51 protein-coding genes, 2 tRNA genes and 1 other RNA gene (1 of these 54 cut by a window edge) are annotated in these 57,671 nt (G+C 58.4%); 28 read left to right on the top strand and 26 right to left on the bottom strand.

Annotated features, from left to right (window positions below):
• Positions 1-929 carry the 5' portion of a phosphotransferase enzyme family protein gene (locus tag ACOZK9_RS22300; RefSeq protein ID WP_058415395.1) on the bottom strand. Its footprint begins 13 nt before the window's first position, so the window shows 929 of its 942 coding nt (coding positions 1-929); it begins with the start codon at positions 927-929; the stop codon falls past the left edge of the window.
• Between the two features lie 268 nt (positions 930-1,197).
• On the opposite strand from ACOZK9_RS22300, the gene ACOZK9_RS22295 reads away from it, so the two are divergent.
• Entirely contained in the window at positions 1,198-3,486 is a 2,289-nt protein-coding gene (locus ACOZK9_RS22295) for a TonB-dependent receptor domain-containing protein (protein WP_421556578.1), read from the top strand.
• A gap of 102 nt (positions 3,487-3,588) precedes the next feature.
• On the opposite strand, the gene ACOZK9_RS22290 is transcribed toward ACOZK9_RS22295, so the two are convergent.
• From ACOZK9_RS22290 to smpB, 16 genes are all read right to left on the bottom strand, one after another.
• Positions 3,589-4,713 carry an ROK family transcriptional regulator gene (locus ACOZK9_RS22290; RefSeq protein WP_058412581.1) on the bottom strand — a complete coding sequence of 375 codons (1,125 nt, stop codon included), beginning with the start codon at positions 4,711-4,713 and terminating at the stop codon, positions 3,589-3,591.
• Positions 4,714-4,808: 95 nt separating this feature from the next.
• Entirely contained in the window at positions 4,809-5,576 is a 768-nt protein-coding gene (locus tag ACOZK9_RS22285; protein WP_421556577.1) for an inositol monophosphatase family protein, read from the bottom strand.
• Positions 5,576-6,337: a glycerophosphodiester phosphodiesterase family protein gene (locus ACOZK9_RS22280; RefSeq protein ID WP_058412579.1), complete on the bottom strand. Its 762-nt coding sequence runs from the start codon at positions 6,335-6,337 to the stop codon at positions 5,576-5,578. The genes ACOZK9_RS22285 and ACOZK9_RS22280 overlap by 1 nt, the downstream gene beginning before the upstream one ends.
• Before the next feature lie 26 nt (positions 6,338-6,363).
• Positions 6,364-7,455 carry an ABC transporter ATP-binding protein gene (locus ACOZK9_RS22275; protein ID WP_122250226.1) on the bottom strand — a complete coding sequence of 364 codons (1,092 nt, stop codon included), beginning with the start codon at positions 7,453-7,455 and terminating at the stop codon, positions 6,364-6,366.
• A complete protein-coding gene (locus tag ACOZK9_RS22270; protein WP_058412577.1) occupies positions 7,452-8,345 on the bottom strand; it encodes an ABC transporter permease subunit in 894 nt (297 codons plus the stop codon). The genes ACOZK9_RS22275 and ACOZK9_RS22270 overlap by 4 nt, the downstream gene beginning before the upstream one ends.
• A complete protein-coding gene (locus ACOZK9_RS22265) occupies positions 8,338-9,234 on the bottom strand; it encodes a carbohydrate ABC transporter permease (RefSeq protein ID WP_122250224.1) in 897 nt (298 codons plus the stop codon). The genes ACOZK9_RS22270 and ACOZK9_RS22265 overlap by 8 nt, the downstream gene beginning before the upstream one ends.
• Positions 9,231-10,538: an extracellular solute-binding protein gene (locus tag ACOZK9_RS22260; RefSeq protein ID WP_421556576.1), complete on the bottom strand. Its 1,308-nt coding sequence runs from the start codon at positions 10,536-10,538 to the stop codon at positions 9,231-9,233. Before ACOZK9_RS22260 ends, ACOZK9_RS22265 begins: the two co-directional genes overlap by 4 nt.
• Positions 10,539-10,624: 86 nt before the next feature.
• Entirely contained in the window at positions 10,625-11,029 is a 405-nt protein-coding gene (locus ACOZK9_RS22255; RefSeq protein WP_152749400.1) for an ExbD/TolR family protein, read from the bottom strand.
• A gap of 1 nt (position 11,030) precedes the next feature.
• A complete protein-coding gene (locus ACOZK9_RS22250; protein WP_421556575.1) occupies positions 11,031-11,720 on the bottom strand; it encodes a MotA/TolQ/ExbB proton channel family protein in 690 nt (229 codons plus the stop codon).
• Between the two features lie 9 nt (positions 11,721-11,729).
• Positions 11,730-12,524, bottom strand: a complete 795-nt coding sequence (locus ACOZK9_RS22245; protein ID WP_478372212.1) for an energy transducer TonB — start codon at positions 12,522-12,524, stop codon at positions 11,730-11,732.
• 49 nt (positions 12,525-12,573) lie between these two features.
• A complete protein-coding gene (locus tag ACOZK9_RS22240) occupies positions 12,574-12,894 on the bottom strand; it encodes a glycoside hydrolase family protein (RefSeq protein ID WP_421556574.1) in 321 nt (106 codons plus the stop codon).
• A gap of 139 nt (positions 12,895-13,033) precedes the next feature.
• On the bottom strand, positions 13,034-13,291 hold the full coding sequence (locus tag ACOZK9_RS22235) for a DUF6124 family protein (protein ID WP_421556573.1): 258 nt from the start codon (positions 13,289-13,291) through the stop codon (positions 13,034-13,036).
• A 389-nt stretch (positions 13,292-13,680) separates the two neighbouring features.
• Positions 13,681-14,077, bottom strand: a transfer-messenger RNA (tmRNA) gene (gene ssrA / locus ACOZK9_RS22230).
• A 103-nt stretch (positions 14,078-14,180) separates the two neighbouring features.
• Positions 14,181-14,459 (bottom strand): hypothetical protein, encoded by a 279-nt coding sequence (locus tag ACOZK9_RS22225; protein ID WP_058412568.1) that lies wholly within the window; start codon positions 14,457-14,459, stop codon positions 14,181-14,183.
• Positions 14,460-14,557: 98 nt separating this feature from the next.
• Positions 14,558-17,404 (bottom strand): FAD-binding and (Fe-S)-binding domain-containing protein, encoded by a 2,847-nt coding sequence (locus tag ACOZK9_RS22220; RefSeq protein WP_421556572.1) that lies wholly within the window; start codon positions 17,402-17,404, stop codon positions 14,558-14,560.
• Between the two features lie 80 nt (positions 17,405-17,484).
• Positions 17,485-17,967, bottom strand: a complete 483-nt coding sequence (smpB, locus tag ACOZK9_RS22215) for an SsrA-binding protein SmpB (protein WP_003235073.1) — start codon at positions 17,965-17,967, stop codon at positions 17,485-17,487.
• 168 nt (positions 17,968-18,135) lie between these two features.
• Here smpB and ACOZK9_RS22210 point away from each other — a divergent pair, with 168 nt between their 5' ends.
• Both ACOZK9_RS22210 and ACOZK9_RS22205 read left to right on the top strand, forming a co-directional pair.
• Positions 18,136-18,570, top strand: coding sequence for a type II toxin-antitoxin system RatA family toxin (locus ACOZK9_RS22210; RefSeq protein WP_058412565.1), 435 nt, complete (start codon positions 18,136-18,138; stop codon positions 18,568-18,570).
• Positions 18,563-18,865: an RnfH family protein gene (locus ACOZK9_RS22205; RefSeq protein ID WP_122250216.1), complete on the top strand. Its 303-nt coding sequence runs from the start codon at positions 18,563-18,565 to the stop codon at positions 18,863-18,865. Before ACOZK9_RS22210 ends, ACOZK9_RS22205 begins: the two co-directional genes overlap by 8 nt.
• Before the next feature lie 63 nt (positions 18,866-18,928).
• On the opposite strand, the gene ACOZK9_RS22200 is transcribed toward ACOZK9_RS22205, so the two are convergent.
• Positions 18,929-19,468 carry an outer membrane protein assembly factor BamE gene (locus ACOZK9_RS22200; RefSeq protein WP_122250215.1) on the bottom strand — a complete coding sequence of 180 codons (540 nt, stop codon included), beginning with the start codon at positions 19,466-19,468 and terminating at the stop codon, positions 18,929-18,931.
• 98 nt (positions 19,469-19,566) lie between these two features.
• Between ACOZK9_RS22200 and fur the strand changes: the two genes are divergently transcribed.
• Positions 19,567-19,971, top strand: coding sequence for a ferric iron uptake transcriptional regulator (fur, locus tag ACOZK9_RS22195; RefSeq protein WP_024077449.1), 405 nt, complete (start codon positions 19,567-19,569; stop codon positions 19,969-19,971).
• Between the two features lie 84 nt (positions 19,972-20,055).
• Here fur and recN read toward each other — a convergent pair whose 3' ends face one another.
• Positions 20,056-21,729, bottom strand: a complete 1,674-nt coding sequence (gene recN / locus ACOZK9_RS22190; protein WP_421556571.1) for a DNA repair protein RecN — start codon at positions 21,727-21,729, stop codon at positions 20,056-20,058.
• Positions 21,730-21,982: 253 nt separating this feature from the next.
• Here recN and grpE point away from each other — a divergent pair, with 253 nt between their 5' ends.
• The 8 genes from grpE (at position 21,983) to ACOZK9_RS22150 (ending at position 32,451) form a co-directional block, all read left to right on the top strand.
• Complete coding sequence (gene grpE, locus ACOZK9_RS22185; protein ID WP_058412561.1) at positions 21,983-22,543, top strand: nucleotide exchange factor GrpE; 561 nt, start codon at positions 21,983-21,985, stop codon at positions 22,541-22,543.
• A gap of 103 nt (positions 22,544-22,646) precedes the next feature.
• A complete protein-coding gene (dnaK, locus tag ACOZK9_RS22180) occupies positions 22,647-24,563 on the top strand; it encodes a molecular chaperone DnaK (RefSeq protein ID WP_058412560.1) in 1,917 nt (638 codons plus the stop codon).
• A gap of 317 nt (positions 24,564-24,880) precedes the next feature.
• Complete coding sequence (gene dnaJ / locus ACOZK9_RS22175) at positions 24,881-26,005, top strand: molecular chaperone DnaJ (protein WP_058412559.1); 1,125 nt, start codon at positions 24,881-24,883, stop codon at positions 26,003-26,005.
• 10 nt (positions 26,006-26,015) lie between these two features.
• A complete protein-coding gene (gene dapB, locus ACOZK9_RS22170) occupies positions 26,016-26,822 on the top strand; it encodes a 4-hydroxy-tetrahydrodipicolinate reductase (RefSeq protein WP_058412558.1) in 807 nt (268 codons plus the stop codon).
• Between the two features lie 259 nt (positions 26,823-27,081).
• Positions 27,082-28,218, top strand: coding sequence for a glutamine-hydrolyzing carbamoyl-phosphate synthase small subunit (carA, locus tag ACOZK9_RS22165; RefSeq protein ID WP_058412557.1), 1,137 nt, complete (start codon positions 27,082-27,084; stop codon positions 28,216-28,218).
• Between the two features lie 105 nt (positions 28,219-28,323).
• Positions 28,324-31,545, top strand: a complete 3,222-nt coding sequence (carB, locus tag ACOZK9_RS22160) for a carbamoyl-phosphate synthase large subunit (protein WP_058412556.1) — start codon at positions 28,324-28,326, stop codon at positions 31,543-31,545.
• Positions 31,542-32,018, top strand: a complete 477-nt coding sequence (gene greA, locus ACOZK9_RS22155) for a transcription elongation factor GreA (RefSeq protein ID WP_058412555.1) — start codon at positions 31,542-31,544, stop codon at positions 32,016-32,018. The genes carB and greA overlap by 4 nt, the downstream gene beginning before the upstream one ends.
• 28 nt (positions 32,019-32,046) lie before the next feature.
• A complete protein-coding gene (locus ACOZK9_RS22150) occupies positions 32,047-32,451 on the top strand; it encodes a hypothetical protein (protein ID WP_058412554.1) in 405 nt (134 codons plus the stop codon).
• A gap of 23 nt (positions 32,452-32,474) precedes the next feature.
• On the opposite strand, the gene ACOZK9_RS22145 is transcribed toward ACOZK9_RS22150, so the two are convergent.
• Complete coding sequence (locus ACOZK9_RS22145; protein ID WP_029298992.1) at positions 32,475-32,783, bottom strand: YhbY family RNA-binding protein; 309 nt, start codon at positions 32,781-32,783, stop codon at positions 32,475-32,477.
• A 105-nt stretch (positions 32,784-32,888) separates the two neighbouring features.
• On the opposite strand from ACOZK9_RS22145, the gene rlmE reads away from it, so the two are divergent.
• The 15 genes from rlmE to pnp all read left to right on the top strand — a co-directional run bounded on the left by rlmE (position 32,889) and on the right by pnp (position 48,195).
• Positions 32,889-33,539, top strand: coding sequence for a 23S rRNA (uridine(2552)-2'-O)-methyltransferase RlmE (gene rlmE / locus ACOZK9_RS22140; protein ID WP_058412553.1), 651 nt, complete (start codon positions 32,889-32,891; stop codon positions 33,537-33,539).
• Between the two features lie 200 nt (positions 33,540-33,739).
• A complete protein-coding gene (ftsH, locus tag ACOZK9_RS22135) occupies positions 33,740-35,650 on the top strand; it encodes an ATP-dependent zinc metalloprotease FtsH (RefSeq protein WP_058412552.1) in 1,911 nt (636 codons plus the stop codon).
• A gap of 8 nt (positions 35,651-35,658) precedes the next feature.
• On the top strand, positions 35,659-36,510 hold the full coding sequence (gene folP, locus ACOZK9_RS22130; protein ID WP_421556570.1) for a dihydropteroate synthase: 852 nt from the start codon (positions 35,659-35,661) through the stop codon (positions 36,508-36,510).
• Between the two features lie 16 nt (positions 36,511-36,526).
• Positions 36,527-37,864, top strand: a complete 1,338-nt coding sequence (glmM, locus tag ACOZK9_RS22125; RefSeq protein ID WP_099236409.1) for a phosphoglucosamine mutase — start codon at positions 36,527-36,529, stop codon at positions 37,862-37,864.
• 66 nt (positions 37,865-37,930) lie between these two features.
• Complete coding sequence (gene tpiA / locus ACOZK9_RS22120; protein ID WP_152749037.1) at positions 37,931-38,686, top strand: triose-phosphate isomerase; 756 nt, start codon at positions 37,931-37,933, stop codon at positions 38,684-38,686.
• 4 nt (positions 38,687-38,690) lie between these two features.
• The gene (gene secG / locus ACOZK9_RS22115; RefSeq protein ID WP_010206600.1) at positions 38,691-39,074 is read left to right on the top strand and encodes a preprotein translocase subunit SecG; all 384 of its coding nucleotides are present in this window, start codon (positions 38,691-38,693) and stop codon (positions 39,072-39,074) included.
• Between the two features lie 22 nt (positions 39,075-39,096).
• Positions 39,097-39,182, top strand: a tRNA-Leu gene (locus ACOZK9_RS22110).
• A 96-nt stretch (positions 39,183-39,278) separates the two neighbouring features.
• Positions 39,279-39,355: transfer RNA gene (locus ACOZK9_RS22105), tRNA-Met, on the top strand.
• 140 nt (positions 39,356-39,495) lie between these two features.
• Complete coding sequence (gene rimP, locus ACOZK9_RS22100; protein WP_034117933.1) at positions 39,496-39,954, top strand: ribosome maturation factor RimP; 459 nt, start codon at positions 39,496-39,498, stop codon at positions 39,952-39,954.
• 47 nt (positions 39,955-40,001) lie between these two features.
• A complete protein-coding gene (gene nusA / locus ACOZK9_RS22095) occupies positions 40,002-41,483 on the top strand; it encodes a transcription termination factor NusA (protein WP_058412548.1) in 1,482 nt (493 codons plus the stop codon).
• 27 nt (positions 41,484-41,510) lie between these two features.
• Positions 41,511-44,033, top strand: a complete 2,523-nt coding sequence (gene infB, locus ACOZK9_RS22090; RefSeq protein ID WP_421556569.1) for a translation initiation factor IF-2 — start codon at positions 41,511-41,513, stop codon at positions 44,031-44,033.
• A 159-nt stretch (positions 44,034-44,192) separates the two neighbouring features.
• Entirely contained in the window at positions 44,193-44,588 is a 396-nt protein-coding gene (gene rbfA, locus ACOZK9_RS22085) for a 30S ribosome-binding factor RbfA (RefSeq protein ID WP_058412546.1), read from the top strand.
• A gap of 3 nt (positions 44,589-44,591) precedes the next feature.
• Positions 44,592-45,509 (top strand): tRNA pseudouridine(55) synthase TruB, encoded by a 918-nt coding sequence (truB, locus tag ACOZK9_RS22080; RefSeq protein WP_058412545.1) that lies wholly within the window; start codon positions 44,592-44,594, stop codon positions 45,507-45,509.
• Between the two features lie 116 nt (positions 45,510-45,625).
• The gene (gene rpsO / locus ACOZK9_RS22075) at positions 45,626-45,895 is read left to right on the top strand and encodes a 30S ribosomal protein S15 (RefSeq protein ID WP_058412544.1); all 270 of its coding nucleotides are present in this window, start codon (positions 45,626-45,628) and stop codon (positions 45,893-45,895) included.
• A 194-nt stretch (positions 45,896-46,089) separates the two neighbouring features.
• A complete protein-coding gene (pnp, locus tag ACOZK9_RS22070; protein WP_058412543.1) occupies positions 46,090-48,195 on the top strand; it encodes a polyribonucleotide nucleotidyltransferase in 2,106 nt (701 codons plus the stop codon).
• Between the two features lie 48 nt (positions 48,196-48,243).
• On the opposite strand, the gene ACOZK9_RS22065 is transcribed toward pnp, so the two are convergent.
• The gene (locus tag ACOZK9_RS22065) at positions 48,244-48,453 is read right to left on the bottom strand and encodes a hypothetical protein (protein WP_421556568.1); all 210 of its coding nucleotides are present in this window, start codon (positions 48,451-48,453) and stop codon (positions 48,244-48,246) included.
• A gap of 36 nt (positions 48,454-48,489) precedes the next feature.
• Between ACOZK9_RS22065 and ACOZK9_RS22060 the strand changes: the two genes are divergently transcribed.
• Complete coding sequence (locus ACOZK9_RS22060) at positions 48,490-49,092, top strand: BON domain-containing protein (RefSeq protein ID WP_058412542.1); 603 nt, start codon at positions 48,490-48,492, stop codon at positions 49,090-49,092.
• Between the two features lie 243 nt (positions 49,093-49,335).
• Here the strand turns inward: ACOZK9_RS22060 and ACOZK9_RS22055 are convergent, their stop codons facing one another.
• The 5 genes from ACOZK9_RS22055 to panB form a co-directional block, all read right to left on the bottom strand.
• On the bottom strand, positions 49,336-52,269 hold the full coding sequence (locus tag ACOZK9_RS22055; protein ID WP_421556567.1) for a DUF748 domain-containing protein: 2,934 nt from the start codon (positions 52,267-52,269) through the stop codon (positions 49,336-49,338).
• 87 nt (positions 52,270-52,356) lie between these two features.
• Positions 52,357-53,373 carry a class I SAM-dependent rRNA methyltransferase gene (locus ACOZK9_RS22050; RefSeq protein WP_421556566.1) on the bottom strand — a complete coding sequence of 339 codons (1,017 nt, stop codon included), beginning with the start codon at positions 53,371-53,373 and terminating at the stop codon, positions 52,357-52,359.
• Between the two features lie 385 nt (positions 53,374-53,758).
• The gene (gene pgi / locus ACOZK9_RS22045; protein ID WP_058412538.1) at positions 53,759-55,423 is read right to left on the bottom strand and encodes a glucose-6-phosphate isomerase; all 1,665 of its coding nucleotides are present in this window, start codon (positions 55,421-55,423) and stop codon (positions 53,759-53,761) included.
• Positions 55,424-55,661: 238 nt separating this feature from the next.
• Positions 55,662-56,513, bottom strand: a complete 852-nt coding sequence (panC, locus tag ACOZK9_RS22040; RefSeq protein ID WP_421556565.1) for a pantoate--beta-alanine ligase — start codon at positions 56,511-56,513, stop codon at positions 55,662-55,664.
• Positions 56,510-57,310, bottom strand: coding sequence for a 3-methyl-2-oxobutanoate hydroxymethyltransferase (gene panB / locus ACOZK9_RS22035; RefSeq protein WP_058412536.1), 801 nt, complete (start codon positions 57,308-57,310; stop codon positions 56,510-56,512). The genes panC and panB overlap by 4 nt, the downstream gene beginning before the upstream one ends.
• Positions 57,311-57,671 lie beyond the last annotated feature (361 nt).

Below are 57,671 nucleotides of genomic sequence, written 5' to 3'. Positions count from 1 at the left end.
AACGGATGTGGGTTTCTGCAGGGCTCATTTGCGCGCATACACTCAATGTCAGCCTCGAACTTATCGCCCATGAAGTATTCAACACGGTTCAGTAGCGTAGGTATAAGTTGCTCGTCCATACGTGTGTGCCCAAGCAGGAAGCAACACACCGCGAGTGAGCGTAATTGAATATATGGTTTGATGGTGTTTAACGTCGCGCTAGTGGCGGAGCGACTGTTGTAGCCCTGCAATAACCAATGAATGCATGGATTGATGTTGCAATCTCTGGCCGTGAGTGAATAGGCCATCGCGCCCAAGTCGAAATTTCTGTTTGCAAACAGGGCGTCTTCAAAGTCAATAAAATAAACGCGCCCGTCTGCGTATTTAGCATTGCCTAGCCAGGCGTCGCCATGGCACAACACTGCACAGTCGTGTAAAGCCTGGTCCTGAATTGAACGGCAGTTGCGGGCAATTTTTGAACGCATAGGCGCAGGTATAGCCGAGGTGCTTTTCAGGCTTTTCTGGATTCTGCTGCATTCTTTTTCCAGGCACAGAATGCGCGGGGCACGCTGCGAAATATCAGTGGTTGGCAGGTTGTGCAGCTCGGCAAGTGTGCTCGTATATGAAAATATATCAGCGCTGTTGTTTGTTAAAGGTCGACCGCCAACATTGTTATACAAGATAGCCAGTCTGGTTTCGCCAGCCAGTTTGATTGCAACGCAGGCCGCGCCTTGACGTGAGCGGACGACCGTTGCTACGCCGATATTATTCGCCCTGAGGGTATCCATCACGGACAACTCAAACGAGAGGTCGGCCGGGCTTCTTGAAGGGGAAAATATTTTTAAGTAGTACGTCGTATTGCTAGTCACTCTGACTGTGTAGTTTACGCCTTTGGTAATGATCTCTACCGCGGCGACGGTGATAGGGAAGTTGTTCTGTATGACGCGCATCAGGTCTGCTTCGAGCGAATTTAATCTGCACACGCGCTTGCCCCTTAACGACACTCTCGACCAAAAGTAAACCACGTTTATCGCGTTCGGCTAGCCCTCGTCCAAAAACCAGGCCTGCCAGGAAGCTACGCCTCACCTTTGCGGTCACAGCGCCGGTAATAATTACTACACAATAAGTGTATTAATATGCCTCCCCAGCGGATACCGGTCCGCACACACCGCCCAAGGCAAACACGTTGGTACTTCTACTTTCTGAGGAAGGCTGTCGATGAGCACGAAATACACTCCATGCAAGCCAGCGCGCTTGCAGGTAGCCGTCAAATTCTGGGTGCCATTTTGTGCGCTTGGACTCGTCAGTGCGATGGCCCAGGCGGCAGACAGCACCGATGCCCCCGCCTCGACAGCAGCGCCCACCCTTGGCACGGTGTCCGTGATCGGCCAGGGCGAAACGCGCCAGGTTCAGCGTGTGGATGAAACCACCGTAAAACGCTACGCCGCCGGTACCAACCCGCTGAAAACCTTGCAGAGCATGTCGGGCGTGAACTTCCAGTCCGGCGACCCGTTAGGGCGTGAAGAGGGCAGCCAGCGCATAAGTTTGCGCGGTTTCGATATGCACCACTTGGGCTACACCCTGGACGGCGTAACCCTGGGCAATATGAGTTTCGGCAACTACAACGGGCTGAGCATCTCGCGCGCGGTGATCCCGGAAAACGTCGGTTCTACGGTGGTTGCCGCGGGTATCGGTTCGCTGGGCACCGCGTCGAACAGCGACTTGGGTGGGACCATCCAGCTAACCACCGCCGACCCGGATAAAGAGTTCGGTGGGCGGTTGTCGCAGACCCTCGGCAGCTACGCCACTAATCGCACGTTTTTGCGTGTTGATACCGGTGAATACAACGGCTTGTCGGCGTATGTCTCGGGTGAAAAATACGACGCTGACGCCTGGAAGGGCAATGACAACCCGCAGAAGTCCGACGCGATAAACGCCAAGGTTGTGTATAAGTTCGGTGATAACCGCGTCAGCTTCTTCCACAGCACCTCAGACCATGAAGAGGCCAACCTGCTGTCGCTGTCCAAGGGCATGTTGGAGCGGCTGGGCTACAAATACACCTATTACACCCCCGACTGGACCCGCGCGGTGAATGCCGCCAATGGTATCTATAGCGGCGGCGTCAAAAGCGCTTCAGAAGGTGTCTACAACGCCAGCAGCTTGCGCTACGACGAGCTGGATATTCTGAACGGCAATTTCAGCCTGTCGGATAACCTTGTGCTGGATACCACCGTTTACCATCACCATAACTCCGGTTATGGCAACTCGTACTACCCGTTCACCTACAATACCGGGACCACAATAGTGCCCGCCAACTCGTTGCGCAGCACTAAATACGGGATCGACCGAAGTGGTTTTCAGACCTCACTCACCTGGTTCCTCGGCCAGCACGAGATCGAGGGCGGGTTCTGGATCCAGTCCAACAAGAACGATATAAGCCGCTACATCTACGACACCACCGGGCACTCGCCACAGAACCATATCGTCACCACCAATGATTACGCAGTGTCGGCCACCGTATTCGATCAGTCGTACAACGACCTGACGCGTCAGTTCTATTTGCGCGATACCTACACGTTAATGGACGACCGCTTAAAACTTGAGTTCGGCGCCAAAAGCAGCGTGACCAACACCACTGCGGTAGGCAAGGCGGGCGGCTACGCCAGCGGATCGTTGCAAGCCAGTGATCACTTCCTGCCTCAGATGGGCGCGACGTACAAGTTGAATGACCAGGACGAGGTGTTTGCTTCTTACTCGGAGAACATGTCGGCGTTCCCGTCCGGCGCCTACAGCCCCTTCAGCACTACCCAGACAACGGTGGACGCGCTCAACGGCTTTCATGGCCTGAAGCCGGAAACTTCGAAGACGGTTGAAGTGGGTGTTCGACGCACGACCCAACACTACATTGCCTCGGCCACAGCCTATAACACCCAGTTCGACAACCGCCTGATCGCCATCGCCAATTGCACCGGTATCGTGATCTGCGCCAATGGCGTGGCCAACGTGGGCTCGGTGACCAGCCGAGGCGCCGAGTTCGCCTTTGCATTAATGCCTGACGAACATTGGCGCTGGTCCAACTCACTCTCGTACAACCACAGTACTTACGATGACAACTACACCAGCAACGCGCAGACGGTGAATGTAAAAGGTAAAACGGTCGTCGATACCCCCAAAATCATGTACTCCAGCAGCGTGGACTGGAACTGGAACCGCTGGAGCGCGGGCGTGCAGGGGAGTTACATGGCCAAGCGTTATTACACTTACACCAATGACCAGAGCGTGCCCGCTTACTGGCTGGCCAATGCGAGCATGGCGTACGACTTGGGTGCATTCGCGGGGCTGAAGGACACGTCGGTGTCATTGAACGCGATCAACCTGTTCGACAAACGCTACATCTCAACGCTGAACACCGATGCCAGTGCGGCCGCCGACCCGAATGGAGACTTGCAAATACTGCAAGTGGGAACGCCGCGCAGCGCCTTCGTTACACTCTCGACACGGTTTTGATTCAACTGCCCCCGTAAAAAAGCCCCCAATCGCCTTCGCGCGTTGGGGGCTTTTTTTGGCTATTGAAGCGAGCGTGCACCAGGCACCGCAGCGCCTGGCGGGCTAGAGAAAAAAGCGCTCTTTCAACGGGATCAATGCAGCACCAATGGCGGCGGCATCACCGTTGCTTTCGGTCAGTAACAGCTTGGGCCGGGGCGCGGGCGTTCCATAGCGCGGTGAGCCCCAGAAGCTCACATTGTCGATCAGTCGCCGCCCGAGTTCGGCAGGCACCTGCCCGCCGAATACGATGGCTTGCGGGTCGAACAAGCCGGTCAGGGTATTGATCAAACGATCCAGCCCGGGCCGTACATGCTCGACCCACTCATCGACACCCGGCCAGTTAATGTCGAACCGGTTGCGCAGGTCTTCGATGGAGTCGATCTGAATAGCCTGCTTGTGCAGCGCATCCATCAAGTAGCGCAGCGCAGGGCGCCGCTCGACTTCATCGTGGGTGTACAGCATGACTTCGCCCGCATTGCCATTGCTGCCGAAGTACGGCTTGCCGTCGATGACGATGCCGGTGCCGAAGCCATAATTGAACGACAGGTACACGAAGTTGCTCGCCCAGGCGCCTACGCCGATAAGGCTTTCGCCAATCGCCCCGGTGGTGGCGTTGTTCTTCAACCACACCGGCATATCAAGCGCCTGTTCCAGCAGCGGGCGCAGGTCGATCAGTGACCAGTCTTGCAGCGGCTCGGGGGCGTTGACGCGGCCCTCGTCGATAAAGTAGCCGGCAATCGCCACGCCGACACCCAGCAGATGATCGCGGCTTAGCCCATTGCGCAGGAGCATGCGGTCAATGACTTTGCCGAGTGCTTCCAGCGTCGAATTCAAGCTCAGCGGCGGGGTGCGCAGCGTGACTTCTTCCAGCACGTTGCACGCAAAGTCGGCGATGCACACCACCGCCGAATCCGTATTGATGGAGATGCCCAGTACATAAACCGCCTCGTTGGCGAGTTCCAGGCGCAGGCTCGGTTGACCGCGGCCGTTCTTCACGGCTTGACCCGTGCGAATAAAACCTCGGCTGATCAAGTCTTCGATGATGCGGTGCACGGACTGTTGCGCCAGGTCCATTTCTGCCGACACGGCGGCTCGGGTGATTCCACCGCTGCGCCGCAAAATATCGAGAATTTTGCGCTCGTTCAGGCTGGGGTGGTAATCGCGCTGTAGAAGGTGTTCTGCGTCCATGAGTGTGTCGGCTTCAACTGTGCAATGAGTAGATTTTGCGCTAGCGCGGCAGTCTAAAGCCTCTGATGGCGCAGGGGGTCGAATTCATAAAATTTTCATGCGGGCGCCGACAGAACAGTGTGGGCCAGGTCACACAGTGGTTGGGTGCCCGCCACGAGTGTGAGCCCGAAGGGTACGGCAAGCCCTTGGGTAGAAATGCTCAGGCCTGCTTCGCTGCAGAGCAAACGCCCGGCGGCGATATCCCACACGCTGGTGTAGCGTTCCACGTAGCCGCTTGTGTAGCCGAGTGCTGCGAAACCCAGGCCGATGGTCGCGCAGCGATAACCTGCAACACCCCAGCCGGCCTGGCGAAACTGCAATTCCATGGCGCCGATGTGTTCCGGGCGCCAGTGCCGGTTCTCGCCAATGGCGGCCACTTTCAGCCCCTCGCACTGCGCGGTTCGCGCGGTATACACGCCGTTCTTGCGCAGCCCAAAGCCCTTGGCGGCGCTCAGCGTGCAACCCAGCGCGGGGTAGGCCACGGCCCCCACCAGCGACTCGTCGCCTTCGACATAGGCAATCGAAATGCCCCACAACGGCGACCCGCTGACGAAGTTGGCGGTGCCATCGATCGGGTCGATCACCCAGCCACGCCCCTGCAGGTCACCGCCCAGTTCTTCGCCGAGTAACGCTTCGCCTGGAAACTCGCGCGTGAGTTGCGCGCGCAGATGGTTCTCGACCTCCAGGTCGGCACATGACACCAGGTCTTGAGGATGCTTGACCATCACCGACAGCGAAGCGAGGTTGTGGAAGTAGCCCAGCGCAATGTTCGCGGCGCTGGCGGCCAGGCGTTCAGTGACGTGCAGCCGATACTCCAGACTCATCAGATAGCTCCCTGACGTACGTTGATGTCCAACAGGTTGGGATAATCGGTCAGCACCGATTGGGCGCCACGGCTTAACAGATAGCGCGCACGCTGTGGGTCATTCACCGTCGCCACGGCAAACTCGACTTCGCTGTCGCGCAGACGCCTCAAATGGCCCTCGTCCAGAAACGGGTCGACCACATGCAGGATCTGGCAATCATATTCCGCCAGCAGCGCAGCCGGATCCGCCGGCGCAACCAGGCTGGCCAGGCACAGCGGAACCTCTTCCCATAGCGCCCGCGCCTTGCCGAGCGCGCGCGTCGAAAAGCTCGACACGAACAGCCGGTGCGGGCCGAGCGGCCATTTCTGGCGCAATAACGGAATCACCGCCTCAGCGGTTTCCAGGTCATCACCGATGGTCGGCTTAAGCTCCACCTGCAGGCCCAGCCCCAGGCAAATCGCGGTGTCGACCACTTCTTCGAAGGTGGGCACAGTCACGCCGGCGTAGGTGTTGGAAAACCATCGGCCCGCATCCAGTGAACGAATCTGCTCAAGCGTGTTGAGCACTACTGCACCGTGCCCGGAGGTGGTGCGATCCAGCGTGTCGTCATGGATGACTACAAGGGCGCCATCGCGGGTGAGCTTGACGTCAATCTCGACCCACTGCGCGCCCATCCGCGCAGCGATTTCAATGGCGGTCAGCGTATTTTCCGGGGCGAACGCACTCGCGCCACGGTGCGCAATCAAGTTGCTTTGAACCACGCGTGTTTTATCGTTCATGTGTAAACGTCATCCTCAATGGAAGATCAGGAAATTCGTTGACCGCTGGCGCCGTCGAACAGCAAGGCTTCGTCGGCCGGAAACCACAGGCTGATGGTTGCGCCAACGTGCACCGCCGGCGACTCCGAGTGACTGACCAGCACCGGCTGCCCCGCGACCCGGCAATGAATGACGCGGTGGCTGCCCAAGTCCTCCACCGCGTTAACAGTGGCGACCACGCCGGTGGCGGCGACTTTCAGGTGTTCGGCACGCACCCCCAGCACCAGCGGGCGAGGGGTTGTGACAGTGGCCGGGGACCTGAACGGCAGGACTTGGCCGTCGCCCAAAATCAACAGGCCTTCAGGGCTGCACGCCACCTCGATCAGGTTCATCGGCGTGGCGCCGAAAAAGCGCGCAACCACCGTAGAACCCGGGCGTTTATAGAGCGCGTGGGGCGTGTCGATCTGTTCCACCCGGCCCTTGTTGAGCACAACTACGCGGTCAGCCAGGGTCATCGCCTCGGTCTGGTCATGCGTCACGTACAGCACGGTGGCGCCGGTGTCTTGGTGGATGCGCCGCAACTCTGCGCGCATCTCTTGGCGAAGGCCGCTGTCGAGGTTGCACAACGGCTCATCGAACAGCAGCACCGGCGGGTTACGCACCAGCGCCCGGCCAATGGCGACGCGCTGGCGCTGGCCGCCAGACAATTGCCCGGGCTTTCTGGCCAGTAAGGCGTGCAGCCCAAGCGTGCTGGCGATGGCCTGCACACGCGCCAAGCGTTCTTCGCGGCCAACCCCCGACAATTTCAGCCCGTAGCCGAGGTTGTCTTCGACCGTCATGTGCGGGTACAGCGCATAGTTCTGGAACACCATGGCGCACTGGCGCTCGTTGGGCGGGCGCCGGGTAACGTCGACACTGCCGATATGAATGCTGCCCGCATCCGGCTTGTCGAGGCCGGCGACCAGCCGTAACAGGGTCGACTTGCCGCACCCCGACGGGCCGAGGATGACGCTGAACTGCCCGGCGGGGAATTCCACTTCCAGCCCATCAAGAATCGCTGGGCCGTGCTTGCTGTAGCGCCTTGATAGCCCACTGACACGAATGGCCGGCGCTGCGCTGTCGACTGTAGACCGAGTCATTTACCTACCCCTACAAGCCCTTTGACGAACCAGCGCTGCATCACAGCGATGACCAGAATGGGCGGAATCAGACTGAGCAAAGTGGCGGCCATCAGCAGCGACCACTGTGGAAGTTGAGTGGCATCGGCGGGCGCAAAATTGGCCGCGCCGAGTACCAGCGTGCGCATGCTGGTGCGGTTGGTGGCCACCAATGGCCACAGGTAGTCCTTCCAGGCCGAAATAAACACCAGCGTGCCGAGCGCCGCGAAATTGGTTTTTGACAGCGGCAGCAGAATGTCGACGAAAAACCGCCAGGGGCTGGCGCCATCCAGGCGGGCGGCCTCTACCAGATCGGAGGGCAGCGTTTGATAGAACTGGCGGAACAAAAACGTGCCGGTCGCCGACGCGATCAATGGCAGCGCAAGCCCCGGATACGTGTCGAGCAAGTTGATGTGCGGCACCGGGATCGCCGCAATCCCGAGCAGGTCGAGCAGTGCGCGCAGTGGCCCCAGCACATCGCCTGCGACCGCGTAGGTCGGGATAATCCGCACCTCCACCGGTAACAGCAGGGTGCCGAGCACCGCCACAAAGATCAGTGATTTGAACGGCGTCTTGAAATACACCACGGCAAATGCGGTCAGTGCCGATAACGCCAATTTGCCGACCACCACCATGCCCGTCACGATCAGGCTGTTGCCCATCAACGTGACTACGTCGAGTGTGTGCAGCACCTCGCCCACGTTGACGAACAACTGGCTGCCTGGCAGCCAGGGCATGCCATGCGCAAGAATTTGCTCGTTGCTCACCGACGCCGCGCACAGCGCCAGGTACAGCGGCCCGAGCGCAAACACAGCGCCCAGCAGCAGCAGGGCGTAGGCCAGTGCGGTCGAGAGCGGGTGACGTTCAACCATGGTGTTCTCTCCGGCGATTGCGCCAAGCCAGGTAGCGGTACTGAGTGACACTGAGCACGACCACCACCACCAGCATCAGCACCGACAGGGTTGAAGAACCGGCCAGATCGATGCCGACAAAACCATCCTGATAGATCTTGAACGCGAGGATTTCGGTGGCATTGCCCGGCCCGCCGTGCGTGAGTCGCTCGACCAGGCCAAAGCTGTTGGACAGGCTGTCCAGCAGCCCGACAACGAACACGAAGAACAGATAAGGCGCGACCATCGGCAGTTGGATGTCACGCAACCGCTGCCATGGGCTCGCGCCATCGAGTGCTGCCGCCGCCAGGCAATCCTCGGGTACCGATTGCAAGCTGGCGACGATCATCACGATGTTGAAGGGCAACTGGCACCAGGCGTAGGCAAACACCAACAGCGTCATCGCCTGCCAGCCTTTGGCAGACGGTGCCCAGGCTTCGGGCACCCAGTGATTGATCCATGCCAGCGGGCCGAAGATCGGGTTGGCCAGCACCTGGAAGATGATCCCCAGCGTCGCCCCCGACACCGCATAGGGCCAGATCAGCACATTGCTGAAAATCTTGTAGCCGCGAACTTTCAGTTGCAGGCAGGCGGCCAGCACCAGCGCCATAGCCAAGGCGAGCAACGTGCTGAACAGGCTGAAGACCAAGGTTGTGCCCAGCGATGAGAGCACGCTCGGGTCGTTAAGCACCCTGATGTAGTTGGCCAACCCTGCGAAGATTTCGCTGCCGCCAAACGGCTGCACATAATGAAATGACCACCAGAACGCCTGCACGGTCGGCCAATAGAAGAACAGTAGCACCGCCAGCAATTGCGGGAATGCGAGCAGCAACGGCAAGAAGCGCTGGGAGAACTGCGCGTTATGGCTCATGGTTTGACGCCTTTGTTTGTCGCGCTGGGGCCGTAGGTGTTCTCGAACAAACGCAGCAATGCGTCACCCTTTTGCGCCGCCTCGTGCAACGCATCTGCCATCGTTTTTTGCCGGGCGAGCGCACTCCATACCTGTTGTTGCCAGGCGAGTCGCAGCAAGGTGGTAAACCCTGGGCGTACCTCGAATGCCTTTGCTTCATGACCCAGCGCCAAGGCATTAAGGCCGACCACGGTTGCATTACGGGCAGGCAGTTGCGCAAGGGCGGCAGCGGCAGCGCCCTGTGTGACCGGCAAATAACCGGTTGCCTGGCTGAACAGCGTCTGTACCGACACCTCTCGCAGAAACATCAGAAACTCGGCAACGGTCTGGTACTGAGCCTCACTTTGCCCGCGCAACACCCACAACGCCGCCCCACCTGGGAGCGACGCGGCGCGTTGCTGACCAGCGAATACCGGTAAAAAATTGGCGTTCACGTCACCGGAATCAGCGCTGTAGATCAGCTTCGACGCGCCGGTCGAGCCCACCAGCAGCGCGCAGTCGCCGGACGCGAACGCCAGCTCCTGGCCGCCGCTGCGGGTGGCGGCCTGATCAATCAGCAAACCATCGGCCATCCACTGCGCAACCGATTGCATGAGGCGCAGGTGCAGGCCTTGATCGAATACCCACTGCGTGGCGTCTTTACTCAGCAAGGGCGCGCCCATCACGGCGCTGCTTTGTTCGAGCCACACCCAGGGGCCAAAATCTGTGACCGAGGGGCATTTGCTGCCATGCGCTTTCAGGGCGACCAAGGCCGCGCCGAAGGCTTCCCACGTATCCGGCGCTTGGGTGATTCCCGCCGCCGCGAGCTGATCGGCATGGCTGTAAAGCACCGCCGTGGACGTCGCAAACGGCTGCGCCCAGAGCGTGCCATCGGCATTGTTGTAGTACGCGGCCACGGCGGACAACAAGCGGTCTTGAGGCACTTTGTGCCACGCTTGCAGGAACTCTTCCAGGCTCAGAACCGCGGCGCTGTTGAGCATCTCCGGCGTGGCCACATCGTAGATTTCAACCAGCGCCGGGGCTTTACCCGAGCGGTAGGCAGCCACGGTTTTTTGCAGGTTCTGCTCATAGGAGCCCTGAGCGATGCAGCGCATTGGCAGCAACTCTGCGTGGGTCGAGTTGAAGCGCTCGCACAGGGTCTGGATCGCCGCACTGGCAGCACCGGTATGCCCATACCAGAATTCGACGCCGGCATCGGCGGCGCATGCCGAGCCTGCACTCGCCGCCGTCAGTATTGCAGCCGCTAAAACTGTTCTAAAACGCATGGTCTATAACCGCTGAAGTCAGCACGGGCCAACGTAAAAAACGTGTGCAACTCAGGGAGTTGCCAGTAAGTCGTTCCAGCCGGGTGTTACTGACTTTGCGTGATCACCGACAGCCGGGCGATGTCGGCCCTCTGCACCAGCGCGAGCACTTGAGCGACGCGGCCGTAACCCGTGAGCGTGTCGGCACGCAGTGTCAGCGCAACCTCGGGGTCTTGGGATTTAAGGGCGACCAATGCTTGCTCGAGCCCATCAAGCGGCATCTGTTTTTCATCAATGAACACGCTGCCTGCGGCATCGATACTGATCGCCACCGGCTTGCTGTCGTCCAGGGTCGCCGTGGCGACGGTCTGCGGCAGATTCAGCGGGATCGCGTTATTCAGCAAAGGCGCCGTCACGATGAAGACCACCAGCAGAACCAGCATCACATCGACCAAAGGGGTGATGTTGATGTCGCTGATGGTGCTCTCGTCGCTGCTCGTAGTGAAGGCCATGTCAGGCTGCTCCGCTCAGTTGGCGCTGGGTGTCGTTGAGGTGCCCGTCGCCTAGGTCGAAGCCATGGCGCTGCGCGCGGTTCATCAGGTTAAGCGCGAAGCTGTCGAGGTCGGCCGTTATCAGTTTCAGGCGACGACCGAGAAGGTTGTAGGCCAACACCGCCGGCACAGCCACCGCGATACCCACGCCCGTGGCGATCAGCGCCTCGCCGATCGGCGCCGCCACCACCGCGATACTGGCGGACTTGGCGGTGCTGATCGCTTGCAGCGCATGGATGATGCCGAACACGGTGCCAAACAGCCCGATGAAGGGCGCGGTGCTGCCAATCGACGCCAGCACGATCATCCCGTGCTCCATCACATGCCGCTCACTGTGAATCTGCTTTTGCAGTGAGCGCTGGAGCACTTCCTGACGGCTCCAGCCATCCACCGGGCAAGGCCCCTCGCGGCCCTTGCTGAGCGCCAGTTGCGTGGCGCCGGCTAACCGCGCCAGTTGCCCCTGATGCTCTTCGGCGGTCACAGACGCCTTGAAGCTGGCGGTCGACCAGAAGCGTTCGGTGTAGCGTTGGTTCTGGCGGCGCAGCTTGATCAGTTGAACCCATTTGGCAATCAGCAACGCCCAGGTAGCCAACGAAAACAGCAGCAAAATGCCCATGGAAGCCTGGTGAATCAGGGTTGAATAATCGGTCATGGCAAAACCTCAACGAGATAGTTTGAATTCAAGCGGCACGGTGACCCAGCCATCAATGGCCGTATCGCCCCGTTTAGCGGGAATGAACGTCCACTGGCGAACGGCGGCCAATGCCGCCTCGTCCAGCGCAGGCGAGCCGCTACTGGCAGCGATCTGCACAGTGTCGGGTCGCCCATTGGGCATAACGTGCACGCGCAATTGCGTGGTGCCTTCCTGATGCCTGCGCGCTGCCGCAGGCGGGTAGGCCGGCGCCGGGTTATTCAGGTAGCCCGCTCGGCCCACGGGGCCGGTGACCGGCAGCGGTGCAGGCGCCGCGATAGGCTTTGGCGCGGCATCCTTGGTGGGCACAGCATTTGGCGGCGCAGGGGCGGCGACAGGCCTGGGCTCGGCAGGTCGGGGCGTCGTCTTGGCAACAGGCTTGGGTTGCGGACGCGGCTTGGCTATCGGTGGCGGCTGTTCCACTGGCGGCGGAGGTGGTGGAGGTGGCTGCTCCGGTTCAGGCGCGGGCGCGACCGTTGCAGGCGGCGGCGCGACCATCTGCATAGCGATCGCAAGGGGCTTGGCGGGTTCTTCCAGTGGCTTGGCCGGTCGCTCGGTTTGCAACCACGCCCACAGCGCGATATGAGTGCCCACCGCCATGACCACGCCAAACACATACACCTGCCATCTAACGGCGGGGCGGTTAGCGTCGGGTATCGGCAGCGCAGCAAATACCGCCGGCGACAACAGTGCACCCGTGGCTGGCCCGCCCCGGAGCGACGGCGGGCGGCGCAATAAACAATGCGAAAGCATGGCAATACCCATCTATGAACAACGTGCTTAGTCGTAATCGGAGGCCGGAACAAATATATTACTACGCCTTATGTGTATTAATTATGACGTAGCGGCGCATCAAGGCCAGCCGCTCGTAATGCCCTGCCTCAGCGCGAACCACACAGCCCGACCATGTGGTGTAATCGTCCCTGCTCGGCGTGGCTGCCGGCCAGAGTGCATCCGGCAGGATTTCCCAATTGCGCAAGTCCGCAGACCGCGCATGGCCGATCCGCACGTTCCAGTGGCGCAGGTTGGGGGCGTTGAGGCCGCGCGGGGCGGATAGATAGAACAGATGCGTATGGTCTTCGTATTGGATGAACCAGAAGTCCCATACCCAATGCTCAGGCAGGAATAACGGCATTGACTGCTCCGAAATATTACTACTCTTTATGGGTTGTAATATGGCGCAGTCATGTTTCGGTTTTGTTGCATTAGAAGGTGGGATCAGCGGCGCGGCCGTTACGGTTACAAAGGCAGGACAGCACGGAGGGCTTTGGACTTCATGGCTGAGGTGGTTCGCGGGTGAACGGCTGCATGTTCAACACGCGCTCAATCAAAAGCTCGCTCAGGACGATCAATTGTTGGCTGGCCAATAGTTTTTGACGGTGTGAATCTTCAAGCTTGAAAGCCAGGTCGGTAGTCATGGCGTTCAAAGACGCGAGGGTCTCGCTGGCATGGATCAGCAGGGTCTCGGGGTCGATGTCTTGGGCAATCGTAAAGATGTTGATGACAGGGGGATTTGGGGTGATTTTCTTCATGACTGAAACTCCTTGATTGATGGAGTCGCCATACATCGCTGCTAAACGAAAAGGGTGGCGACCGTACGCGGGTTAGCAGACCAGGAATCAAGGAACCCAGCGCACCCGAAAGTGCCCCACGCACAGCCGCCATAATGCAAACCAGCAGATGCTGAAAGCATCGCTCGAAAGAATGGTGGCCTTGCAGGCCTTGATATTAACCGAGCTGCTAAACCCGGTCGCTGAGTTTTGCAGCGACCAGGGGAGGTTAGCTGGGTGTGGGGTGTGGAGCCAGTTCACCGATGGCTCGGCATTTCGTAGGAATAATCCGAAGGCTTGGCTGCTGGGGAGTTTTTAATCTCCAGAAACGGCAAAACCCGCACTAGGCGGGTTCTGTCGATGCTTCGAATTGGTGGAGCCGGGGGGATTTGAACCCCCGTCCGCCAGTACTCCGCTGTCGGTACTACATGCGTAGCCGTTTCTATTAAGTTAACCCTCAGCGACCCGAAGGGCAGGGTGCTTTGGGCGAGTTGTGTAAGTTTTAGCCGCTTCGTCCACAACGTACTGCACGGCGATTCTGTTCTATATGACAATCACTTTGGGTTTACAGACATCCCCTGGTGATTGCTGGACCCGAAGGTACCAGAAGCTCAGGTCTAAGGCTGCTTACGCAGCGATAGCGAATTCCTGGCCGTAGTTTTCGTCATTGGCAACTATAAGAAGTTGCAACAGTGGATTTACGAGTTCTGTTACCAACTCGGCATGCACCTAAAGTTTCGCGACCGGCGTCGAATCCTAAACGGCCCCGTGCTTGTAACTCGTTGTTTCATAGTGAGTGACAAGCCTGTGCAGTGTACGCCATACGGTCACAGAAGGCCAACCCGAAGGTTGGCCGTGAGCCCAGGCTGGCTTATTGGCCGCCTTTCTCGCTGTTCTGCATATCTTGAATGGCTTTGGAGGTGATCTCGATGCATTTCTTGTCATCGCCGGCTGCGTGCGCGGCTTTGGCTTGGGAGACCGCAGTGTCGATCTCGCCACTTTTGCCACTGGTGTCGGTGGCGAGCAGGGCTTTACCGTTGTTGATTTTGTCCAGGTTGATCTGGCACAGATCTTTGTCAGCGGCTGCAAAAGCAGGTGAGGCCAGCATGGCAGCGGTAATGAACAAGCCAGCAAGAGCGGAACGCTTCATAGGGTATCTCCTTGCGAAATAGGGCTCGACGCTGCTGGCGTTCAGTGGCTGCCAGCGACATCACTATGAGCCTCGTTCGCCGAGGCCTATGCAGATGACTACGCTGGCGCGCAGGGGTTCTGTTTTTTTGCAGGTTTAATGCGTCGGGCTTGGGTTACCCGGTCCACCAGGTACACCAGCCCGTGGTAATCGATGCCGCCATGCTGGCTCAGGCCAATCTCGCAGGTACGGCTGGTGGAGATGCCTTCGCTGCAAAATTGCACGGCGTCTTTGAGTGAGCGCAGGGCGTGGGCGTTGAGTTGCGGCGTGGTAAAGCCTTTGTCGCCGGCGAAGCCGCAGCAGTGAATGCCTTCGGGGACGACCACGGTTTTCGCGCAGCGTCGCACGAGGTCGATCAGCGCCTGGCTTTCGCCCAAATGTTGGGTGCTGCAGGTGACGTGCACGGCGATGGGCGCTTCCTGGGGCGTGAAGTCGAGGCGCTGCATCAGGTGGGTGCGGATAAAACGCACCGGGTCATAGAGGTCGAGGCGCGTTTCGCCGAGGTCTTGCACCAGCCGCAGAGTGCACGGGCTGGTGTCGCAGTAGATTGGGTCGAGGCCGCCACGGCTGGCCTGCAGCAGTGCGCCAAGCAGTTCCTGGCGCTTGTGTTCGGCCTGCTCGGCGTAGCCTTTGGAGGCGAAGGGCTGGCCGCAGCACAGGCCGTCGAGGTTGTCGGGGAGCACAATGTGGTAACCGGCCTTTTCCAGCAGGCCACGGGTTTTGTCGTACAGCGACATCTGCTCTTTATCGCCGGCTGCCGGGCCCATGACGCGTGAGACGCAAGCCGCCAAATACACCACGCGCGGGCGCTCGTCTGTGAGTGTTGGGCTGAAGCGAATGGCTTTTTCCGGCTGCGGCATGGCGCTGGTCCATTGCAGGATTTGCCCCTTGGACAGTGTGGTCAGCGTGGTTGACAGCTTCGCCAGGCGCGGGGCGCCCAAGAGCATGCGCGCGCCATTGGCGACATGCAGGGTAAAGCGCGCGCCTTGCATGGCGGTGGCGAAATGGCTGGCCAGCCAATCGGCGGTTTTCGTACGGTCGGCATCGCGTGCGCGCAGCTTTTTCACCAGGTCGCCGGTATTAATCCCTACAGGGCAGCGTTGGGCGCATAAGCCGGTGGCAGCGCAGGTGTCGATGCCTTGATAGTGGTAGGCCGCTTCCAGCTCGGTGGTGTCGACGCCCGCACGCTTCTTGGCCTGAATGTCGCGCCAGATTACGATGCGTTGGCGTGGGCTCAATGTCAGGCCTTTGGAAGGGCATACCGGCTCGCAGAAACCACATTCGATGCACTTATCCACAAGCTCGTCGGCTGCGGGCAGTGGTTTGAGGTGCTTGAGGTGAATGTGCGGGTCTTGGCTAAGCACCACATCGGGGTTGAGAATGCCGTTGGGGTCGAGCAGGCGTTTGAGCTGCCACATCAATTGATACGCGTCGCTGCCCCATTCCAGCTCGACAAAAGGCGCCATATTGCGGCCGGTGCCGTGTTCGGCTTTCAGCGAGCCGCCGAACTCAACGGCCACCAGTTGCGCCACGTCGTCCATGAACGCTTGATAACGTGCGATTTCTTCGCTGCTGTTGAAGCCTTGGGTGAACACGAAATGCAGATTGCCTTCCAGGGCGTGTCCGAAAAGGATCGCCTCGTCATAGTGATGTTTGTCGAACAGCTCGATCAGCCGGTTCACGCCGATCGCCAGTTGCTCGACCGGGAAGGTCACGTCCTCGATGATCACCGTGGTTCCGGTTTTGCGCACGGCGCCGACGGCAGGGAAGGTGTCTTTGCGGATCGCCCACAGGCGGGCGTTTTCCAATGGGTCTTCGGTGAAGTCGACCTGTTTTTCCACCGGGAAGGTCGCCAGCGAATCCATGATTTGCGCCCGTTGCGCCTGCAGCAATGCAGGCGACGCGGCGCGGGATTCGATCAGCAGTGCGCAGGCTTTTTCCGATAGGTGCTGCACGAAAGCAGGCATGCCCGGCTTGTTCTGCACCGAGCGCATGCTGCGCCGGTCCAACAGCTCAACGGCCGAGACCGCTTGAGTTTTCAACACGGTGACCGCGTTGCAGCAGGTCTCTACATCTGGAAACACAATCAGCGCCGACGCTTTGTTCGGGTGATCAATCACCGTGTCGTAGGTCACTGCGCTGATAAAACCCAGGGTGCCTTCGGAGCCCACTAACAGGTGGCTGAGAATATCCAGTGGCTCATCAAAGTCCACCAAGGCATTGAGTGACAAGCCAGTGGTATTTTTCAGACGATACTTGTGGCGAATTTTTGCGGCTAATTCAGCGTTTTCACGTGTTTCGCGGCCGATGGTCGCCAGGCGCTCAAGCAACTCACCATGTTGTTTGCGAAATGCGCTGACGCTGTCCGGGTCTTCGGTGTCTACGCAGCTGCCATCAGCGAGTACCAGGCGCATGCCTGCCAGGGTGTGGTAGGTGTTTTGCGCGGTACCGCAACACATGCCGCTGGCATTGTTGGCGACGATGCCGCCGATTTTGCAGGCATTGATCGACGCGGGGTCCGGCCCGATCTTGCGCCCGAACGGCGCGAGCCAGGCGTTGGCTTGGGCGCCTATAACACCGGGTTGCAGGCGGATCTGAGTGCCTTGCCCGCGAATCTCGCGGCCGTTCCAGTGGTCACCCAGCACTATCAATACCGAGTCGCTGATGGCTTGGCCGGACAAGCTGGTGCCGGCCGCGCGGAAGGTCACGGGCACGTGGTCACGTTGGGCCAGTTGCAACAGCGTTACGACTTCGTGTTCCGATTCCACGCGAATGACACACTGTGGGATCAGTCGGTAAAAGCTGGCGTCGGTGCCGAATGCGAGAGTGGAAAGCGGGTCATCGAAACGCCGATCCTTCGGGATCAGCTGTGCGACGTCGCTGAGGAAAGCAGCAGGCAGGCTCATGGATCCTCCGCAGAGGTTCAGCGCGTGGCTGGAAGCCTGTAGCCCGGGGCAGGTAGCCCAAGGCCACAGCGTCACAAGGGCTAGTCTTCCTTGCCCTTGTTGCGTACGGCGCGATGCAACTCACGGTTGGAGTCGCGCTCGCGTTCGGTATCACGCTTGTCGTATTCCTTTTTACCTTTGCCCAGTGCAATTTCGCACTTGACCAAGTGCTTGCTCCAGTACCAGGACAGGCAGATGCAGGCATAGCCTTTCTGCTGCACGGCCGCGGCGAGCTTTTCGAGTTCGCGCGCATTGAGCAATAACTTGCGCGTGCGCACCGGGTCGGCAATCACGTGGGTGCTCGCGGTAGTCAGCGGGGTAATATGACTGCCAAGCAGCCATGCCTCGCCATCTTTGAGCAATACGTAGCTGTCGACCAGTTGCAGCTTGCTGGCGCGCAGACTCTTTACTTCCCAGCCGGCCAGGACCAGACCAGCCTCGAAACGATGTTCGATGAAGTAATCGTGTCGCGCCTTTTTATTTTGCGCGATGGTCCCTGTGGGGTGTTTCTTTTGTTTAGCCATAGGGGCGGCATTATAGGGAGTTGCGAGCGTGTCGGCTACGGTCAACCTGCGTGCTTGAGCGTGTTGGATGAATCCCGGACAATACCGGCAGTTCTTTGGTTTTTTTCTCTCGCGGATGGGGCTGTTCTTTCGCGATGTTTGCCGCCCAGATGTGGAAATAACGCTCACATGACGACGCATATTCAACGTTCGGCCTTACTGCCTTATCCGGCGCAGGCGCTCTATGACCTGGTCAACGACGTGGCGCGTTACCCGGAATTTCTGCCTTGGTGCTCTACCGCCGAAGTGCTGGAGGGCGGTGATGAGCATATGGTTGCCAGTGTGGGGGTCGCCAAGGCGGGTCTCAGTCAGCACTTTGTAACGCGCAATATCCTGGTGCCTGGGCAATCGATTGAAATGAACCTGCAAGAAGGGCCGTTTACCCAGCTGCATGGGGTGTGGGTATTCAAGGCGCTGACGGACAAGGCCTGCAAGATAAGCCTGGACCTGTCGTTTGATTACGCCGGTCCGATTGTGCGGGCGACGTTGGGCCCTCTATTTAACCAGGCGGCCAATACGTTGGTGGATGCGTTTTGTCAGCGGGCCAAGCAGCTGCATGGTTGAGGTTGAGGTGGTGTACGCCGCCGAGGATCGTCAAGTCGTGTTGGCGCTGGCGGTGCCGCCGGGCACAAGCCTGAGGGCGGCCGCGCAGGCGTCGGGCATTGCCGAGCAATTTCCGCAATTGGTGTTGGCCGATTGCCCTTTGGGCATATTCGGCAAAGTGGTTGCGGACGCGGATGTGCGCGCTGTGCAGCCGGGGGATCGAATCGAGATTTACCGGCCTTTGCTGGTAGACCCTAAAGAAGTGCGCAGGCTACGCGCGGCCAAGGCGGCGATGGCCAAGCAACAAAACGCATAAGTCTGCCAATCTGCAGGCAACAAAAAGCCCGGCATGCCGGGCTTTTTATCGAGCGCCGCAAACTTACTGCGGGCTGGTGTCCAGAGGCTGTGGCGACGGCACCGGAACGGTTTGTACACCGTCGACGTCCTTCTGGATTTGATCCAGCAAGGAACCTGGCTTGGCCGGCACTTCGGACTTCTGCTGCTCGGTTTCCTGTACCGGCGCGGGCGCAGGTGCAGTTACGTTGCCGCCGTTATCCTTGCCCAGCAAGGCTTCATCACGGCTTACACCGGGCATGAAGTCACCGGACAGGCTGACAAGCTGGTCAGTGCCATTGAAAATGACGCTGACACGCTCCTGTTGGCGTTCACCGCCACCAGGCTGGATGCTGTAGAGATAATCCCAGCGATCGGCGTGGAAAGTGTCGGTCAGCAGGGGGTTACCCATGATAAACCGTACTTGCCGTCGGGTCATTCCGGGGCGTAACTGGTCTATCATATCCTGCGTGACGACATTGCCCTGCTGGATGTCGATTTTGTAAACCCCGGGGAATGAACAACCGGCGAGTGCGAGCAGTCCCACAAAGGTGAAACTGGTTAGCAAGAGCTTGGTGTTTTGCATCGGTGGGCGACTTCCACTATCTTGGCTGGGACAACGTAAACGCCGATCATACCCGTATTAAGAGAAGCTGCGAAGCAGCATCCGCGAGAAAGCTAACCATGGTTGAAAATAGCGAACTACGCAAAGCCGGTCTTAAAGTGACTCTGCCACGAGTCAAGATTCTACAAATGCTCGATTCTGCTGAGCAGCGCCACATGAGTGCCGAAGATGTTTACAAGGCGCTGATGGAGTCTAACGAGGACGTTGGCCTGGCCACGGTTTACCGTGTGCTGACCCAGTTTGAAGCCGCTGGGCTGGTGGTTCGCCATAATTTCGACGGCGGTCACGCGGTGTTCGAATTGGCGGACGGTGGTCATCACGACCACATGGTTGACCTGGATACCAATGAGGTTATCGAGTTCACCAGCCCGGAAATCGAGAAGCTTCAGAAGGCAATTGCCGAAGAGCATGGCTTCGATTTAGTCGATCATAATCTGGTGCTGTACATCCGTAAGAAAAAGTAAAAATGCTGCAGATTCGCTCTGCACAATGATCGAAGGCGACCTTTAGGTCGCCTTCGTGCTTTCTGTATAGAAGAAATTGTCGGCTTAAGCTTTCGCTGCAACGACCATTTTTTTCGCGTGGGCCAGGGACTCCTTGGTCAGGTCGATACCCCCCAGCATCCGCGCCACTTCTTCAACGCGCTCCGACTTGTTCAGCTTGGCCACGGCGGTGTGCGTGGCATCGCTGCCGCGCACCTTGTGAACGAACAGATGTTGATGCCCTTGGGCCGCCACCTGCGGCAAGTGGGTGACGGTAAGCACTTGCCCGCGATCACCCAGCCGGCGCAGCAACTGACCGACGATCTCTGCGGTTGGCCCGCCAATACCCACGTCCACCTCATCGAATACCAGTGTCGGTACACGAGACGTCTGCGCGGTAATCACCTGAATGGCCAGGCTGATCCGTGACAGCTCGCCACCCGACGCTACTTTCGCTAGCGCTTTGAGCGGCTGGCCAGGGTTGGCGCTGACCAGCAATTCCACCTGTTCCAGACCATGGGGTTGCAGCTCATTGCTGGTGTTGGCGTGCAGCTCGATAGTGAAGCGCCCGCCGGGCATGCCCAAGCGCTGAATTTCCAGCTCCACAGCGCCGGCAAGGCAGGTGGCCGCTTTCTGGCGCAGTTCGCTCAGTTCGCGGGCTTTTTCCTGGTAGTGCCGGGCAAAAGAGGCGAGTTCGTCGGCCAGCCGCTCGATGGATTCGTCGTTGGCATTAAGGGTTTCGATTTCATCCAGCAATTTTTGCTGCATCGTCGCCACTTCGGTGGGTTGGATGCGATGTTTGCGCGCCAGCGTGTAAATCGTGTCCAGGCGTTCTTCTATTTCCTGCAGGCGGGCCGGGTCGGCATCGAAGTGGTCGAGGAAGCGATTCAGCTCGCCCACGGCTTCTTCAACCTGGATCTGCGCGCTGGTCAGCAGCGTCGTAGCTTCGCTCAGCGAACCAGAAGAATTGTTCACGCTGGCCAGGCGATGCAGGCTGGCCGTCAGCGCGTTAAGCACGTTGCCCGAATCGCTCTCGCTGCATTGCTCTACCACTTGGCGGCAAATGCCCAGCAGGGTCTCGGCGTTGGTGAGGTTCTTGTGTTCCTGCTCCAACTGTTCCAGCTCGGTTTCACCGAGGCCGAGGCTTTCCAGCTCTTCAAGTTGATAGCTGAGCAATTGATGGCGAGCGCGCTGCTCGTCACCGGAATTCGAGAGCCGCTCCAGCTCTTGCCGGGTCTGGCGCCAGCGCTGGGCAGCCAGTTGCACCTGGCGGGCCAGATCGGTGGCGCCGGCATATTCATCGAGCAGGCGGCGATGGGTGTCGGTTTTCAGCAGGGACTGATGCTCATGCTGGCTGTGGATGTCGATCAGCAGTTCGCCCAGCGCTTTCAAGTCGCCAAGCGGGCAGGGCGTGCCGTTGATATAGCCGCGTGAACGCCCTTCCGCCGTGATGACTCGGCGCAGGATGCACGGGCCTTCATTATTAAGGTCGCGCTCGGCCAGCCAGGCTTCGGCCTCGGGAATGTCCGCCAGGTCAAAGGTGGCGAGAATATCGGCCTTGTCCGCACCGGGGCGCACCACGCCGCTGTCGGCGCGATCGCCGAGGGTCAGGCCCAGAGCGTCGAGCATGATCGACTTGCCGGCGCCGGTTTCGCCTGTGATTACGCTCATCCCGCGATCCAGTTCGAGATCCAGATGTTCAACGATGGCGTAGTTGTGTACAGACAGGTGCACGAGCATGGCGGCCGCTCCCAGGTGTTAGGTCTGGTTATTTATACAGTGTTTTGTTCTTAGCTGACAATCCTGGCGCTTAGCTCGATTTGCTTGAACGAGCGGGTTTGTTAGCGCAATAAAGAATGACCGGGCAGGAATTGACCCAAGACGGCAGAAAGACTTTTGGTAACGCCTGCGCCCTTGAACCTGGAAATTGTGGCCCCATATACCGGAACAGAAGCGCGAGTTGAGTTCGCGCATGATTTGAAAGGAGAGATCTATGGCTGACGAACAGACGCAGGATACGCAAACTCCGGACGCCAATTCGGCTGTCGGCGATGAGCTGGCGACCCGTGTGCAAGTGCTCGAAGAGCAATTGGCCGCTGCGCAGGATCAATCTTTGCGTGTTGCCGCCGATCTGCAGAACGTCCGTCGCCGTGCCGAGCAGGACGTCGAGAAAGCGCACAAATTCGCGCTGGAAAAATTCGCCTCCGACCTGCTGCCGATCATTGACAGCCTGGAACGTGGCCTTGAGTTGTCCAACGCGGATGACGAAAACATCCGCCCAATGCGTGAAGGGATCGAGCTGACCCTGAAAATGTTCCAGGACACCCTGAAGCGTTATCAGTTGGAAGCGATTGATCCGCAAGGCGGCGAACCGTTCAACGCTGAGCATCACCAGGCAATGGCGATGCAAGAAAGCCACGACCTGGAGCCCAACAGTGTTTTGAAGGTGTTCCAGAAGGGTTATCAGCTCAACGGTCGCTTGCTGCGCCCGGCAATGGTGGTAGTGAGCAAGGCTCCTGCACCTGTTGCACCTTCTATTGATGAGCAGGCTTGAAATCAGTCGTAACGGCCCCATCTATAAGTCAAGCGTTTAAGTGCTACCGCAGTTAGCCACCACTGCTGCGGCAACCAAATTCAAGTTTCGGGAGAGTAAAAACATGGGCAAAATTATCGGTATCGACCTGGGGACCACCAACTCCTGCGTCTCCGTTATGGAAAATGGCAAATCGAAAGTTATCGAGAACGCCGAAGGTGCACGCACCACCCCGTCCATCGTGGCTTACGCCAACGACGGCGAAATTCTGGTTGGCCAATCGGCCAAGCGTCAGGCTGTGACCAACCCGAATAACACCCTGTATGCGGTGAAGCGTCTGATCGGTCGCAAGTTCGACGAAGAAGTCGTGCAAAAAGACATCAAGATGGTCCCTTACAAAATCTCCAAGGCTGACAACGGTGACGCCTGGGTTGAAGTAAACGGCCAGAAAATGTCGCCGCCGCAAATCTCGGCTGAAATCTTGAAAAAGATGAAGAAGACCGCCGAAGACTACCTCGGTGAAGCAGTGACTGAAGCGGTGATTACCGTTCCTGCCTACTTCAACGACAGCCAGCGCCAGGCAACTAAAGACGCCGGCCGCATCGCGGGCCTGGACGTAAAACGTATCATCAACGAACCTACCGCAGCCGCGCTGGCTTACGGCATGGACAAGGCCAAGGGCGACCACACTGTGATCGTTTATGACCTGGGTGGCGGCACGTTCGACGTCTCGGTCATCGAGATCGCTGAAGTGGATGGCGAGCACCAGTTTGAAGTGTTGGCTACCAACGGTGACACCTTCCTGGGTGGCGAAGACTTCGACATTCGTCTGATCGACTACCTCGTTGACGAATTCAAGAAAGAAAGCGGCATGAACCTTAAGGGTGACCCGCTGGCCATGCAGCGCCTGAAAGAAGCCGCTGAAAAAGCCAAGATCGAGCTGTCGTCTGCTCAGTCGACCGACGTGAACCTGCCGTACATCACTGCAGACGCTACCGGTCCAAAGCACTTGAACGTGAAAATCTCGCGCGCCAAGCTGGAAGCGCTGGTTGAAGACCTGGTTCAACGCACCATCGAGCCTTGCCGCATTGCGCTGAAAGACTCCGGTATCGACGTTGGCGCGATCAACGACGTGATCCTGGTCGGCGGTCAGACCCGTATGCCACTGGTTCAGAAGTTGGTAACCGAGTTCTTCGGTAAAGAAGCGCGTAAAGACGTGAACCCGGACGAAGCGGTTGCCATGGGTGCTGCTATCCAGGGCGCTGTACTGGCCGGCGACGTTAAAGACGTGCTGCTGCTGGACGTCAGCCCGCTGACCCTGGGTATCGAAACCATGGGTGGCGTGATGACTGCGCTGATCGAGAAAAACACCACGATTCCTACCAAGAAATCTCAGGTGTTCTCGACCGCTGACGACAACCAAGGCGCTGTGACTATTCACGTGCTGCAAGGTGAGCGTAAGCAAGCAGGCCAGAACAAGTCCTTGGGCAAGTTCGACCTGGCTGAGATTCCACCAGCACCTCGTGGCGTGCCACAAATTGAAGTGACCTTCGACATCGACGCCAACGGCATTCTGCACGTAGGCGCCAAAGACAAGGCCACCGGCAAAACTCAGTCGATCGTGATCAAGGCCAACTCCGGCCTGTCCGAGGAAGAAATTCAGCAGATGATTCGTGATGCTGAAGCCAACTCCGAGGAAGACCGCAAGTTCGAAGAGCTGGCCGCTGCCCGTAACCAGGGTGACGCACTGGTGCACTCGACGCGCAAAATGATCGCTGATGCTGGCGACAAAGTGAGCGCTGAAGAGAAGGTTGCCATTGAGGCCGCCGTGGTCGCCCTGGAAGCCGCTGTTAAAGGCGACGACAAGGCTGCCATCGAGGCCAAGGTTGAGGAGCTGTCGAAAGTCTCCGCACCGGTCGCTCAAAAAATGTACGCCGAGCAAGGTCAGCCGGCAGACGGTGCTGCGCAACACGCAGAGCCTGAAGCCAAGCACGACGACGTTGTGGATGCCGAGTTCGAAGAAGTCAAAGACCAGAAGTAAGTTGGTCGCCCGGTTGACCGCTATCAAGCGGTGACTGGTAGGATGTCGCCGCGCGGGAGCTTGCTCCCGCGTTGGCGTGTCTGGGGTATGTGAATTTTTACAACATGCGACAGCGTTCGGATGTTGGCGGTGTGATCGGGAATGCTCCTGCTTCCCTGGCGACAGTCACCGCGTTTTTGGCCGGGTTGCTGGCTGAAAACAGTAATGACCAGGATCGTTGAATTGACGTGAGTTGGGTCCGGGCCTGTATTGGGGCTCAGCGAGTTTGGCCAGGCTCAGGAGGGCCTGGCTGAACGTCCTTAAGAGTGCAAAGACTTATGGCAAAGCGTGACTATTACGAAGTATTGGGTGTGGAGCGCGGCTCCAGCGAGGCGGACCTGAAAAAGGCCTACCGCCGTCTGGCGATGAAGCACCACCCGGACCGTAATCCGGATAGCAAAGAATCCGAAGATCTGTTCAAAGAGGCCAACGAGGCCTACGAATGCCTGAGTGATCCAAACAAGCGCGCGGCCTACGATCAGTATGGCCATGCTGGCGTTGACCCAAGCATGGGCGGCGGCGGTGCCGGTTTTGGCGGTCAGAACTTCTCCGATATTTTCGGTGATGTATTCAGCGACTTCTTCGGCGGTGGTCGGGGTGGTCAGCGTGGCGGTGCCCAGCGTGGCAGCGATTTGCGCTACACGCTGGAACTGAACCTGGAGGAGGCCGTACGCGGCACCACCGTCAACATTCGTGTGCCGACGCTGGTCAATTGCAAGCCGTGCGATGGTTCGGGTGCTAAAAAAGGTTCTGCGCCGATTACCTGCCCGACGTGCGGCGGTATCGGTCAGGTGCGTATGCAGCAGGGTTTTTTCTCCGTGCAGCAGACGTGCCCGCGTTGCCATGGCCAAGGCAAGATCATTTCCGATCCGTGCGACTCGTGCCACGGCGAAGGCCGTGTCGAAGAGTACAAAACGCTGTCGGTGAAAGTGCCTGCGGGTGTTGACACCGGTGATCGCATTCGCCTGTCGGGTGAAGGTGAGGCGGGCGTTCAGGGTGGGCCTACCGGCGACCTGTACGTGGTGATCAATGTGCGTGAGCACTCGATCTTCCAGCGCGATGGCAAGCACCTGTTCTGCGAAGTGCCGATCAGCTTTGTCGACGCCGCCTTGGGTGGTGAGTTGGATATTCCGACCCTTGATGGCCGGGTAAAACTCAAGATTCCCGAAGGTACGCAAACCGGCAAACAGTTCCGCATCCGTGGCAAAGGCGTTGCGCCGGTGCGGGGTGGCGGTGCGGGCGACTTGATGTGCCGTGTTGCGGTCGAAACACCGGTCAATCTGGGCCGTCGTCAGCGCGAACTGCTTGAAGAGTTCCGCAGCTCACTGGAAGGCGATGACTCCCATTCGCCGAAAACCACCGGCTTCTTCGACGGTGTAAAGCGCTTCTTTGGCGACCTGTAAGGACGTGAATATGCGACGTATAGCCGTAATGGGCGCTGCCGGGCGCATGGGCAAGGCGTTGGTCGAGGCGGTGCAGCAGCGCTCACCTGCCTCGGGGCTGACGGCGGCGATCGTCCGGCCAGGCAGCACGTTGATCGGTGCTGACGCCGGTGAGCTGGCCTCGCTGGGGCGCATCGGCGTTTCATTGTCGAGCAGCCTGGCGCAGGTGGCTGACGAATTTGACGTGCTGATCGATTTCACGCTGCCGGACGTGATGCTGAAAAACCTGGCGTTCTGCCGCAAGGCGGGCAAGGCCATGGTGATCGGCACCACGGGCTTGAATGCCGAGCAGAAACAGTTGCTGGTTGAGGCGGGCAAGGATATTCCGGTGGTGTTCGCGGCCAACTTCAGTGTCGGCGTGAACCTGTCCCTCAAGTTGCTGGATCTGGCGGCGCGGGTGTTGGGTGATGAGGCGGACATCGAAATCATCGAGACGCATCATCGGCACAAGATCGATGCGCCGTCGGGCACCGCGCTGCGCATGGGTGAGGCGATTGCCGATGCGTTAGGGCGTGACCTGTCGAAAGTCGCGGTGTATGGCCGTGAAGGTCATACCGGTGAACGTGCGCGTGACACCATTGGTTTTGCGACGGTGCGCGGTGGTGATGTGGTCGGCGACCACACGGTGTTGTTCGCCACTGAAGGCGAGCGCCTCGAGATCACACACAAGGCTTCCAGCCGCATGACGTTCGCCAAAGGTGCGGTGCGTGCCGCGCTGTGGTTGGAAGGCCGCACGCCGGGTCTGTATGACATGCGCGATGTGCTGGACCTGCACTAATCAGTAGCTAAAACAGGGCCTTGGGATTATCCTGAGGCCCCGTTTTTACCCGCTAAGCGATGTTCTGTCGCATTCCCCTGCCTTTAAGGCTCATTAGCGGTGGACCAAAAAAGCCTTTTTCTGTAAGCTACAGCTTTAGTGTGTCCACTAAAAGCGCGCAGAATAATTCAGTGAAGAAGCGGGGTGACGTGTCCATACGTCACTCCGCTTTTTTACAACCTGCGATCGCCCTTTCAGGCTTTATTTACGGGAGGTCTTCTTGACTAAGCCAGCCATACTCGCCCTTGCTGATGGCAGCATTTTTCGCGGCGAAGCCATTGGAGCCGACGGTCAAACCGTTGGAGAGGTGGTGTTTAACACCGCCATGACCGGCTATCAGGAAATCCTTACCGATCCTTCCTACGCCCAACAGATTGTTACCCTGACCTATCCGCACATCGGCAACACCGGTACTACACCGGAAGACGTCGAGTCTGATCGTGTCTGGTCGGCCGGTCTGGTCATTCGCGACCTGCCACTGGTTGCGAGCAACTGGCGTAACACGATGTCGCTGTCCGATTACCTGAAAGCCAACAATGTGGTGGCAATCGCCGGTATCGATACGCGCCGCCTGACACGCATCCTGCGTGAAAAAGGCTCGCAGAACGGCTGCATCATGGCGGGTGACAATATTTCCGAAGAAGCGGCGATTGCCGCAGCGCAAGGTTTTCCTGGCCTGAAAGGCATGGACTTGGCGAAAGTTGTCAGCACCCAAGAGCAGTACGAGTGGCGCTCCACTGTCTGGGACTTGAAGACCGACAGCCACGCAACCATCGAGGCCGCTGACTTGCCGTACCATGTCGTGGCCTACGACTACGGCATCAAGTACAACATCCTGCGCATGCTGGTTGAACGTGGTTGCCGCGTGACCGTGGTGCCGGCGCAAACCCCGGCCAGCGACGTACTGGCCATGCAGCCGGACGGTGTGTTCCTGTCCAACGGCCCGGGTGACCCTGAGCCTTGCGACTACGCCATCACGGCGATCAAGGCAGTGCTGGAGACCGAGATTCCGGTGTTCGGTATTTGCCTGGGTCACCAGTTGTTGGCCCTGGCCTCCGGCGCCAAGACCCTGAAAATGGGGCACGGCCACCACGGCGCCAATCACCCTGTGCAAGACCTGGACACCGGCGTTGTGATGATCACCAGCCAGAACCACGGTTTTGCGGTAGATGAAGCGACCTTGCCGGCGAACGTCCGCGCCATTCACAAGTCGCTGTTCGACGGTTCCCTGCAAGGCATCGAGCGCACCGACAAGAGCGCGTTCAGCTTCCAGGGCCACCCTGAAGCAAGCCCTGGCCCGAACGACGTAGCGCCGCTGTTCGACCGGTTCATCAATGAGATGGCCAAGCGACGCTAACTGAGTGGCCTGAGGGTGGCCCGGGAAACCGGTGGCCCCCTCAGGCTTTTCAAGGATTGTTCAAGACGGCTTGCCGACTGACCTGCGGATTTGAGTGACAAACCCATGCCAAAACGTACAGACATAAAAAGCATCCTGATTCTCGGCGCTGGCCCGATTGTTATCGGCCAGGCCTGTGAATTCGACTACTCCGGCGCCCAGGCCTGTAAAGCCCTGCGCGAAGAGGGCTACCGCGTTATCCTGGTGAACTCCAACCCGGCCACCATCATGACCGACCCGGACATGGCCGACGCCACCTACATCGAGCCGATCAAGTGGCAGACGGTTGCCAAGATCATCGAGAAGGAGCGCCCGGACGCGCTGCTGCCAACCATGGGCGGCCAGACTGCACTGAACTGCGCCCTCGACCTGGAGCGCGAAGGCGTTCTGGAGAAGTTCGGCGTAGAGATGATCGGCGCGAATGCCGACACCATCGACAAGGCTGAAGACCGTTCGCGTTTCGACAAGGCCATGAAGTCCATCGGCCTTGACTGCCCGCGCTCCGGTATCGCCCACAGCATGGACGAGGCCAACGCGGTTCTCGAAAAGCTCGGCTTTCCGTGCATCATTCGTCCGTCCTTCACCATGGGCGGCACCGGTGGCGGTATTGCTTACAACCGTGAAGAGTTCGAAGAAATCTGCGCGCGTGGTCTGGACCTGTCGCCGACCAAAGAGCTGCTGATCGACGAATCCCTGATCGGCTGGAAAGAGTACGAGATGGAGGTTGTCCGCGATAAGAAGGACAACTGCATCATCGTCTGCTCCATCGAAAACTTCGACCCGATGGGCGTGCACACCGGTGACTCGATCACCGTTGCTCCGGCGCAAACCCTGACGGACAAGGAATACCAGATCATGCGTAACGCCTCGTTGGCGGTACTGCGTGAGATCGGCGTTGAAACCGGCGGCTCCAACGTTCAGTTCGGCATCTGCCCGGACACTGGTCGTATGGTTGTGATCGAGATGAATCCGCGTGTATCGCGTTCTTCGGCGCTGGCATCGAAAGCTACCGGCTTCCCGATTGCGCGTATCGCGGCCAAGCTGGCGATCGGTTACACCTTGGACGAGCTGCAAAACGAAATCACTGGCGGCGCTACGCCAGCGTCGTTCGAGCCGTCTATCGACTACGTCGTGACCAAGCTGCCACGCTTTGCTTTCGAAAAATTCCCGAAAGCCGATGCGCGCCTGACCACTCAGATGAAGTCGGTGGGTGAAGTCATGGCCATCGGCCGGACCTTCCAGGAATCCCTGCAGAAAGCCCTGCGTGGCCTGGAAGTGGGCGTTTGCGGTCTGGACGAGAAGCTCGACCTGAGCAACCCGGAAAGCATGAGCGTGCTCAAGCGCGAGCTGACCGTGCCGGGCGCCGAGCGCATCTGGTACGTCGCTGACGCCTTCCGCGCGGGCATGACTGTCGAAGACATCTTCGGCATGAACATGATTGACCCTTGGTTCCTGGTGCAGATCGAAGACCTGATCAAGGAAGAAGAGAAGGTCAAGACCCTCGGCCTGTCGTCTATCGACCGCGACCTGATGTTCCGCCTCAAGCGCAAAGGTTTCTCCGATATGCGCCTGGCCAAGCTGCTGGGTGTGACCGAGAAAAACCTGCGCACGCATCGCCACAAGCTGGATATTTTCCCGGTCTACAAGCGCGTTGACACCTGCGCCGCCGAGTTCGCCACCGACACTGCGTACATGTACTCCACTTACGAGGAAGAGTGCGAAGCCGCGCCGTCGGGCCGCGACAAGATCATGATCCTGGGTGGCGGGCCAAACCGTATCGGCCAAGGCATCGAGTTCGATTACTGCTGCGTACATGCCGCCCTCGCGCTGCGCGAAGACGGGTACGAGACCATCATGGTCAACTGCAACCCGGAAACCGTTTCCACCGACTACGACACTTCCGACCGTCTGTACTTCGAGCCGGTAACCCTGGAAGACGTGCTGGAAATCTGCCGCGTCGAGAAGCCAAAAGGCGTGATCGTGCAGTACGGCGGCCAAACTCCGCTGAAACTGGCTCGCGCACTGGAAGCCGCCGGCGTGCCGATCATCGGCACCAGCCCGGATGCCATCGACCGTGCCGAAGACCGTGAGCGCTTCCAGCAAATGGTTGAGCGCCTGAACCTGCGTCAGCCGCCTAACGCCACCGTGCGCAGCGAAGACGAAGCTATCCGCGCGGCCAGCAAGATCGGCTACCCGCTTGTGGTGCGTCCGTCCTACGTATTGGGCGGCCGTGCGATGGAAATCGTCTACGAAGAAGATGAACTCAAGCGCTACCTGCGTGATGCGGTAAAAGTGTCCAACGACAGCCCGGTGCTGCTCGACCACTTCCTCAATTGCGCCATCGAGATGGACGTGGACGCGGTTTGCGACGGCACTGACGTGGTGATCGGCGCGATCATGCAGCACATCGAACAGGCGGGCGTTCACTCCGGTGACTCCGCCTGCTCGCTGCCGCCTTACTCGCTGCCGGCGCACATCCAGGACGAGATGCGCGAACAGGTCAAGAAAATGGCCCTGGAGCTGGGCGTGGTCGGCCTGATGAACGTTCAGTTGGCGCTGCAAGGCGAAGACATCTACGTCATCGAAGTCAACCCGCGCGCTTCGCGTACCGTACCATTTGTTTCCAAGTGCATCGGTGTGTCCCTGGCGATGATCGCTGCCCGTGTGATGGCCGGTAAGACCCTGAAGGAAATCGGTTTCACCAAAGAAATCATCCCGAACTTCTACAGCGTGAAAGAGGCGGTGTTCCCATTCGCCAAATTCCCTGGCGTGGACCCGATCCTGGGCCCAGAGATGAAGTCCACCGGTGAAGTGATGGGTGTTGGCGATACCTTCGGTGAAGCGTTCGCCAAAGCCCAGATGGGTGCCAGCGAAGTGCTGCCGACCGGTGGTACTGCGTTTATCAGCGTGCGTGATGACGACAAACCACTGGTTGCAGGTGTGGCGCGTGATCTGATCAACTTGGGCTTTGAAGTCGTGGCCACCGCCGGGACAGCCAAGGTGATCGAAGCTGCCGGCCTGAAAGTGCGCCGCGTTAACAAGGTGACGGAAGGCCGTCCGCACGTGGTCGACATGATCAAAAATGACGAAGTCACGCTGATCATCAACACCACCGAAGGTCGTCAGTCGATCGCGGACTCGTACTCCATTCGTCGTAATGCCTTGCAGCACAAGATCTACTGCACCACGACTATTGCTGCTGGCGAAGCCATCTGCGAAGCGCTCAAGTTCGGTCCGGAAAAGACCGTGCGTCGCTTGCAGGATCTACACGCAGGATTGAAGGCATGATCAAATACCCAATGACCGTCCAGGGCGCCAAAGCCCTGGAAGAGGAGCACGCCCACCTGACCAAGGTCGTCCGTCCGAAGCTGAGCCAGGACATCGGTACGGCCCGCGAGCTGGGCGACCTGAAGGAAAACGCCGAATACCACGCTGCTCGCGAGCAGCAGGGTATGGTTGAGGCGCGCATCCGTGACATCGAAGGCCGTATGCAGAATGCGGTGATCATTGACGTCACCACCATCCCGAAGACCGGCAAAGTGATTTTCGGCACCACGGTGGAAATCGCCAACGTCGAGACTGACGAGCGCGTTGTTTACCACATCGTGGGTGAAGACGAAGCTGACTTCAAACTTGGCAAGATCTCTGTGGGCTCACCGCTCGCGCGTGCCTTGATTGCCAAGGAAGAGGGTGATGTGGTGGCTGTGAAAACCCCTGGTGGCGTAATCGAGTACGAGATTGTTGAAGTTCGTCACCTCTGAAAGACGGCGCCCGCTGCGTGCGGGCGCCATGCTTTGGCAACTTGCCCAGATGCTTTGGGTTGGCGGCGTGTGGTTGTTACACATTGGCATATTGCCAGCGCTGGGCCTGATTGGTTTGGCGCCGTTGCTGATCGATGAGATCGATGGATTGCTGAGCGTGCTGCTGGTGAGCTTTGCGGCGGCGTGCGTCACGCTCCAGGTGCTGGTGCTGATAAAGGCCGAGGGCATGGAGAGTTTGTGGCGGGATATTCGCGGCCAACTGCTGTTGATGGCGCTGTATGCATGCGCAATGTTTTGCGTGGTGCATGTATGGCTGCCGCAAGCGTTGCGCTGGCAGCTCTTCAGCTATCTTGTGCTAGGGTTTGCAGGCTTGGTGCTGGTTATGCAACCGGCGCCGGGATGGAGTGGCGGGGCACGCGAAGCGCGCCCGTAACCCTTGTTGTCATTTGAGCGTTATCACTTGAAGCGATGAACGTTCGACAACTGCTTGTTGGCACTGAAGTTCTTGCGATACAGCAGTGCCATCTTGCCGATGACCTGAACCAGGTCTGCTTTGCCGACCTTGCACAGTTCTGCAATGGCGGCCAGGCGCGCTTCGCGGTCAAGGATGTTGACCTTGATTTTGATCAGTTCGTGATCGCCCAATGCGCGTTCAAGTTCGGCTAACACACCTTCAGTCAAACCGTTGTCTGCCACAATCAAAACTGGTTTCAGATGATGGCCAATGGATTTGTACTGTTTCTTCTGCTCTTGAGTGAGCGGCATAATCTGACCCCTGCGTCTGATCTTGTAAAAAGCGGCGGCCAGTTTACCCGAGCGAGTCCGGGACCGCCCAGTTAATCACGACCCGTTTTATTTTCGAGGTGGCCCGTGGCCCGTTCCAAAACTAGCCTTAAGTGGCTGCAAGAGCATTTCAACGACCCTTACGTCAAAATGGCGCAAAAGGACGGCTACCGCTCCCGTGCGAGTTACAAGCTGCTTGAGCTGCAGGAAAAGGACAAACTGATCCGCCCTGGCATGACGGTTATCGATCTTGGCGCCGCGCCCGGCGGTTGGTCGCAGGTGACCAGTCGTCTGATTGGTGGTCAAGGGCGTTTGATCGCTTCCGATATTCTGGAAATGGACAGCATCTCTGATGTGACCTTTGTTCACGGGGACTTCACTCAGGATGCGGTCCTGGCTGAAATTCTCGCGGCGGTGGGAAATTCGCAGGTAGACCTTGTGATTTCCGACATGGCCCCCAATATGAGTGGATTACCGGCCGTTGATATGCCACGAGCGATGTTCCTGTGTGAACTTGCACTGGACTTGGCGGGTCGAGTACTGCGTCCGGGCGGTGATTTTTTGGTCAAGGTTTTCCAGGGTGAAGGCTTCGACGAGTATCACAAGAATATTCGCAAGCTGTTCGACAAGGTACAGATGCGCAAACCGGACTCTTCACGCGGCCGGTCTCGCGAGCAATATTTGCTGGGCCGCGGTTTCCGTGGCATCGAAGGCGCCGCCAGTGATGAGCGTCTTTGAGGATTTGAAGGGAGGCGATAGGTTTTTTTATATCGCTTTCGTCACGAAGCTTTACGAATATTGTGTAGTCAAAGTTTCACAAAGGGTTACAGACGGCGCCTGCCAGTGTTGTAGGTAATGTAGTAAGTTAGGCCGGTGAATATCATGCGAAGCGCGCGCCAGTAGCGGAGCTTGCTTCAGAGGGTAGTTAATTGAACGATATGGCAAAGAATCTGATCCTGTGGTTGATCATCGCGGCTGTCCTGGTGACGGTGATGAACAACTTCTCCAGCCCTAACGAGCCGCAGACCCTCAACTATTCCGACTTCATCCAGCAAGTTAAGGATGGCAAGGTCGAACGCGTAGCGGTTGATGGCTTCGTGATCACCGGCAAGCGTAACGATGGCGACAGCTTCAAGACCATCCGCCCGAATATCCCGGACAATGGCCTGATCGGCGACCTGGTGGATAACCACGTGGTTGTTGAAGGCAAGCAGCCTGAGCGCCAGAGCATCTGGACCCAGTTGCTGGTTGCCAGCTTCCCGATCCTGGTGATTATCGCCGTGTTCATGTTCTTCATGCGCCAGATGCAAGGTGGTGCGGGGGGCAAGGGCGGACCCATGAGCTTCGGCAAGAGCAAGGCACGCCTGCTCTCCGAAGATCAGGTTAAGACCACCTTGGCTGACGTTGCTGGTTGCGATGAAGCCAAGGAAGAAGTCGGTGAGTTGGTCGAGTTCCTGCGCGATCCAGGCAAGTTCCAGCGTCTGGGCGGCCGCATTCCTCGCGGTGTGCTGATGGTGGGTCCTCCGGGTACCGGTAAAACCTTGCTGGCCAAGGCGATTGCTGGCGAAGCCAAGGTGCCTTTTTTCACCATTTCCGGTTCTGATTTCGTCGAAATGTTCGTCGGTGTGGGTGCGAGCCGTGTTCGCGACATGTTTGAGCAGGCCAAGAAGCACGCGCCATGCATCATCTTCATCGATGAGATCGACGCAGTGGGTCGCCATCGTGGTGCTGGCATGGGCGGCGGTCATGATGAGCGTGAGCAGACCCTCAACCAGTTGCTGGTTGAGATGGACGGCTTCGAAATGAATGACGGCATCATCGTCATTGCCGCAACCAACCGTCCGGACGTACTGGACCCTGCATTGCTGCGTCCAGGCCGTTTCGACCGTCAGGTGGTGGTGGGTTTGCCGGACATTCGTGGCCGCGAACAGATTTTGAAAGTGCACATGCGCAAAGTGCCAATGGGTGACGACGTGGCTCCTGCCGTCATTGCCCGTGGTACGCCTGGTTTCTCCGGTGCTGACTTGGCTAACCTGGTGAACGAGGCTTCGTTGTTCGCAGCCCGTACCGGCAAGCGCATTGTTGAAATGAAAGAGTTTGAGCTGGCCAAAGACAAGATCATGATGGGCGCCGAGCGCAAATCGATGGTCATGTCCGAGAAAGAGAAGCAAAACACCGCCTATCACGAAGCGGGTCACGCCATTGTTGGTCGCGTTGTGCCTGAGCATGACCCGGTCTACAAAGTGTCGATCATTCCTCGTGGTCGGGCGCTGGGTGTGACCATGTTCCTGCCGGAAGAGGATCGTTACAGCCTCTCCAAGCGTGCACTGATCAGCCAGATCTGTTCGTTGTACGGTGGCCGAATTGCTGAAGAGATGACCCTTGGTTTCGACGGTGTGACCACAGGTGCTTCCAACGACATCATGCGTGCCAGCCAGATTGCACGAAACATGGTGACCAAGTGGGGCTTGTCGGAAAAACTCGGTCCTTTGATGTATGCCGAGGAAGAAGGCGAAGTGTTCCTTGGGCGTGGGGGTGGCGGTCAAAGCGCCAGCTTCTCCGGTGAGACAGCCAAGCTGATCGACTCCGAAGTGCGCAGTATCATTGACCAATGCTACGGCACGGCCAAGCAGATCCTGACCGACAACCGCGACAAGCTGGATGCCATGGCTGACGCGCTGATGAAGTACGAGACCATTGATGCCGATCAGATTGACGACATCATGGCAGGCCGTACACCGCGTGAACCTCGCGACTGGGAAGGTGGCTCGGGTACATCGGGCACTCCGCCGGTGGTTTCGAACGAACGCCCTGAAGCCCCGATCGGTGGCCCTGCAGCTGATCACTAAGGTTTGAAATGACTTCTGCGTTGTCCTCAACCCGGTTGCCTTGCGGCAACCGGGTTCTTGATTTGGCCCATACACATGTCATGGGCATTCTTAACGTAACCCCCGATTCATTCTCCGACGGTGGCCGATTCGGTCAGCTGGATGCCGCATTGCGTCATGCCGAGGCAATGGTCGCGGCTGGCGCTACGTTGATTGATGTCGGTGGTGAGTCGACCCGGCCCGGCGCCCGCGTGGTTTCTCCTTTGGAGGAACTGGAGCGGGTGGCGCCGGTCGTCGAGCGTATCGCGCGTGAATTGGATGTGATCATCTCGGTTGATACATCAACCCCTGCAGTGATGCGCGAGACAGCGCGCCTGGGGGCGGGGTTGATCAACGATGTGCGCTCGCTTCAACGCGACGGTGCCCTGGGTGCTGCAGCAGCAACCGGTTTGCCGGTGTGCCTGATGCACATGCTCGGTGAGCCCGGCAACATGCAGGACAGCCCGCATTACGACGACCTTGTTGGCGAGGTGAGTGGGTTTCTTGCGCAAAGAATGGCTCAATGCGCCAAGGCAGGAATTGCTGCCGAAAAGATCATCCTTGATCCCGGGTTTGGCTTTGCCAAGACCCTTCAACATAATTTAAGCCTGTTCAAGCACCTGGAGTCCTTGCAGGCTTTGGGCCGGCCCTTGTTGGTCGGCGTCTCGCGCAAGAGCATGATAGGGCAGGCCTTGAACCGTCCAGTGGGTGAGCGGCTATACGGCGGCTTGGCGCTTGCGGCGCTTGCCGTGACCAAGGGCGCACGTATTTTACGTGTGCATGACGTGGCCGAGACGGTCGATCTAGTGCGTATGATCGCTGCTGTAGAATCAGCCGAATAAGAATGATGGAGTACTTATGACAAAGAAATATTTTGGCACCGACGGTATCCGTGGTCGGGTCGGCGAATTCCCGATCACCCCTGACTTTATGCTCAAATTGGGCTGGGCAGCGGGCATGGCGTTTCGCAGCATGGGCGCGTGCCGCATTCTGGTCGGCAAGGACACCCGGATTTCGGGGTACATGTTTGAGTCGGCTCTGGAGGCCGGCTTGTCCGCCGCAGGTGCTGATGTAATGCTGCTCGGCCCAATGCCGACGCCTGCGATCGCCTACCTGACGCGTACCTTCCACGCTGAAGCCGGTATTGTGATCAGTGCCTCGCACAACCCGCATGATGACAACGGTATCAAGTTCTTCTCGGGTCAAGGCACCAAGCTGCCGGACGAGATCGAGCTGATGATCGAAGAGTTGCTGGATGCACCGATGACGGTGGTGGAGTCGAGCAAGCTGGGCAAAGTATCGCGGATCAACGACGCGTCTGGTCGTTATATCGAATTCTGCAAAAGCAGCGTGCCCAGCAGCACCAATTTTGCCGGTTTGAAGATCGTAGTCGACTGCGCCCATGGTGCGACTTACAAGGTCGCGCCGAGCGTATTCAAAGAGCTGGGCGCGCAGGTAACCGTGCTCTCCGCTCAGCCAAACGGCTTGAACATCAATGATAACTGCGGCTCCACTCACATGGAGCAGTTGCAGGCGGCGGTTCTGGCCGAGCATGCCGATTTGGGCATCGCCTTTGATGGCGACGGCGATCGCGTGCTGATGGTCGACCACACCGGTACTGTGGTTGACGGTGATGACCTGCTGTTCATCATCGCTCGCGACCTGCATGAGCGGAACAAGCTGCACGGCGGTGTCGTCGGAACATTGATGAGTAACCTTGGGCTTGAGCTGGCATTGGCAGACCTTGGGATTCCCTTTGTCCGTGCCAACGTCGGTGACCGTTATGTGATCGCGGAGCTGCTGGAGCGTAACTGGTTGGTCGGCGGCGAGAATTCGGGGCACATTGTGTGCTTCCAGCACACCACCACGGGTGACGCAATTATTGCGGCGCTGCAAGTGCTGTTGGCGTTGCGTCGTCGCGAGGAGAGCCTGGCTCAGGCGCGCCAAGCGCTGCGCAAGTGCCCGCAAGTGCTGTTGAATGTGCGTTTTGCCGGCGGCGAAAATCCGATCGAACACCCTGCCGTCAAAGAGGCTTGCGAGCGTGTGAACCTGGCAATGGCGGGGCGTGGGCGGGTGTTGTTGCGCAAGTCTGGCACAGAGCCTCTGGTGCGCGTCATGGTCGAAGGTGAAGACGAAACACAGGTTCGCGGCCATGCCGAAGACCTGGCAAAACTGGTAACTGAAGTTTGCGCCTGAATTCGGCTTGCCAGTGATGATGCGGTTGGGTAACATCTGCGCCCACTTTGACCGACGAGGTACAGCATGCGTCGCACTATGGTAGCTGGTAACTGGAAGATGCACGGTACCCGCGCCAGTGTCGCTGAGCTGATCAATGGCCTTCGTCACTTGGCCTTGCCTGGCAGTGTTGATGTTGCGGTTTTTCCGCCTTGCTTGCATATCAGCCAAGTGGTTGATGGTTTGGAAGGCAAGTCGATCCAGGTCGGCGCGCAGAATTCTGCGGTAGAGCCCATGCAAGGTGCGTTGACCGGTGAGATTTCGCCGAGTCAGCTGGTTGATGCGGGTTGTGCCTATGTACTTGTCGGGCACTCCGAGCGCCGTCAGGTGATGGGCGAGCGTGATGAAACGCTCAACCGCAAGTTCGCAGCTGCACAGGCTTGTGGTCTGACTCCGATATTGTGCATAGGGGAGACCCTTGAGCAGCGTGAGTCGGGCAAAACGCTTGAAGTTGTCTCGCGTCAGCTGGGCAGCATCATCGAGGAGCTGGGTGTGGCTGCGTTTGCAAGCGCAGTAATTGCTTACGAGCCGGTCTGGGCCATTGGTACCGGGCTGACTGCTACACCGCAACAGGCGCAGGATGTGCACGCAGCCATCCGCGCTCAGTTGGCGGCAGAGAATTCTGAGGTCGCACAAGGTGTGCGGCTTCTATACGGCGGCAGCGTGAAGGCGGCCAATGCGGTCGAACTGTTCGGCATGCCGGATATCGATGGGGGGCTCATTGGTGGAGCTTCCCTGAATGCAGATGAGTTCGGTGCGATTTGTCGCGCCGCGGGAAACTGAAAAAATGCTGGAAACAGTCGTAGTCGTTTTTCATCTGTTGGCTGCCCTGGGCGTAGTTGCCCTGGTTTTGCTGCAACAGGGTAAAGGTGCGGATGCTGGTGCGTCTTTCGGTGCAGGTGCTTCAAATACTGTATTCGGAAGCCAAGGTTCCTCTACCTTTCTTAGTAAGTTTACTGCTATACTTGCCGCCGGTTTCTTCATAACCAGCTTAGGGTTAGGTTACTTTGCTAAAGAGAAAGCTCATGTGCTGACTCAAGTAGGTTTGCCAAACCCAGCAGTGTTGGAAGTACCTAAAGCAAAACCGGCTTCTGATGATGTCCCGGTGCTTCAAGAGCAAAAGTCGGCTACTCCAGCGACTGACGTACCTCCAGCTCAAGAGCAAAAGTAAGAAGGGTTGTAAGCGCTGTATTGCCGAGGTGGTGGAATTGGTAGACACGCAACCTTGAGGTGGTTGTGCCCATAGGGTGTAGGGGTTCGAGTCCCCTTCTCGGTACCAATTATCAGGAGAGCCCGCTGTTGCGGGCTTTCTTGTAGGTGGAAGGTTACATTGACCCTGTAAGGGATCGGTCGTATACTTCCGCCCCAGCTTTGTCGCGGGGTGGAGCAGTCTGGTAGCTCGTCGGGCTCATAACCCGAAGGTCGTCGGTTCAAATCCGGCCCCCGCAACCAGTTTTAGCGGAGCCCCTTTTAAGGGGCTTTTTGTTAGCTGGACACTTTCAACGCCGCTGTTCGACGGCGTTTCAAGGATGGGCGTTTCGCCCATTTTTTTATTTTGCACAGCATGCACATACATGCACGAGGGGGTTCAGGTGTCGAGCAAGCTAGAAGAGTTGCAGGCCTTGCTGGCCCCGGTGATCGTGGCCCTAGGCTATGAATGCTGGGGTATTGAGTTTTCGGCTCAAGGTCGCCACTCAATGTTGCGCGTTTATATCGATAAAGAGGGCGGCGTGCTGGTGGACGATTGTGCCATTGTCAGCCGTCAGATCAGCGGTGTGCTGGATGTTGAAGATCCAATCGCTGTTGAATATACCCTCGAAGTTTCCTCGCCAGGCATGGAACGCCCACTGTTCACTATTGATCAGTTTGCAAAATTTGCCGGTGAACAAGTGAAGATCAAGCTGCGATCGCCATTCGAAGGGCGACGCAATTTTCAGGGCCTTCTGCGCGGTGTAGAAGAGCAGGATGTCGTGGTGCAGGTAGAAGACCATGAGTTCCTGTTGCCGATCGATATGATCGACAAGGCCAACATTATTCCCAGTTTTGACTGAGACGCGGATCCCGCGGATCCAATGGCTTGCGAAAGGCGAGGCGTACGATGAGCAAAGAAGTACTGCTGGTTGTTGAGTCGGTATCCAATGAAAAGGGCGTACCGGCAAACGTGATTTTTGAAGCGCTGGAGCTGGCTCTGGCCACTGCTACCAAAAAGCGTTTTGAAGACGAAGTGGATCTGCGTGTGGAAATCAACCGCCACACCGGTGCCTATGAGACTTTCCGTCGTTGGACGGTCGTCGAAGAAGCCGATCTTGATGATCCGGCCATCGAAACCTGGCCAAGCAAGGTTGCCGAAACGCACCCTGGCTCCAGCGTTGGTGATGTAGTCGAAGAAAAGATCGAGTCTATCGAGTTCGGCCGCATTGCTGCACAGACCGCCAAACAGGTCATCGTGCAGAAGGTTCGCGAAGCTGAACGCGCTCAAGTCGTTGACGCTTATCGCGAGCGCCTGGGTGAGATCATCTCCGGCACCGTGAAAAAAGTCACCCGCGATAACGTGATCGTCGATTTGGGTAACAACGCCGAAGCGTTGTTGGCTCGCGAAGACATCATTTCTCGCGAAACTTTCCGTGTTGGCGTGCGTTTGCGTGCGCTGCTCAAGGAAATCCGCACAGAGAACCGCGGCCCTCAACTGATCCTGTCGCGTACCGCGCCGGAAATGTTGATCGAGCTGTTCCGTATCGAAGTGCCGGAAATTGCCGAAGGCCTGATCGAAGTCATGGCTGCGTCCCGCGACCCGGGTTCGCGCGCCAAGATCGCGGTTCGGTCCAAGGACAAACGCATCGACCCGCAGGGCGCTTGCATTGGTATGCGCGGTTCGCGCGTCCAGGCAGTGTCGGGCGAATTGGGTGGTGAGCGTGTGGACATCGTGCTGTGGGACGATAACCCGGCGCAGTTCGTGATCAACGCCATGTCGCCGGCTGAAGTGGCGGCAATTATCGTTGACGAAGATGCCCATGCAATGGACATCGCCGTTGGCGCAGACAATCTGGCTCAGGCCATTGGTCGAGGTGGTCAGAACGTGCGTCTGGCCAGCCAACTGACCGGCTGGACCCTGAACGTGATGACCGAATCGGACATCCAGGCTAAGCAGCAAGCTGAAACCGGTGACATCCTGCGCAACTTCATCGACGAGCTGGAAGTCGACGAAGATTTGGCGCAGGTGCTGGTAGATGAAGGCTTCACCAGCCTGGAAGAGATTGCCTACGTACCGTTGGAAGAAATGCTCAACATCGACGGCTTTGACGAAGACACCGTCAACGAGCTTCGCGCTCGGGCCAAGGATCGTTTGTTGACTAAAGCCATCGCTACTGAGGAAAAGCTGGCAGACGCCCATCCGGCCGAAGACCTACTCTCGCTTGAGGGTATGGACAAGGATTTGGCGATGGAACTGGCGGTGCGCGGCGTAATTACCCGCGAAGACCTGGCCGAGCAGTCTATTGACGATCTGCTCGACATCGACGGCATTGACGATGATCGTGCCGGCAAGTTGATCATGGCCGCCCGAGCCCATTGGTTCGAGTAACTAGGCGCGGCCTGAGGAGAGAAGTGCATGACGCAAGTCACGGTGAAACAACTGGCCGATGAGGTCAAAACACCGGTAGAGCGCCTGTTGCAGCAGATGCGTGAGGCAGGTCTGCCGCACACCGCCGCCGACGAAGGTGTGAGCGACAGTGAGAAGCAGTCTTTGCTGACTCACTTGAAGAGCAGCCACAAGGCGAAAGTGGAAGAACCGCGCAAGATTACATTGCAGCGCAAAACCACCAGCACCCTGCGTGTTGCTGGTAGCAAAAGCATCAGCGTTGAAGTACGCAAGAAGAAAGTCTTCGTACAACGCAGCCCGGAAGAAATCGAAGCCGAGCGCAAACGCGATCTGGAAGAACGTCGTGCAGTAGAAAATGCTGCTCGTCAGAAGGCTGAAGAAGAAACCAAGCGTCGCGCCGAAGAAGAAGCGCGTCGCCAGCCTACTGCCGCGCAACCTGCTGCTGACGCAGTTGCCGCGCCAAGCGCTCCTGTTGAAACTGTGCGTGAGGCCGCTCCGGTTGCCGCCGCTCCAGCGCCTGCAGCAGACGCCCGCAAGCGCGACGAACCTCGTCGTCCGGACAAACCTCGTGCCGACGACAACAATCGTCGCAGTGGCGGTGGTGATGGTGAGCGTAAAAACGCTCCGCATCGTGCTTCGGTCAAAGAAAAAGCGCCTGCTCCACGCGTTGCTCCACGTACCACCGACGAAGAAAGCGACAGCTTCCGTCGTGGTGGTCGCGGCAAGGCCAAGCTGAAAAAGCGCAACGCTCACGGTTTCCAGAGCCCAACCGGCCCTGTCGTGCGTGATGTGCAGATCGGCGAGACCATTTCTGTTGGCGATCTCGCCAATCAGATGTCGGTCAAAGCGGCTGAAATCATCAAGTTCATGTTCAAACTGGGTACGCCAGCGACCATCAACCAGGTGCTTGATCAGGAAACTGCTCAACTGGTAGCCGAAGAACTGGGCCACAAAGTGACCCTGGTCAGCGACACTGCCCTGGAAGACTCCCTGGCCGAGTCCCTGAAGTTTGAAGGTGAGACGTTCTCCCGTGCGCCAGTCGTGACCGTAATGGGCCACGTTGACCATGGTAAAACGTCGCTGCTCGACTACATTCGTCGTGCCAAGGTAGCTGCTGGCGAAGCCGGCGGTATCACCCAGCACATCGGTGCGTACCACGTTGAAACCGAACGCGGCATGGTCACCTTCCTCGACACCCCGGGTCACGCCGCGTTTACCGCAATGCGTGCCCGTGGTGCCAAGGCGACTGACATCGTGATTCTGGTAGTTGCAGCGGACGACGGCGTAATGCCGCAGACCATTGAAGCTGTCCAGCACGCCAAGGCTGCTGGTGTTCCACTGGTTGTTGCAGTGAACAAAATCGACAAACCGGGCGCCGATCTTGATCGCATCCGTAGCGAGCTGTCGGTTCACGGCGTGACGTCCGAAGAGTGGGGCGGTGATACGCCATTCGTTTCGGTTTCGGCGAAAGTCGGTACCGGTGTAGACGAATTGCTCGAAGCGGTCCTGCTGCAAGCTGAAGTACTCGAACTGAAAGCAACCCCTTCGGCCCCAGGTCGCGGTGTTGTGGTTGAGTCGCGTCTCGACAAAGGTCGTGGCCCGGTTGCAACTGTTCTGGTTCAAGACGGTACTCTGCGCCAAGGCGACATGGTGCTGGTCGGTTCGAACTATGGCCGCGTACGTGCCATGCTCGACGAGAACGGCAAGCCAATCAAGGAAGCCGGTCCATCCATCCCTGTCGAGATTCTCGGCCTGGACGGTACCCCGGACGCTGGCGACGAGATGAGCGTGCTGTCGGACGAGAAGAAAGCCCGTGAAGTGGCTCTGTTCCGTCAAGGCAAGTTCCGCGAAGTCAAATTGGCTCGCGCTCACGCCGGCAAGCTGGAAAACATCTTCGAAAACATGGGCCAGGCAGAGAAGAAGACGCTTAACATCGTCCTCAAATCTGACGTCCGTGGTTCTCTCGAAGCGTTGAACGGCGCCTTGAATGGCCTGGGTAACGACGAAGTGCAAGTGCGTGTTGTCGGTGGCGGCGTAGGTGGTATCACCGAATCCGACGCCAACCTGGCACTCGCTTCCAACGCTGTACTGTTTGGCTTCAACGTGCGTGCCGATGCTGGCGCTCGCAAGATCGTCGAGCAGGAAGGCCTGGACATGCGTTATTACAACGTCATCTACGACATCATCGAAGACGTCAAGAAAGCCCTTACCGGCATGCTTGGCAGCGACGTTCGGGAGAATATCCTGGGTATCGCCGAGGTGCGTGACGTGTTCCGCTCGCCGAAGTTCGGCGCGATCGCAGGTTGCATGGTTATCGAAGGTGTTGTGCACCGTAACCGTCCAATCCGCGTACTGCGTGAAGACATCGTTATCTTCGAAGGCGAGCTGGAATCCCTGCGCCGCTTCAAAGACGACGCTTCCGAAGTGCGTGCCGGCATGGAATGCGGTATCGGCGTCAAGAGCTACAACGACGTCAAAGCTGGCGACAAGATCGAAGTTTACGAGAAGGTCCAGGTTGCTCGCAGCCTCTAACTCTCGCACTTCAGGAGCCACGCAGTGTGTGGGCATGCAAATGCCCCGCGCAGCGTTCGGACTCTAAACGCAACGCCCGGTCTGGCTTTTGTCAGGCCGGGCGTTTGCCGCTTTCAGACCCCACGGGTTTCACCGTGTGGCAGTAACAGGTAACAAGACATGGCAAAAGAATACAGCCGTACCCAGCGTATCGGCGATCAGATGCAGCGCGAGCTGGCCCAACTGATCCGTCGCGAAGTCAAAGATCCACGCGTTGGCCTGGTTACCATCACCGCCGTTGAAGTGAGCCGTGACGTAGGTCACGCCAAGATCTTCATCACCGTGATGGGGCAGGACAGCAGCGAAGAAATCGCGCAAAGCATCAAGGTGCTCAATTCCGCCGCAGGTTTCCTGCGCATGCAGTTGGCCCGTGAAATGAAGCTGCGCAGTGTTCCCCAGTTGCATTTCCACTACGACGAAAGCGTCGTACGGGGTGCGCACCTGTCGGCACTGATCGAGCGCGCCGTGGCGGAAGACAATCAGCACCCGTCCACACCTGAAGACGCCAAGGAGTAAGCGGTGGCTCAGGTCAAACGTATCCGTCGCAACGTCAGCGGCATCATCCTGCTCGACAAGCCCATTGGTTTTACCTCCAATGCTGCCTTGCAGAAGGTTCGCTGGCTGCTCAATGCCGAGAAGGCCGGGCACACCGGTAGCCTCGACCCGCTGGCCACCGGCGTACTGCCGTTGTGCTTTGGCGAGGCGACCAAGTTCTCGCAGTACCTGCTCGATTCCGACAAGGGTTACGAAACCCTGATGCAACTGGGCAAAACCACCACCACGGCGGATGCCGAAGGTGATGTTTTGCAGGTTCGCGACGTGACCGTTGGTCGTGCTGATATTGAAGCTGCTTTACCCGGTTTTCGCGGGAAAATCAGCCAGATACCGCCGATGTACTCCGCGCTCAAGCGTGATGGGCAGCCACTTTACAAACTGGCACGTGCGGGCGAAGTAGTGGAGCGTGAACCGCGTTCTGTTACTATTGCGCGCTTGGAATTGCTCGCCTGTGAAGGCGACACTGCCCGCTTGGCCGTGGACTGCAGCAAAGGTACCTATATCCGTACCCTGGTGGAAGATATTGGTGAACAGCTCGGTTGCGGCGCGTATGTTGCAGAACTGCGACGCACACAGGCTGGCCCTTTCAGCCTGGCGCAGACCGTCACGCTGGAAGAGTTGGAAGCCGTACACGCCGAGGGCGGCAATGAAGCGGTTGATCGCTTCCTGATGCCATCGGACAGCGGTTTGCTCGATTGGCCATTGCTGCACTTCTCGGAGCACAGCGCGTTCTACTGGCTTAACGGCCAACCGGTACGCGCCCCGGATGCGCCGAAGTTCGGCATGGTGCGGGTACAAGATCACAACGGTCGCTTTATCGGTATCGGTGAAGTGAGCGAAGACGGGCGCATCGCGCCACGTCGACTGATTCGGTCAGAATGACCGGACGAGTGTGGCTGTTAACAGGCACGGTCAACACTCATTTTTAGATACAGGGATTTGTCCCTGGCCTGTTGAGATCACCCTTTGGGTGGTTTCCTGAAAAAAAGGATTGCCTCATGGCTCTCGACGTTCAAGAAAAAGCACAAATCGTAGCTGACTATCAGCAAGCTGTTGGTGACACTGGTTCGCCAGAAGTGCAAGTTGCACTGCTGACCCACAACATCAACAAGCTGCAAGGTCACTTCAAGGCCAACGGTAAAGATCACCACTCCCGTCGTGGTCTGATCCGCATGGTAAACCAGCGCCGTAAGCTGCTGGACTACCTGAAAGGTAAAGATCTGGGCCGTTACCAGGCTCTGATCGCTCGCCTGGGTCTGCGTCGCTAATAAGCGATTGCGCTAGAGGTTGGTTGTCTGTCGTGTGTCAGTGGGATTCCCGCTGGTTCATGGCAGGCTCCCAGCCTCAAGTTTTATCTGGATATACGTTTTACCCTGGACCAGGATCGGGCCGATTCCCGACATTGCCCAAGAATTTCGCAAGAAGACAAGTTCCCCAAGAGCCACAAAGAAGGTAGGACACCGTGAACCCGGTTATCAAAAAATTCCAGTTCGGTCAGTCGACCGTTACCCTCGAGACAGGCCGTATCGCCCGTCAAGCCTCCGGCGCAGTGCTGGTTACCGTTGACGACGACGTCACCGTATTGGTGACCGTTGTGGGTGCCAAGCACGCGGACCCAAGCAAAGGCTTTTTCCCTCTTTCCGTTCACTACCAGGAAAAAACTTACGCTGCCGGTAAGATCCCTGGCGGTTTCTTCAAGCGCGAAGGTCGTCCTTCCGAGAAAGAAACCCTGACTTCCCGACTGATCGATCGTCCGATCCGTCCGCTGTTCCCGGAAGGTTTCATGAACGAAGTGCAGGTTGTCTGCACCGTCGTTTCCACCAGCAAGAAAACCGATCCGGACATCGCTGCGATGATCGGTACCTCGGCTGCGCTGGCAATCTCCGGTATTCCTTTCGATGGCCCGATCGGCGCTGCCCGTGTTGCTTTCCATGAAAGCACCGGCTACCTGCTGAACCCGACTTACGAGCAACAGAAAGCATCGAGCCTGGACATGGTCGTTGCCGGTACCTCGGAAGCTGTATTGATGGTTGAATCGGAAGCCAAAGAGCTGACCGAAGACCAGATGCTGGGCGCGGTTCTGTTTGCTCACGACGAGTTCCAGGTTGTGATCAACGCCGTTAAAGAATTGGCTGCTGAAGCTGCCAAGCCGACATGGGCCTGGGCGCCACAGCCAGAAGCCACTGCATTGCTGGGCGCTATCCGTGCCGAGTTCGGCGACGCGATCTCCCAGGCTTATGCCATCACCGTCAAGGCCGACCGTTACGCTCGCCTGGGCGAGTTGAAGGACCAGGTTGTTGCCAAGCTGTCCGGTGAAGAAGGCCAGCCTTCTTCCAGCGAAGTCAAAGCTGCTTTCGGCGAAATCGAATACCGCACCGTTCGCGAAAACATCGTTAACGGCAAGCCACGTATCGACGGTCGCGACACCAAGACCGTACGCCCGCTGAACATCGAAGTCGGCGTTTTGCCGAAGACTCACGGTTCGGCGCTGTTCACCCGTGGCGAAACGCAGGCCCTGGTCGTTGCCACTCTGGGTACTGCCCGTGACGCCCAACTGCTGGACACCCTGGAAGGCGAGAAAAAAGACCCGTTCATGCTGCACTACAACTTCCCTCCGTTCTCGGTAGGTGAGTGTGGTCGCATGGGTGGTGCTGGTCGTCGCGAAATCGGTCACGGCCGCCTGGCTCGTCGTTCGATTGCCGCCATGCTGCCGGCTGCCGACGTGTTCCCGTACACCATTCGTGTTGTGTCGGAAATCACCGAGTCCAACGGTTCCAGCTCCATGGCTTCGGTCTGCGGCGCTTCCCTGGCGCTGATGGACGCTGGTGTTCCGATGAAGGCACCGGTTGCCGGTATCGCCATGGGCCTGGTTAAAGAAGGCGAGAAATTCGCCATCCTGACCGACATCCTGGGTGACGAAGACCACTTGGGCGACATGGACTTCAAAGTAGCCGGTACCGCCAAGGGTGTTACCGCGCTGCAGATGGACATCAAGATCAAAGGCATCACCGAAGAAATCATGGAGATCGCTCTGGGCCAAGCCCTGGAAGCGCGCCTGAATATCCTCGGCCAGATGAACCAGATCATTGGTCAATCGCGTACCGAGCTGTCGGAAAATGCTCCGACCATGATCGCGATGAAAATCGACACCGACAAAATCCGTGATGTTATCGGTAAAGGCGGCGCGACCATCCGTGCGATCTGTGAAGAGACCAAGGCTTCGATCGACATCGAAGACGACGGCTCGATCAAAATCTTCGGCGAAACCAAAGAAGCTGCAGAAGCTGCGCGTCAGCGCGTTCTGGGCATCACCGCTGAGGCCGAGATCGGCAAGATCTACGTAGGTAAGGTTGAGCGCATCGTCGACTTCGGCGCATTCGTCAACATCCTGCCGGGCAAAGACGGTCTGGTTCACATCTCCATGCTGAGCGATGCTCGCGTAGAGAAAGTGACCGACATTCTGAAAGAAGGCCAGGAAGTGGAAGTGCTGGTACTGGACGTGGACAACCGCGGCCGTATCAAGCTGTCCATCAAGGACGTAGCAGCAGCCAAGGCTTCGGGCGTTTAATCACCCGCAAGCTTCACGCTGAAAAGAGGACCCTTCGGGGTCCTTTTTTTACGCCTGCAGAAAATGTCTAAAAATCAGGCGCTTAGTTATATCTAAAAACCGCAACTTGCATGCAGTCATGGCTGCCTTCATGCAAGTTGCACGATTTCGAAAATCCATGATTTTTCTAACTTGTTGTTTTATAAGAATTTTTATCTGCAAAGTAACTTGGCACAGTGCCTGCAATATCCCTGTTAACGCTGCAGCATCAAGGTTCACACACTGCAGTCTTTCAATAAAACAGGAGTTACTCGTATGAAGAAGTTCGCTCTCGCTACCGCAACTGCTACTGCTCTGACCCTGGCCATGGCTAACGCTGCCTTCGCCCAGCCTTCCCAGGCGCCTATGACTTTGGCAGCCGGCGAAATGACCCAGGCCAAAGAGTCGACTTCGGACACTTGGATCACTACTAAAGTTAAAGCTGATCTGCTGACCGAGAAAGGCATTCCTGGTTCGGACATCAAGGTTGAGACCAACAAAGGCGTGGTTTCCCTGTCCTCGACAGTAGCAATCTCCGACTCGCAGAAAGCCACCGCTGTAGCGATCACCAAGCGCATCAAAGGTGTAACCGCAGTTTCGGCTGACGGCCTGCTGGCTGGCGGCGCTGTTAAGGCTGACAACATCGACAAATCCAAAGACGCCACCTCGGACACTTGGATCACCACTAAAGTGAAAGCTGATCTGGTCACCGAGAAAGGCATTCCTGGTACCGACATCAAAGTTGAAACCAACAAAGGTGTAGTTTCCCTGTCCTCTTCTGTCGCAGTGACCGAAGCACAGAAAACCACCGCGGTGAATATCACCAAGAAAATCAAAGGCGTTAAAGCTGTATCGGCCGATGGCCTGAAAGCAGAGTAACGCTACATTATTCGTTTGAATCGAACGGCGGCGGCTTAGGGTGAGTTAGATTTCCACCCAACGCACCTCTGGAGTTCATGCGACCGACCACACGGATGTGGTCATTACAGGCCCCGGCACTTGTGTCGGGGCCTGTTCTATTCTGGGGCAGGTATTCCTGTAACCCTCAACTCAAGGTCACAAGGCTGCTGTGGCGAGCGCGCTTGCTCGCCACAGGGCGCAAGCCCCACAGCCAGACGCCGATTACTCGGCGTCCAGGTGCAGTGGCGTAATGACTCGGCCATCCTTCTCGGCTTGCCCCAGGTTGGCATCAATGAAGTACACCCGGTCATCTTGTAACTGGCCCTTGTCCACCAGGTAGTCCTTGATGGTACTGGCCCGGTCCTGGCCGAGTTGGCGCAGCAGCACGTCACTGGCGCTCCAAAACTTGATCACGCCGTCACGCAGCTTCGCGGTGCGCTCGTCACTGCTCAGGTCTTTCCACTGCGCCGGAGGTTGTTGTTTCAGGCGGGTGCGGTAGATACCCTCCAGCAACGGCGCTTTTTCTTTTTCAGGTACTTCCAGCAGCGATGCCTGGGCCGGCACTTTGTCCCCGCGGCGCTGAAGTATTTTGTAGTAGTTGTATTGGTATTCACGCTCAAGACGTTCGGCGGCGATGAACGGGCCATCGCTGCTGGCAGCCGCAGTGCCTTCGATTTCCAGGCGCAGGGTAGGGCGCTCTTTCAGCGCCTTGGCCAGGGTGTTAAGCGCGCCTTCGGCGTCCTTGCTCAAATCGCTGGAGCCCGCGGCGAAAGACACCGTACCGAGGTCTTCCGAGCCGCCACCGCTGACCAGCCCGCCAATGAACTTGAATGGCGACGTAGCCGCGCGCACCACCAGGTTCCGCAGGGTTTGCCACACAATCGGCATCACGCTGAATTGCGGGTTATTCAGGTCACCCGTCACCGGCAACTCCAGCGAGATTTTGCCGTCGCTGTCTTTGAGCAGTGCAATCGCCAGGCGAATCGGCAAGTCCACCGCATCGGCGCTGTCGACCTTGTCACCCAGTTGCAGCTGTTCAATCACCACTTTGTTCTGCGCCTTCAACTGGCCTTTGGTGATCACGTAGTGCAGGTCGAGGTTCAGGCGGCCCTTGCGGATACGGAAGCCCGCGAACTTGCCGGAGTAAGGCGTCAACGTAGTCAGTTCGACGCGCTTGAAGCTGGTGGCAATATCCAGCGCCGCCATTGGGTTAAATGGGTTCACAGCACCTTTGATAGTCACCGGCGCATAGCGATCCACCTTGCCGTTGATATCGACGCTGGCCGGTTTGGCCTGACGACTATCAATAGTGCCGATCTGCCCGTTGAGTTGTTGAACGGCCGTGGCGAAGTTCGGCGTGAGGCTGAAGTCGGCAAAGTTGGCCGAGCCGTCGTTGATCGCGATTTGCCCAATGTGAATGCCCAAAGGCTTGTCTTTACTGGCGGCAGGTTTGGCTGCCGGTGAGCGGCCAGTGTCGGCGGGCTGCGGGATCAGCAAGTCGTCGATGTTGGTCGTGCGGTCATCGTTGATCATGAAACGCACATAGGGTTGCAGCAGGTTGACCTTGTCGATCGACACGCTGTCGCCGTGTTGATAGTTCACGCCTTCAAGCACCAGGCGCTGCCACTTGAGGAAGTCGCGGGTCTTGAGGGTGTCAAGGGTGTGCAACTGATCGACCTGAGCATTGCCGGTGACCTGAAGTGCCAGCGGGTCAATGCTTTTCAGGTTCACATCGAGGTTGCTGCCGAGCATGCCACTGCGCAGTTCCAGCCGAATAAACGGGCTGATATACGCCTGCGCTACCCGTAGGTCGATGTCTTGGGTGGTGACGTTGAGCTTGGCACTGACCGGGTTGAGGTTGACCGCGCCGGTAGCCTGAATTTTGCCTTGCTTGCCCAGGCCGGTGTCGAGCTTCAGGTTAAACGGGCTCTGGTTGAGACTGTCGAAGTTCTGCACGTCGACATTCAGCGGCCCCAGTTCCAGCGCTACTGCCGGGTTGGCCTGACGGTCGGCCAAGTGCACCTGATAGTTGCGCAACTGCACATCTTTGAGCAGCACTTGCCACGGTTTGCTCGGCGCCGCAGGTGCGGCTTTGGGCGAATCGGCGGTTGCCGGGGCGGTGGCCGGTTCCGGCGCCCTGGAAGGTTTGCTCGGTTGGCTGGCAAACAGTTTCTGCCAGTCCAGTTGGCCATCGGCTTCGCGGGCGGCCCATGTTTCCAGTTTATTGCTGCGAATCTTGCCGACAATGACCTGCTGCTTGGCCAAATCTACTGTGGTTTCGCTGATGTCCAGGCGTTCCAGGCGTGCCAGCGGGCGACCATCCGGCGCTTTGATCGCGAAGGGCGCGATGCTCGCGGCGGTGTTGGTCAGCTTCAATTCGGTTTGTTTGTCGAGGCTGAAGGTGTAGTCGGTGCTGAAATTCAGTACACCGTTTTCCAGCACCAATGGCACCGCGTCACGCACGTACGGCCACCAGGCTTTCATCTTGCCGTCGGTGACTTTCAGCGTGCCCTTGGACGTGATCGGTACCAGGCTGAAATTACCTTTCCAGTCAATTTGCCCACCCTGCGGGCCTGCGGCCACCAAGGTCATGTCGGCATTATCTTCCGGCAGCGTGCTGAGGTTTTTCAGCTCAAAGTCGAGCGTGTCGTAGAGGAATTCAATCGGTTCACTGGGGCGCAAGTCTTGAAAGTGCACATAGCCGCCCGCCAGCTTGATGCTGTCGATGCGCAATGGGAACGGTTTTGCGTTCGGGTCGGCCGGGGTCGGCTCACTTGGCGGCAGCTTGAACAGTTGCGCCAGGTTCAGTTGGCCGGATTTGTCGAACAGCAGCTCGGTCTTGGGTTTATCCAACTGCACATCGGCCAAGTGCAGGGCACGGGTCCACAGGCTGTCGATCTGCAGGTTGGCATAGAGGCGCTCAAAACCCAGTTGTTCTTTGCCGGGTTCGCCGATTTTCAGGCCCCAAAGGGTCACTTCAAGGCTGAACGGGTTGATCTCGATACGCTCAATGCGCGCCGGCACTGTGGCGTAATTGGCCAACTGTTGGTTGGCAATGCGAAGGGCGATGCCCGGCAAAATCAAAAAGCCCAGCAAACTGTACAGAGCAAGCGCGACCAACAAGGCGCCGGTGGTGCGAATCAAACCTTTGGGCATGGGTGACGCCAACTATGTCAAACGAGAGTGTCTTGGAGTATGGCACGGGTTTTCGGTTCCGAAGCACCCGGCCTTTTGAGACAAGTCCTACAGTTGCAGAATCAGCGTTTTCAGTGGCGGCTGCTGGTCCTGGGACGGAAAGTCAGCGCCAGGTGCCATGATCTGCCAGTCGCGTACCGGGCGGCCGGCTTTTTCGGCGCAGCGCAGCACCTGTTCACGCCAATCATCCATGCTGACTTTTGCCAAATTATTGCAGCAGATCAGCACGCCATTTTCGGCAGTCGCCAACAGCGCAGGCTTTAGTAAGCTCTGGTAGTCGCGTAGCAGGTCGACGGTGCCGAAGGCGCTCTTGGCCCACGCTGGCGGGTCAAGCAGCACCAAGTCATATTGACGTTGCTCAAGGTGTGGATAGCTCGGCAGCTTATGCCCGCGACGTTGGGTGATCGGCAAGCCCGCGAGTTGGCGAATCGCCGGGAAATAGTCGGACTGCACAAACGCCATACCCGGCAATTTCGGGTTCAGCAGGCCGTTTTCACGACCGACCGCCAGGTTGCCCTCGGCAAAGTCCAGGTTGCACACCTCACTGGCGCCGCCGGCTGCCGCGCTCAAGCCAACCCCACAGGTGTAGGCGAACAGGTTCAGCACGCTTTTGCCGGCGCTGTGCTCCTTGACCCAGCCGCGCGTGTTGCGCAGGTCGAGGAACAGCAGTGGGTCCTGCCCGGCATGGCGCCCACGGACACGGTAATTGAGGCCCCACTCATGGCCGATCAAGTCTTGCAGTGCCTCGGGTTGCGCCCGGTACACCGTGTCTTCACGGTCGACTCGCGAGTTGCCACGCGAGCGGTCGTTGTACACCAGCAACAACTCCAGGCCCATGAACTGGTTGATCTGTTGGTGCAGGTCCAGCAGGTCCGCTGTTTCCAGCGATTGATGGAAGCTTTGCACCAGCAGTTGCGGGCCGTAACGGTCGATGGTCAGGCCGCCGGCGCCTTCCTGGCTGCCGTGGAACAGCCGGTAGCAGTCGGTGCCTTGGGCATGCAACTCGTTGATCAGGTCTTGGCGATGATTGAGAGCGGCGCGCAGCGCCTGATTCAAAGGAGTCATGAAGCGCGCCTTACAGGGTAAATGTGGGCGCGGAGTTTAACAGCTATGCGGCGCCGCCCACATCAGCCCCGTCCATCGATGGCCACGTTGCGTCGAACTTAGCGCTTCAGGCGTTTGTCGATCAGGCCGTCCACTGCGCCGGGTTCGACGGCGTTCATCGACGTCACAAACGCGTAGATGCCTTGGCCTTTGACATCATGCGGATACCCCGCGACGACGGGTAGTCGGCTTGTGAGCTGCGCAGCGCACGGCATCGGCGATGGGGAATGTGCTGATCGAACATGAGCGGTGCTTGTTCTTGTTTTCGGGACACGTCACAAGATGCACGCTGTGGGGGAGGGTTCAAGGCCAACGTCCAAACGAACGTTGGCCTTGCTGGCAGGCTTCAGCCGCGGTGACGGCCGCGGAAGTAGTTGATCAAGCCCTGAGTCGACGCGTCGTCAGCCAGGGTTTCTTCGGCGCCGGTCAGGCGGTTGTACACGCCTTTGCCCAGCTCTTTGCCCAGTTCAACGCCCCATTGGTCGAAGGCATTGATGCCCCAGACCACGCTTTGCACAAACACTTTGTGTTCATACATCGCGACCAGTGCGCCCAGACGGCGCGGGCTGATGCGCTCCACCACGAGGGTGTTGCTTGGGCGGTTGCCAGGAATAACCTTGTGCGGTGCCAGCTTCTGCACCTCGGCTTCCGGTATGCCTTTTTCGCGCAGTTCGGCTTCGGCTTCGCTACGGGTTTTACCCAGCATCAAGGCCTGGCTCTGCGACAGGCAGTTGGCGTACAGCCACTGGTGGTGGTCGGACACCGGGTTGAAGCTGACGATCGGCACGATGAAGTCGGCCGGGATCAATTGGGTGCCTTGGTGCAGCAACTGGTGATAAGCGTGCTGACCATTGCAACCCACGCCGCCCCAGATCACCGGGCCGGTATCGGTGGACACGGGCGTACCGTCCTGGCGGACGCTCTTGCCGTTGGATTCCATGTCCAACTGTTGCAAATGCTTGGTGATGTTACGCAGGTAATGGTCATACGGCAGGATCGCGTGGCTCTGCGCGCCCCAGAAGTTGCCGTACCACACGCCGAGCAGGCCCAGCAGTACGGGCATGTTCTGTTCGAACGGGGCGTTCTGGAAATGCTGGTCCATGGTGTAGGCACCGGACAGCAGTTCCTTGAAGTTGGACATGCCGATGGCCAGGGCGATAGGCAAACCGATCGCCGACCACAGCGAGTAACGACCGCCTACCCAGTCCCACATCGGGAAGATGTTTTCTTCGCGAATACCGAAGGCCACCGCCGCCGCGTTATTGCTCGATACCGCGATAAAGTGGCGGTACAGCTCAGCTTCCGAACCACCCTGAGCCAAGTACCAGGCGCGAGCGGCCTGGGCGTTTTTCAGGGTTTCGAGGGTATTGAAGGATTTCGACGAGACGATAAACAGCGTGGTCTCGGCGCGCAGCTTCATCGTCAGCTCGTGGAACTCGCTGCCGTCGATGTTCGCCAGGTAATGGCAGCGCACACCTTTGTGGGCGTAAGACAGCAGCGCTTCAGAGACCAGCTCCGGGCCGAGGAACGAGCCACCGATGCCGATGTTGACCACGTCAGTGATCGGCTTCTCGGTGTAACCACGCCACAGGCCATCGTGGATGCGGCCGACCAAGTCAGTGATCTGGTTCAGCACCTTGTGCACGTCCGGCATGATGTTCACGCCGTTGACCGACAGCTTGTCGCCCACCGGGCGGCGCAAGGCAGTGTGCAGCGCCGGGCGGCCTTCGGATGAGTTGACGGGCTCGCCGGCGTACAGCGCGTCGATGGCGCCTTTAAGGTCGACTTCCTTGGCCAGGCCTACCAGCAAGTCGCGGGTTTCGCTGGTGATCAGGTTTTTCGAGTAATCGAGGAAAAGCCCGCAGCTGCTCAAGGTGAACTGTGAAAAGCGCTGGGGATCGGCATTGAACGCTTCGCGCATGCTGAAATCCTGCATGGCTTGGCGATGTTGATTGAGCGCTTGCCAGGCGGGCAGAGCGGTAACGTCATGAGGAGTGCGGTAGTACGCCATCGCTGCGGGTTTCCTTTTATTACGGGGACTGCCTTTAGGACACTTCAAGTGCCGGAACGTCCAGTCTTTCGTCAAGAGTGGGTTCCGCACAGCGCTAGCATGAGCGCCGGGCGATTACATTAAACCTAGCGTGTCGATATGTCTTGGCTTTGTCTGCGCTGTAGCCGGTACTTTTTTATACCGGCGCAGCAGGGAGGGCAAGCGGCGAGCAGTTTTTTGCAGAAAAACGCGGGCAGGATCAGGCCAGGTTCAGGTGCAGGTTGTCGATCAGGCGCGTCGCGCCCAAGTACGCCGCCACCAGGATCACCACATCACGGTCCTCAGGCGTCGCCGGGCGCAGGTGCACGCCGTGGCGCACTTCGAGGTAGTCCATGCGCAACCCGGCGGCTTCGATCAGTTGGACCTGCTCGGCCCGCAGCGTGGCGAAATCGTGATCACCGGCCTTGATGGCGGCGGCCATCTGGCTGAGGCTGCGATACAGCACGGGGGCAATGGCGCGCTGCTCTTCGCTGAGGTAACCGTTGCGCGATGACAGCGCCAGGCCATCGGCGGCACGCACGGTCGGCTCGCCGATGATCTGGATCGGCAGGTTCAGGTCATGCACCATGGCGCGGATCACCGCCAGTTGCTGGTAGTCCTTCTGGCCAAATACGGCCATGTCCGGCTGGACCATATTGAACAGCTTGTTGACGACCGTGGCCACGCCTTCGAAGTGCCCGGGGCGGCTGGCACCGCACAGGCCTTCGGACAGTTGCGGCACGCTGACGCGGGTTTGGCCGCTCATGCCACCGGGGTACATTTCGTCGACGGTTGGCGCGAACAACAGATTGCAGCCAGCTTGCAGGAGCTTTTCCTGGTCGGCGGCGAGCGTGCGCGGGTACTTATCCAAATCTTCGCCGGCGCCGAACTGCAGCGGGTTGACGAAAATACTCGACACCACGAACTCCGATTGCTGCGCCGCCTTGCTCACAAGGGTGGCGTGGCCGCTGTGCAGGTTGCCCATGGTAGGCACAAAGCCGATGCGCTTGCCGGCACTGCGTGCGTGGGCGACGGCCGCCCGCAGTTCTCGTACGGTTTTAACGGTGTTCATGCAGAAAATCCGTGTTCGGCGCCAGGGAAGGTAACGGCTTTGACTTCACTGACGTAGGCGCTCAGCGCGGCGTGGATGCTGTCTTGGCCAGCCATGAAGTTCTTCACGAACTTCGGCGCACGGCCGGTCAGTGTCAGGCCGAGCATGTCGTGCACCACCAGCACTTGGCCGTCGGTGGCGGAACCCGCGCCAATCCCGATCACCGGTACTTTGACCGCTTGGGTGATCTCTGCCGCCAGCTCGCTCGGCACGCATTCCAGCAAAATCATCGCGGCACCGGCTTGCTCCAGGGCAATCGCGTCCGCTCGCATTTGGCGCGCCTGGGCTTCGTTACGGCCTTGAACCTTGTAGCCGCCGAGGATGTTCACCGACTGCGGTGTCAGCCCCATGTGTGCGCATACCGGCACACCGCGCTCAGCCAGCAGGCGGATCGACTCGGCGAGCCAGGCGGCGCCTTCGACCTTGATCATGTGCGCCCCGGCTTGCATCAGTTTGCCGGCGTTCTGGAACGTCTGTTCGACGGTGGCATACCCCATGAACGGCAGGTCGGCGATGATAAAAGCACCGTCGTTACCGCGTTTGACGCTGGCGGTGTGGTAGGCGAGCTCATCGGTGGTGACGGGCAAGGTGCTGTCATTGCCTTGAAGAACCATGCCCAGTGAGTCACCTACCAGCAACACTTCGACGCCGGCCTGGCAACTGGCGTGGGCAAAGGTGGCGTCGTAGCAGGTCAGCATGGTGATTTTTTCACCTTTGAGCTTGAGGCTCTGCAAGGTGGTCAGGGTAACGTCTGGCATGAAAAGGGTCCTCGTTCAGGCGCTTGGAAACAGCGAGTAACGCGCGTGAGTCTTCGTTTATACAGGCGCACTGTCTTGAGAGCAGTGCTTATAAGGCCTGGATTGCGCCCTTCAGCGCCGGGTTGGCGGCGGCGGGACGCCTATAGTCGTGATGAGGGCTTGGGAAGTCAATTGGATGTGTTACCGCATTGTTACGATGGCGGTGTTACCGCTGTTACTGATGCGATTCAGCAGGATGCAGACCCAATGGGGGAGTGGGGGGGGGGGGGGGGGGGGCAAGCTCGGGGTTATTAAAAAAGAGAAGATAAACAACCGCACCCAGCACCCCACACGCCAGCTGGAGAAGGACTAGCGCAACAAC

This window comes from Pseudomonas kitaguniensis (assembly GCF_049199985.1).
Taxonomy (GTDB): Bacteria; Pseudomonadota; Gammaproteobacteria; order Pseudomonadales; family Pseudomonadaceae; genus Aquipseudomonas; species Aquipseudomonas kitaguniensis.
Note: the sequence above shows the minus strand (reverse complement) of the source record. Positions and strands in the feature narration are given on the sequence as shown.

Bases quoted from the DNA above. Each gene is read 5' to 3' on its own strand.
- ACOZK9_RS22200 (WP_122250215.1), bottom strand. From the start codon at position 19,468: ATGCAAAACACCAAGCTCTTGCTAACCAGTTTCACCTTTGTGGGACTG.
- ACOZK9_RS22225 (WP_058412568.1), bottom strand. From the start codon at position 14,459: ATGAAGCGTTCCGCTCTTGCTGGCTTGTTCATTACCGCTGCCATGCTG.
- ACOZK9_RS22050 (WP_421556566.1), bottom strand. From the start codon at position 53,373: ATGACTCCTTTGAATCAGGCGCTGCGCGCCGCTCTCAATCATCGCCAA.
- ACOZK9_RS22250 (WP_421556575.1), bottom strand. From the start codon at position 11,720: ATGACCGATTATTCAACCCTGATTCACCAGGCTTCCATGGGCATTTTG.
- ACOZK9_RS22280 (WP_058412579.1), bottom strand. From the start codon at position 6,337: ATGAACGATAAAACACGCGTGGTTCAAAGCAACTTGATTGCGCACCGT.
- folP (WP_421556570.1), top strand. From the start codon at position 35,659: ATGACTTCTGCGTTGTCCTCAACCCGGTTGCCTTGCGGCAACCGGGTT.
- dapB (WP_058412558.1), top strand. From the start codon at position 26,016: ATGCGACGTATAGCCGTAATGGGCGCTGCCGGGCGCATGGGCAAGGCG.
- dnaK (WP_058412560.1), top strand. From the start codon at position 22,647: ATGGGCAAAATTATCGGTATCGACCTGGGGACCACCAACTCCTGCGTC.
- ACOZK9_RS22150 (WP_058412554.1), top strand. From the start codon at position 32,047: ATGCTTTGGCAACTTGCCCAGATGCTTTGGGTTGGCGGCGTGTGGTTG.
- ACOZK9_RS22290 (WP_058412581.1), bottom strand. From the start codon at position 4,713: ATGGACGCAGAACACCTTCTACAGCGCGATTACCACCCCAGCCTGAAC.
- infB (WP_421556569.1), top strand. From the start codon at position 41,511: ATGACGCAAGTCACGGTGAAACAACTGGCCGATGAGGTCAAAACACCG.
- ACOZK9_RS22145 (WP_029298992.1), bottom strand. From the start codon at position 32,783: ATGCCGCTCACTCAAGAGCAGAAGAAACAGTACAAATCCATTGGCCAT.
- glmM (WP_099236409.1), top strand. From the start codon at position 36,527: ATGACAAAGAAATATTTTGGCACCGACGGTATCCGTGGTCGGGTCGGC.
- dnaJ (WP_058412559.1), top strand. From the start codon at position 24,881: ATGGCAAAGCGTGACTATTACGAAGTATTGGGTGTGGAGCGCGGCTCC.
- ACOZK9_RS22060 (WP_058412542.1), top strand. From the start codon at position 48,490: ATGAAGAAGTTCGCTCTCGCTACCGCAACTGCTACTGCTCTGACCCTG.
- ACOZK9_RS22255 (WP_152749400.1), bottom strand. From the start codon at position 11,029: ATGGCCTTCACTACGAGCAGCGACGAGAGCACCATCAGCGACATCAAC.
- fur (WP_024077449.1), top strand. From the start codon at position 19,567: ATGGTTGAAAATAGCGAACTACGCAAAGCCGGTCTTAAAGTGACTCTG.
- grpE (WP_058412561.1), top strand. From the start codon at position 21,983: ATGGCTGACGAACAGACGCAGGATACGCAAACTCCGGACGCCAATTCG.
- ACOZK9_RS22265 (WP_122250224.1), bottom strand. From the start codon at position 9,234: ATGAGCCATAACGCGCAGTTCTCCCAGCGCTTCTTGCCGTTGCTGCTC.
- ACOZK9_RS22245 (WP_478372212.1), bottom strand. From the start codon at position 12,524: ATGGGTATTGCCATGCTTTCGCATTGTTTATTGCGCCGCCCGCCGTCG.
- panB (WP_058412536.1), bottom strand. From the start codon at position 57,310: ATGCCAGACGTTACCCTGACCACCTTGCAGAGCCTCAAGCTCAAAGGT.
- greA (WP_058412555.1), top strand. From the start codon at position 31,542: ATGATCAAATACCCAATGACCGTCCAGGGCGCCAAAGCCCTGGAAGAG.
- rpsO (WP_058412544.1), top strand. From the start codon at position 45,626: ATGGCTCTCGACGTTCAAGAAAAAGCACAAATCGTAGCTGACTATCAG.
- ACOZK9_RS22210 (WP_058412565.1), top strand. From the start codon at position 18,136: ATGACGACGCATATTCAACGTTCGGCCTTACTGCCTTATCCGGCGCAG.
- carB (WP_058412556.1), top strand. From the start codon at position 28,324: ATGCCAAAACGTACAGACATAAAAAGCATCCTGATTCTCGGCGCTGGC.
- smpB (WP_003235073.1), bottom strand. From the start codon at position 17,967: ATGGCTAAACAAAAGAAACACCCCACAGGGACCATCGCGCAAAATAAA.
- ACOZK9_RS22295 (WP_421556578.1), top strand. From the start codon at position 1,198: ATGAGCACGAAATACACTCCATGCAAGCCAGCGCGCTTGCAGGTAGCC.
- nusA (WP_058412548.1), top strand. From the start codon at position 40,002: ATGAGCAAAGAAGTACTGCTGGTTGTTGAGTCGGTATCCAATGAAAAG.
- ACOZK9_RS22240 (WP_421556574.1), bottom strand. From the start codon at position 12,894: ATGCCGTTATTCCTGCCTGAGCATTGGGTATGGGACTTCTGGTTCATC.
- ACOZK9_RS22055 (WP_421556567.1), bottom strand. From the start codon at position 52,269: ATGCCCAAAGGTTTGATTCGCACCACCGGCGCCTTGTTGGTCGCGCTT.
- secG (WP_010206600.1), top strand. From the start codon at position 38,691: ATGCTGGAAACAGTCGTAGTCGTTTTTCATCTGTTGGCTGCCCTGGGC.
- ACOZK9_RS22275 (WP_122250226.1), bottom strand. From the start codon at position 7,455: ATGACTCGGTCTACAGTCGACAGCGCAGCGCCGGCCATTCGTGTCAGT.
- ACOZK9_RS22235 (WP_421556573.1), bottom strand. From the start codon at position 13,291: ATGAAGAAAATCACCCCAAATCCCCCTGTCATCAACATCTTTACGATT.
- tpiA (WP_152749037.1), top strand. From the start codon at position 37,931: ATGCGTCGCACTATGGTAGCTGGTAACTGGAAGATGCACGGTACCCGC.
- pgi (WP_058412538.1), bottom strand. From the start codon at position 55,423: ATGGCGTACTACCGCACTCCTCATGACGTTACCGCTCTGCCCGCCTGG.
- panC (WP_421556565.1), bottom strand. From the start codon at position 56,513: ATGAACACCGTTAAAACCGTACGAGAACTGCGGGCGGCCGTCGCCCAC.
- ACOZK9_RS22205 (WP_122250216.1), top strand. From the start codon at position 18,563: ATGGTTGAGGTTGAGGTGGTGTACGCCGCCGAGGATCGTCAAGTCGTG.
- ACOZK9_RS22260 (WP_421556576.1), bottom strand. From the start codon at position 10,538: ATGCGTTTTAGAACAGTTTTAGCGGCTGCAATACTGACGGCGGCGAGT.
- rbfA (WP_058412546.1), top strand. From the start codon at position 44,193: ATGGCAAAAGAATACAGCCGTACCCAGCGTATCGGCGATCAGATGCAG.
- ACOZK9_RS22270 (WP_058412577.1), bottom strand. From the start codon at position 8,345: ATGGTTGAACGTCACCCGCTCTCGACCGCACTGGCCTACGCCCTGCTG.
- recN (WP_421556571.1), bottom strand. From the start codon at position 21,729: ATGCTCGTGCACCTGTCTGTACACAACTACGCCATCGTTGAACATCTG.
- ACOZK9_RS22285 (WP_421556577.1), bottom strand. From the start codon at position 5,576: ATGAGTCTGGAGTATCGGCTGCACGTCACTGAACGCCTGGCCGCCAGC.
- ACOZK9_RS22220 (WP_421556572.1), bottom strand. From the start codon at position 17,404: ATGAGCCTGCCTGCTGCTTTCCTCAGCGACGTCGCACAGCTGATCCCG.
- ftsH (WP_058412552.1), top strand. From the start codon at position 33,740: ATGGCAAAGAATCTGATCCTGTGGTTGATCATCGCGGCTGTCCTGGTG.